The following is a 57,671-nucleotide window of genomic DNA, read 5'->3' as shown; positions in this document are numbered from 1 at the left end:
GCCTGTCGTCGATGGCGCTGATCGACACCTTCTGCCTGCTGGTGGCGATCCCCTTCCTGTTTTTCGTACCCCTGCCCGCGCCCGAGGTCTGGCCCTTCCTGCTCGCCACGGTGGCACTGGAAGTCGTCTACAAGCTGTCGCTGGTCGCCGCCTACAATCGCGGCGACTTCAGCCAGGCCTACCCGCTGATGCGCGGCTCGGCGCCGATGATGGTGGCGATACTGCTGTTGCTCGCCGGCAGCGAGCGGCTCGGCCCGGGCGGCTATGCCGGCATCGCCCTGATCTGCTGCGGCCTGGCCAGCCTGGTGCGCTGGCGGCAGCAGTCCCCCGACCTGCTCGCCTTTGCCTTGCTGGCAGGCGCCTGCCTGGCCGGCGGCACCGTGATCGACGGCACCGCGGTCAAGCGCTACGGCGAGGTCTTCACCTACATCGTCTGGCTGCAGGCGATGTCGCACGTATTCATGCCCGGCTATGCCTTCAGTCGCCGCGGCACGGCGCTGCTGACGCTGCTGCGCACCGAATGGAAGCGCGCGTGGATCGGCGGCATCAACCGCGTCGGGTCATATGCGCTGATGCTGTGGGCGATGACGCTGGCGCCGGTGGCCAAGCTGGCGGCGCTGCGCGAGTCCAGCGTGATCTTTGCCGCGCTGCTCGGCCACTTCCTGCTGCGCGAGCCGTTCGACCGGCGCCGCCTGGCCGCCACCGCGCTGGTCCTGGCAGGCATCCTGACGCTGCAGCTCGCGCGCTAGCCCCCCGCTCCCCTGGGGCAACGCCGCCGCACCCGGGACCGGCGCGCCCCATCCAGCGCGAACGCGCAAGCCCCTGATTTCCCTCGTCTTCCATTGACGGCACCGGGGCCATTGCGCCCCACCCCCTTGCCTGCTCACAGCGCGCCGCCGCCTGCCACAAGGCTTGGCCGCCCTGGCCCGGTTGTTGCGCAACCAGCGGGGGAACCCAGCCCTACCCGCGACGGCTCCCGATATGGTCGACACCTCGGTTTCAGGCCTTGACCCCCACGCCGCCGCCGTCGCGACGCAGGTCACCGGGTATGTGCGCCGCAACTCAAGGGCGGCCGACACCTGCATCGGCATCACCCGCTGGTGGCTGCCGGCAGGGTCACAGGCCGACCCCGCGGTGGTGCTGCGGGCCCTGGAGGCACTGGTGCGGGACGGCGTGCTGCAGGCCAGGCGCCTGCCGTCGGGTGAATGCCTGTACAGCGCCGCCGGACCGGACCATGACAGCGGGCAGCGGAACGAGAACTGAGCGATGAAGACAGCGATACGCGATGCCTGCCAGAGCCTGCGCCGCCATATCGAGCAGGCTGTGCGCGACGACCCGGACCTGTCGCCGTACTTCGATCCGGCCGACCCGATGCCGGATGCGATCGGCACCATGATCGTCTCGCTGGACACGCCGCAAGAGCTGGAAGACCGCGACCGCGAAGGCCTGTCGCTGTGGCTCTACCTGGTCCAGCGCGAGGAATTCACGCTCAACCGCCCGCCGCGCCGCAGCGCCGCCGACCGCATCGAACGCCGCCCGCTGCCGCTGCGCCTGCATTTCCTGGTCACGCCCCAGGTCGCCGACGAGCGCGAGGACGCGACCGACCTGGAGCACCTGATCCTCGGCAAGATCCTGCAGCTGTTCCACGACGACCCCAGCCTCGGCGGCGCGCGCCTGGCCGGCACGCTGGCGGGCTCCGGGCTGGAGTTCTTCCTGCGGCTGGAGCCGCTCTCGCTGGAAGAGATCACGCGGGTCTGGGACGCGCTCGACAAGCCCTACCAGCTGTGCGTGTCGTTCGAGATGAGCATCGTGCCGATCGCGTCGGGCCACGATCCGGAGCAGGTCACGCCAGTGGACTCGGTGCTGTCCGAGTATGGCATCGCCAGCCTGCGGGAGCCGGCGTGATGGACTGCCGCCCGGAACACGCCGGCGCCGCCACCTGGCACCTGTGCCCGGACCCGCTGCAGGCCCCGGGCGTGCGCCTGCGCGCGCTGGTGCAGGCGCGGCTGGTGGACGAGATCACGTTGCGGCCCATCGTCGCTGACGTCGTCGAGACCCCCGACCTGCGCCTGGCCCTGCACGTAGCTCCGCGCATCGGGCGCGACGGCGTGGCCGGGCTGGCCGGCCGGCCCGCGAGCCTGTTCCCCGGGCTCGCGCTGACCGCCGCGGCAGTGCCGATGCATGTGGCCGCGCGCGGCTACCTGCCGCTCGACCTCGACGGCATGCTCGGCCCGTTTGCCGGCTTTCCCGAGGATTTCACCGCGCTGGACCACGGCGACGTGTTCCTGCACCGCGCCGGCGTGGCGTTCAAGGGCCGCGTCGTGCAGCGCGGCACGCCGGAGAACCTGCCGCTGGCCGGTGCCACGGTCGAGATCGATGGCCTCTGGCCGACCTTTCCGCCGCCCAACGTGATGCCCGCCGCGGTGATGGCGCCGGCCGACGTGGTGGCGCTGGCGCCCGGCTTCTATCGCAGCCATGCCGCGGCCACGCTGTCGCGCTGCGATGTGGTCGACGACCTGCCGCAGGCCAAGCGCCTGCTGCTGCCGGCGGCGCCCGGCACGCGCCGGCTACGGCTCGACAACCGCGACACGCTGGCCGCCGGCATGCCGCTGCGGATCGACGCTGCCGACGCCTCGCGCAGCGAGGTGATCGGCATCCAGTCCGTCGATACCAGCCTGTCCGCCGACCAGCCGGCATGGATCGAGCTCGACCACCCGCTCCGGCACCTGCACCGGCGGCAGGCGCTGGTGGTGCCGGCCAGCATCCCCGCCACGCACGACCCGCGCAACCTGTCGCGCGCAGCACACGCCGGCGACGCCTGCGCCTTCCTCGCCGCTGCCGCGCCGTGGGCCGCGCTGTCGCTGGTGCAGGTGGACGACGGCGTCAACCCGCCCGAATACCAGCGCATCGACCACTACGCCACAACCGCCGATGCCGACGGCTATTTCCGCCTGCCGCGGATCGCGCGGGTGGCCCTGTTCCGGCTGCGCGCCACCCACCCCGCGCCGCCGCAACCGCTGCTGCTGACCATCGAGCCCGACTACGGGCTGGCCGAGCAGGTCCTGCCGGTGGCTTTCGAATGACGCGAATGAACTGCGCGCCCCTGTTCCGTCCCGCAACCGCACGTCCCGCAACCGCATAGGGGAACCAAAATGCCCGAATATCTCGCACCCGGCGTCTATGTCGAGGAAACCCAGGCGAGCAACAAGCCGATCGAGGGGGTCAGCACCAGCACCACCGGGCTGGTCGGCGTGACCGAGCGCGGCCCGCTGGACTTGCCGCAACTGGTCACCAGCTTCGGCGAGTTCCAGCGGCTGTTCGGCGGCATGCTGCCCCCGGACGAGTTCACCGGGCCGGGCGGGCGGGTCCACAGCTACCTGCCGCATGCGGTCGAAGGCTTCTTCCTCAACGGCGGCAAGCGCACCTACGTCACGCGCGTGCTGCCGGAGCAGGCCGAGCGCTCGCGGCGCGACATGTTCCACCTCGACCTGGCCAATGCGGCCATGGGCGGCAGCGTGCTGCTGCGCCCGGCGCTGCAGGACACCGGCACGGCCATCAACCTACCGCGGCTGTATGTGCTTGATCCCGGCAACTTCGGGGTCGGCGACTGGGTGCGCGTGGGCGACGGCAGCCGCGCCGACTACCGCCAGGTGCAGGCACTGGGCGCCGCGCCAGGCCACACCTCGCTGACGCTGCCGCTGTATTTCTCGCATGCGGCCGGCGCACCGGCACGCGATATCGCCGTCACCGTCGCGGCCACGCTCAGCCCCTTCACGCTGCGCGACGATGCCCGCGCCGGCACCACCGAACTGGTGCTCAGCGGCACCGCGGCGCTGATCACCAACCTGCTGCCGCTGACGCACCAGCTGCTGCAGGTCGACGGCGCCGAGTACGTGTTTGCCGCCGCGGTGGTCGGGCTGGGCGCCACCGAGGCGCGCGTGCTGCTGGAGACCCCGCTGCGGCTGCCGCATGCGCGCGGCGCGCAGGTCGACGGCCTCGACATCCCGGCCGGCGCCAACGTCAACCTGGAGGTGGCGGCCAGCGCCGGCGACCTGCTCCTGTTCGGGCCCGGCTTCAGCACCGCGGGCAACCTGGTGGTGGTCGGCGTCGGCAGCGCGCAGGAAGAAGTGCAGCGCGTCGGCACGCTGGCGCAGCTGCCGCTGGACGTGCCCGCCTACGCGCCTTACCCGGCCGGCACCGTCGGCCAGCTGGTCACGCTGGCCGACGACGCGCGCACGGTCGTGGACCTGCCGACCAATGTGGTGGTGCCGCTCGATACCGTGGCCGGCATGAGCGCCGGCATGACCTTCACCTTCGGCGCCAACAACCAGGTGGTGGCGGCGGTCAACCCGGCCCTTGGCCTGGTGCGCCTGGCCGCGCCGCTGCCGGGCCCGGCGCTGGCCGCCGCCGACGCGGTGCAGGTGGGCGCCGTGGCGGCTAACGTGGTGGCCTATCCGACCGAACGCGTGGTGCCGCTCGACAGCGTCAATGGCGTCGAGACCGGCATGACTTTCGACAATGCCGGCGATACCGCGCTGGTCGCCACCGTGCTGCCTGACCTGCGCGCGGTGGTGCTGGCCACCGCGCTGGCGGCCGCCCCGGCCCCCGGCACCGCGGTCACAGTCGGCGGCAATGCCAATACGGCGCAGGCGCTGCTGCGCCCCGATGTGATCCCGCTGGACGATGTCGACGGCCTGGCGCCCGGCATGTCCATCACCATCGGCGCCGATACCGGCACCATCAGCGCCGTCAACACCACGGTGGGCGCGGTCGCGCTGCAGGCGCCGCTGCCCGCGGCCCCGGCGGCGGGCAGCACTGCCAGCTTCGCGCTGCGCCACACCACCCAGGCAACCGGCGCCGGCGCGGCGACGCTGGCACTGGACAACCGCCTCGGCCTCGATGCCGGCGACGTGCTGCGCATCGGCGCGTCGCCGGACGAGGAATACGTGACCATCGCGCGCGTGCTGGGCGAGCGCGGCGTCTCGCCCGACGCCGGCGTGGTCCAGCTCGCGCATCCGCTCAGCGCAGGCCATGCCAGCGGCGCGGAGGTCGCGCGCCAGGACGTGGCGGTCGACACCACGCGCCAGCCGGCCACGCTGGTGCTGTCGCCCGCCGCCGGCAGCGAGCAATTGCTGGTCGGCGACGGCACCACCTATGGCGCGGTGCTGCCGGAGGTGGTCCGCTTCACCACCGCGGACGGCATCGCTTACTTCCACCGCCTCGGCGGCGCCGCGGCCAATGCCAGCCCGCTGGAGATCGAGCTGGACGACCGCCTCGGCTTCAGCCACGCCGCGGGCGCGGTGATCGCCGAGCGCAACCAGCTGTTCACCGTGCAGGCGCTCGACGCCGGCGGCTGGGGCGACCGCCTGATGATCGCCGCCGCCGACGAAGCCAGCAGCCTGGCGACCAATGCCAGTGTGCTGGCCGCCAACCCGCCGCCGGGGCCGGGCATGTTCTCGTCGCTGCAGCTGGCCACGCTGACCGGCATCGAGCCCGGCACCATCCTGGAGCTGCTCGAACCCGACGGCACGGCGGTGGCCGGCGCCCCGCTGCTGAAGGCGCGCGCGGTCGACCGCGCCAGCCGGCTGGTGCTGCTGGACCCGCCGGGGCTGCAGGCGGTGCACATGAACGCGGTCAACAATGCGCTGATGGCCGGCCTCAGTGCGCGCGTGCGCTCGCGCGAGTGGAGCCTGACGGTGCTGCTGCGCCAGCGCCCCGACCCGGCCGTGCCCACGCGCAACGACAACCTGCTGGACCAGGAGAGCTTCCGCCAGCTGTCGATGGACCCGCGCCACAGCCGCTATTTCGAGCGCGTGATCGGCGCCACCTTCACGCCTGGAGCGCCCGCCGACGACGCCGGCAACCCGCTGCGGCGCTGGGACCGGCGCTCGGAGGGCGCGTCGCACTACATCCGCGTGCTCGACCTGGAGCCGGTGATGGCCAACCGCACCGCGATCCGGCTCGGGCCTGAGGCCTTGCTCGACGTGCTGCCTTCCGGCCTGGCCCGCCCCGCGCGCCTGCCGCTGTCCGGCGGCAGCGATGCCGTGTCGCTGATGGGCGACCCGATGTACGCCGGCACCGACAGCAACGAACCCGACCAGCGCACCGGCCTGCAGGCGCTGAAGAACCCGCAGAACATCTCGCTGGTGGCGATTCCCGGCCAGACCACCGCGGCGCTGCAGCAGGCACTGATCGACCAGTGCGAGGCAATGCGCTACCGCTTCGCCGTGCTCGACGGCCCGCCGCCCGACAACGACACGCTGGCCGACGTGCAGGACCTGCGCAGCCGCTACGACTCGCGCTATGCCGCGGTCTACCACCCGTGGCTGACCATTCCCGACCCGTTCCCCCAGAGCCTGGCCAACCTGCGGCAGGTGCCGATCCCCCCGTCCGGCCACATGCTCGGCATCTTTGCCCGCGTGGACAACGAGCGCGGCGTGCACAAGGCGCCGGCCAATGAAGTGGTGCGCGGCATCGCCGGGCTGACGCGCTACTTCAGCAAGGGCGAGCAGGACATCCTCAACCCGTACCCGGTCAATATCAACGTGGTGCGCGACTTCCGGCCCAACAACCGCGGCCTGCGCGTGTGGGGCGCGCGCTGCATCACCTCCGAGAACGAGTTCAAGTACCTGAACGTGCGCCGCCTGCTGATCTTCCTGGAAGACTCGATCGACCGCGGCATGCAGTGGGTGGTGTTCGAGCCCAACGCCGAGGAGCTGTGGGCGCGCGTGCGGCGCAGCATCACCAATTTCCTGACCACGGTGTGGCGCAACGGCGCGCTGGAGGGGACGACACCCGAGCAAGGCTTCTTCGTCAAGTGCGACCGCACCACCATGACCCGCGACGACATCGACAACGGGCGCCTGATCGTGGTGATCGGGGTGGCGCCGGTCAAGCCGGCCGAATACGTGATCATCCGCATCGGCCTGTGGACGGCCGACGCGGAACAATGAGCGAACGCTGAGGAGCGAGGCCATGGCTGCCACCGACATCCGCATCGACCCCTTCCCGGTCTTCAACTTCCGCGTCGAGCTCGACGGGCTGGTCGTGGCCTCGTTCAGCGAGGTCAGCGGCCTGACCGCCGACGGCGACGCGATCGACTACCGCGAAGGCAAGGATCCCACCAACAACGTGCGCAAGCTGCAGGGCCTGCGCAAGTACACGCCGCTGATGTTCAAGCGCGGCTACGTGCAGGACGACACGCTGTGGCAGTGGTACCGCCGGATCGCCGACGGCGCCAACGAGCGCCGCAACGGCAGCGTGATCCTGATGAACGAGGCGCACCGCGACGTGCTGGGCTGGAACTTCGTCAACGCCTGGATCAACAAGATCGAAGGCCCGAGCCTGACCGCCACCGGCAACCAGGTGGCCGTGGAAAGCATGGAGCTGCACCACGAGGGCCTGACCATCGAGATCATCAGCACCGCGCCCTGAGCGCAGGCGCGCCAGCCAGGAGACCGCCATGCGCCATGGCATGCCCGCAGTCAGCATCGAACGGACCGACGCCGCCGGCGCCGGGCCGGTGGTGCTGCGCACCGACATCGCCGCGTTCATCGGGCTGGCCGAGCGCGGCCCGCTCGACACGCCGGTGGCGGTGGAGTCGTGGCGGCAGTTCCAGGCGCATTTCGGGCGGCCCTTTGGCAGCGGCTACCTGGCGTGGGCGGTGCGCGGCTTCTTCGACAACGGCGGCATGCGCTGCTGGGTGGTGCGCGTGGCGGCGCGGCAGTTTGGCGAGGGTAACAACGAGGCCGCGCCCGGTGGCGGCGCACGCAGCGCCGGCGTGCTGCTGGAGGACACTACGGGCGTGCCGCGCTGGCGCTTGTCCGCCACCTCGCCGGGCAGCTGGGGCAATGAGCTGGCCGTCGCCTGGCGGCGCGAGCGGCCGCTGACGCAGCAAGCCTTGTCGGCCGACGCCACCGGCGCCCGGCTGGCGGCCGTGGCCGGCTTTGCGCCGGGCGAGCTGGTGCGGCTGGCGCAGCCGGCAGCGAGCGCGCATCGCGTGCTGGTGCATATCGACGCAGCTGCGGGCAAGCTCTATTGGGTCCATCCCGATCCGCGCCAGCGCGGGGCCGACCAGCTCGCCTGGAGCGCGCTGGACCCCGCCCAGCCGCTCACGGTCGAGCGTGTCGCCTACACGCTCGACGTCTGGCGGCGCGACGCCTTTGCCGCGCAATACCGCGACCTGCACCCGTCGCCGCAGCACCCGCGCCACTTCGGCACCGTGCTGGCGCCAGCCTACCGCAGCGGAGCCGAGCGGCTGCGCCTGCCGCCGGTGAACCCCGGCGCCCTGCCCGCGCCCCCCGGACTGGTCGAGATCGCTGACCTTGCCTCCGCGCTGCCGCCACTGCCCCTGGCTGCAGCATCCGGCCAGCGGCTGCCGCTCGCGCCTGGCGCCGACGGCCTGGCCGCGCTCGCCGCCAGCGACTTCCTCGGCGAACCCCGCTCGCCGCGCGACAGCGACTTCGCCCGCCTGCGCAAGGCGCGCGGCCTGCAGGCGCTGGCGGAGATCGACGAGATCTCGCTGGTCGCCGCGCCCGACATCCTGATCCGGCCGCAGCCGGACCCCGACTACGAGCCGCTGCCGCCTGACACCGCCGATCCTTGCCGACCCTGCCCGCCGCCCGCGCCGCCGCGCCGCGTGCACCAGCCGCGCGCCATCGCCGAGCTGCCGCCGATCTTTGCCGAAGCCGACATCCTGCGCGTGCAGACCGCGCTGATCGCCGACTGCGAAGCGCGCGGCGACCGCTTTGCCGTGCTGTCCGCGCCGTTCGAACGTGCCACCAGCCGCGGCCGCGGCATCCGTGCGCTGGTCGAATGGCGCCGCATGCTGGTCGAACAGCAGCCGGCCCGCGCCGCTGCGCTGTACGCGCCCTGGCTGGCGGTGGCTGAAAACGACGGCGCCGCGCCGCCGGTTGCCGGCAGTGTCGCCGGCGTCAGGGTCGTGCCCGCCTGCGGCCACGTGGCCGGCGCCATCGCCAATACCGACCTGACGCTGGGCGTGATGCGCGCGCCGGCCAATGTGCCGGTGCACTGCGTGGTCGACGTGCGCAGTGCGGTCAGCGATGCCCAGCACGGCGAGCTCAACGATGCCGGCATGAACGTGCTGCGCGCCGAATTCGGCCGCGTGCCGATGCTGCTGGGCGCGCGCACCGTCAGCGACGACCCCGAATGGCGCTACGTCAGCACCGTGCGCATGCTGATCGCGCTCAGGCGCGCCTGCGACATCGCGCTGCGCTGGGCCGTGTTCGAGCCCAACGACGCGCCCACGCGCGCCGCCGTGGCCACCACGCTGATCGCCATCCTGACGCTGTTCTGGCAGCGCGGCGCCTTTGCCGGCGCCACCGCGGCGGAATCGTTCTTCGTGCGTTGCGATGAAGACACCACCGGCGCCGATGCGCGCGAGCACGGCCAGTTGATCGCGCTGGTCGGCATCGCGCCGGTGGCGCCGGCCGAGTTCATCGTGCTGCGCGTGGGCAGGCAGGACAACCTGCCGGTGTTCTCGCTGTTCGAACGCAAGGAGTTCGCATGAGCCTCGCCACCCGCCGCGACCCGCTGCTCGGCTTCAACTTCCTGGTCACGCTGTACGACTCGACCGCCTCCACCGGCTCGGCCGTGACGCGGATCGCGCTGTCGCCGCTGATGCCGGCGCCGGTGGCCGGCTTCAGCGAATGCAGCGGGCTGGAGATGACGATGGATACCGACGACTACATGGAAGGCGGCCTCAACGGTACCGTGCTCAAGTTCCCCAAGCGCATCCGCAATACCGAGATCGTGCTGCGCCACGGCGTGACCAGGAGCACCGAGCTGTTCGACTGGTTCTACGCCTTCACGGCGGGTGCCGGCAAGCGCAAGGACGGGCTGATCACGCTCTGCGACGCGCGCCACAAGCCGCACACCGTCTGGGGCTTCCGCCGTGGCCTGCCGACCAAGTACAGCGGGCCGCAGCTCAATGCCCAGCAAAGCGCGGTGGCGGTCGAAGCCGTCACCATCACCCACGAAGGCCTCTACCAGCTGGGCGGCGCGGCCGCGCTGGCCGGCGCCATCGGCGAGGCCGCCGAAGCCATCGGGAGCCTGTTTTGAGCGACGTCATCATCGAAAGCGTGGTCAGCCGCGTGCGCATCGTCGACGGTGCCGGCGGCTTGTCCGAGCAGACCGTGCGCAGTATCGTCGCGGCGCTGCTGCCGGCGGTGCAGCAGATGCTGGCCCACCAGCGCCAGGTGGCCAGCGAGACCTCCACCCGCAACGGCTACCTGGACTGGATGGAAGGCGAAACTGGGTCTGGCGGGTCCGGCGGATCCGGCGGATCCAGCGGTGACTGACGGAGCCATGCCATGACGATTCCGGCCAAGGGCAAGTTCAAGGTGCAGGTCGGGCCCAGGCCCGCCAACACCATCACCTACCCGGTACAGTTCAACCCGACCGAGCTGCAGTTCGACAAGCAGGTGCAGCTGGCCGAGATCGGCATCCCGGGGCTGGACGCGCCGCTGCAGCAGTTCGTGCGCGGCAACGCCGAGAAGCTGACGCTGGAGCTGTTCTGCGACAGCACCGACAAGGGCATGGGCATCGGCGCACAGTCGGTGACCAGGGAAACCGACAAGTACTACCAGCTGGTCAAGCTGATCCCCGCGCTGCACGCGCCCCCCATCGTCACCTTTATCTGGAACGACCAGTTCCCGGGCAACGAGCTCGGCAAGGCCTGGGGCGGCAGCCAGCGGCGCACCAGCTTCACCGGCGTGGCCGAGAGCGTGCGCAGCCGCTTCACGCTGTTCAGCCCGGAAGGCATCCCGCTGCGTGCCACCGTCAACCTGGTGCTGCGCGAGTGGCGGCCGATCGAGCAGCAGCTCGGCAAGCAGAACCCGAGCTCGCCCGACCGCAGCCACGCCCACGTGCTGCAGCGAGGCGAAACGCTCAGCGCAGTCGCCGGCGACTACTACGAGCGCGCCGGCGAGTGGCGCGCCATTGCCGACGAGAACGGCATCGAGGACCCGCGCCGGCTGGCGGCGGGATTGCGGCTGACGGTGCCGTCGATCCGCTAGGACTGCCCCATGGACGCCGAAGAATCATGGACGCCAGCGAATACCTGACCCTCGCGCGCGAATCGGCCCGCACCGGCATCGCGGGATTCCGCGTGCCGCGCTTCGAGCTGAGCATCGACGGCGTGCGGCCGGAGAACAGCGTGCTGCGCGACATCGTCGACATCACCTACCGCGACAACATCGACCAGATCGACGGCTTCGAGCTGACCGTCGGCAACTGGGACCCGGCGCGGCGCCGCTACAAGTACATCGGCTCGGACGACAGCAAGAGCGCGGCCGACGCCACCATGCATGAGCTGGAGACACTGTTCGAGCCCTGCTCCAAGGTGGTCCGCATCCGGATGGGCTATGCCAGCGAAATGGTGGAGATGCTGACCGGCAACTTCACCACCATGGAGCCGACCTTTTCCACCGGCGGGCCGCACACGCTGGCGGTGCGCGGCCTGAACCGGCTGCACCGGCTGCGCCGCAAGCGCTACGACGGCAACTGGCACGACACCACCGACAGCGCCATCGCCAGGAGCTTCGAGGGCCTGACCGATCCGGACTGGCGCAACAGCGGCCAGGACGCGCGGCGTATCCCGATGCCGATCCGCACCGATCCCGAGCAGGAGCCGCAGCTGGTCTTTGTCGGGCAGAAGAACGAGTACGACATCGACTTCCTGTGGCGGCGCGCGCGCATCCGCGGCTACGTGGTGACGGTCGAGCAGGATCCCGCCGACGGCAGCGACCGACTCTACTTCGGCCCGTCCACCAAAGGCGGCCCGACCCCATACCGCCTCGACTGGGGCGCGGGGCTGATGGACCTGAAGGCCACGCTGACCACCGCCAACCAGGTCAAGAAGGTGACCGTGCGCGGCTGGGACCGCGCCGGCCAGCGCGCCATCGAGGAAACCGCGGACCTGGAAGACCCGCGCTTCCTGCGGCGCAACCCGCGCCTGCTGGAGATCGTCAGGCAGTGCGACCCGCGCGAGGAGCGCGTGGTGACGCGCCCGGTCTCGACCCGCAATGAAGCCCGGCAACTGGCGCTGGACATCCTGACGGGCCACGCCCAGGAGCTGGTCAAGATCCAGGCCAGCGTGGTCGGCCTGCCGCGGCTGCGGGCCGGCTCGCACGTCAGCATCCAGGGCATCGGCGCGCGGCTGTCGGGCGAGTACTTCGTCACCGAGACCACGCACACGATCAATGCCAGCGGCTACGTCACCAAATTCACGGCGCGCCGGGAAGACCCGGACACCGGCCAGCAACTCGCCCCCGGAGGCACCCCATGAACCGCAGCGAACGCAGTGCAGGCATCGTCATCGGCAAGGTGATCGCCGTGCGCGACCCGGAGCGCCTGGGCCGCATCCAGGTCAACTACCCGTGGCTGTCCGGCCCCGAGCAGCGCTGGGTGCCGGTGGCCGCGCCGATGGCCGGCGGCGACCGGGGCGCGTTCTTCATGCCAGAGGTGGATGACGAAGTGATCCTCGCCTTCGACCAGGGCATGTGGGACCACCCGTACGTGATCGGCTTCCTGTGGAACCCGCGGCAGCGCCCGCCGTCGCCCGACGAGCGCCAGCGCATGATCCGCTCGCGCAACGGGCACGCGCTGCGCATGGTCGATTCGACCCCCGCCGCCGGCAACAAGGGCGCGCTGATCATCGAGGACGCGCATGGCAATACTGTTGTGATGACCAACACGCACATCAGCATCAACACGCGCGGCGCGCTGGCGCTCAACGCGGTCGGCAGCGTGACCATCAACGACCGGCTGGTGCGGCCCACCGGCGGGCCGATCTGAAGCGCGGCACATTCACATCCGGCACATCCGGCACACACGACACCGCGAGGCAAGCATGGACGTCCCGATCGAGGTACCGCTGCCTGACTCCCTGCAGAAGGCACTGCAGAAGCCGATCTGCATCCCGCTGCCCAAGCCTGGCAGCGCGCAGATCCAGTTGCCCACCGGCGGCACGCTCAAGGGCATTGTCGACATCACCAAGGGCATTCCGGACGACTGCTCGCTGAACTTCTCGCTGGTGCTGCAGCTGGCGCCGGTGATGGCGAGCATCGAGTGCCTGGTGAAGGTGCTCAAGCTGATCAAGCCGCTGATCGACGTGGTCAAGGCGCTGGGCCCGCCCGACCCGCCGACGCTGATCAAGGTGGTGCCGGAATTCCTGCAGGCGGCCGAGGCCGTGCTGCCCTGCCTGGCGGTGCCGACGCCCGCGGTGATGATCCCCTTCGTGCGCGACATCCTGTTGCTGATCATCAAGCTGCTCAAGTGCATCGTCGGCCAGCTCAAGAGCATCCTGGCGGTGATGGGCGGGCTGGCGCTGCAGATCTCGTCGGCGCAGGCCGAGGGCAACAGCGAGCTGATGGCGGCGCTGGAATGCGCGCAGGCCAATGCCAATGCATCGGCCCAGCACATGATGTCGGCGATCGACCCGGTGCTGGTGCTGCTGGCGCTGGCCGAGCCCTTCATGGGCATAGCCGGCGTGGCCCCGATCAAGACGCCCGCCATCGGTTCGGCCGAGGACATCGAGAGCCTGCAGAACGTGGTCACCACCCTCGACGATCTGACCAAGGCGCTGCAACTGGTCGCCGACGCGCTGGGAGGCTGACATGAAACCCGACTTCCTCGGCACCGGCCTTGCCTTCCCGCTGTCGGTCACGCCGCGCGGCAGGCTGGCGCTGGCGCGCGCCGGGCAGCGCATCGAAGAATCGATCTACCTGATCCTCGGCACCCGGCTGGGCGAGCGCGTGATGCTGCCCGCGTTCGGCTGCGCCATCCACGAGCTGCTGTTCGCGCCCAACGATCCCACCACTCGCACCGAGGCGGTGGACGCGGTGCGCGAGGCGCTGGCGCTGTGGGAAGCGCGCATCGACGTCCTGGCCGTGACGGCCGACTTCGACCCCGCGCAGCCCAGCCTGCTGCTGATCCGCATCGACTACCGCATCCGCGCCAACAACGCGCTGGCCAACCTGGTGTACCCGTTCTACATCAACGAATCCTACGTCTAGGGCCAGCATCATGCCGCTCAGGAATGAATACCCGGTGATCGACGACAGGCGCTTTGCCGACCTGGTGGCCGAGGCGCGCGCGCGCATTCCGCGCTACACGCCGGAGTGGAACGACGTCAACGACAACGAGCCCGGCATGGCAGTGGTGCAGCTGATGGCCTGGATGAGCGACCTGCTGATCGCGCGGCTTGGGCGCGTGCCCAAGCTGAACTACCTGAAGTTCCTGGAACTGCTCGGCATCGAGCTGCTGCCGGCGCGGCCGGCGCGCGCGGAGCTGAGCTTCCCGGTGCAGGCAACCTTCGCCGAGCCGACGCTGATCGTGCCGCTGCACACGCAGGTCGCGGCCGAGGTGCCGGGCGAAGAGCGGCCCGTCGTGTTCGAGACCGAGAAGGCGCTGATCGCGCTCAGCGCCCGGCTTGACACGGTGCAGGTCGACCAGGGCCTGCAGACCACCGACGTCAGTGCCGCCAACACGGAGGTGCAGGCCGGCTTCCTCGCCTTCGGGCCGGCGGTGCGGGTGGGCAACGCGCTGATGCTGGGCTTCGACTCCCCGCTGGACTTCCCCGGCGTGCCGATCGACCTGGCGGTGTGGATCGCGCGGCGCGATGCGCGGGCGCCGTTCTATGTCGACAGCCCGCTGGCCACCGCGCCGCCAGCGACGCTGGCGTGGGAGTACTGGAACGGCAAGGATTGGTACCCGCTCGACACGCTGCGCGACGACACCGCCGCCCTGACCCGCAGCGGCCATGTGCTGCTCGGCGCCGCGCCCCGCAACGGCCCGCAGCGCGCGATACTGGGCAAGGTGGCCGCGCCGCGCTACTGGCTGCGCGCGCGGCTGGCCGGCGGCGCCTACCAGCGTCCGCCGCGGCTGCTGGCGGTGCGCACCAACACGGTCCCGGCGATCGCCGCGCAGTCGGTCGATGCGGAGATCGTGGGGCGCAGCACCGGCATGCCCGACCAGGTGTTCCAGCTCGCCCAGCACCCGGTGCTGGCCGGCAGCCTGGCACTGGAGGTCGATGAAGGCGACGGGCTGCAGCCGTGGCAGGAGGTGGCGGATTTCCTGGCCTCCGGCCCGGACGATGCGCACTACGTGCTCAACCGCACCACCGGCGAGATCCGTTTCCACGGCATCGGCGGCCGCATTCCGGTGGCCAACCCGAATCGCCCTGCCAATATCGTCGCGCGGCGCTACCGCGTGGGCGGCGGCGCGCACGGCAATGTCGGCGCCGGATTGATCGCCACGCTGCGCGGCAGCCTGCCGGGCATCGACACCGAGGGCGTGGGCAACCTGTTCCCAGCCTTCGGCGGCGCGGATGAAGAAACCCTGGAAGCCGCGCGCGAACGCGCCGCCGCCACGCTGAAGAGCCACGAACGCGCCGTCACGCGCGACGACTTCGAGTTGCATGCGCGGCAGGTCGGCGGCGTGGCGCGCGCGCGGGCGCTGCCGCTGTTCCATCCTGCGTTTCCGGGCGTTGAAGTGCCGGGCGTGGTCAGCGTGGTGGTCGTGCCCGAGGCCAGCGACCCGCAACGGCCGCTGGACGATCCCGCGCCGCAGCCCACCGAAGGCCTGCTGCGCGAGGTCTGCGCGCGGCTCGACCAGCGCCGCCTGGCCACCACCGAGCTCTACGTGCTGGCGCCGACCTACCGGCTGCTCAGGCTCTCCGCCACGCTCACCGTGGCCGGCGATGCCGACCTGGCCGCGGTCAAGCAGGCAGCGCTGCTGGCGCTGCGGCGCTACTTCCATGCGTTGGTTGGCGGCGAGGACAGCAAGCCGGATGCCGACGGCAGCGGCTGGCCGTTCGGCGGCGACATCAGCTACTCGCGCGTGGTGCAGCGGCTGCTGCTGCCCGGGGTGGCCAGCGTCGACGACCTGCTGTTCCGGCTCGACGACACCGACTACCCGGCCTGCACCAACGTCCCGGTCGGCGGCGGCGCGCTGCTGCGGCTGGCCGACGACGCCCTGGCGCTGAGCGTCCGCTATGAAACCAGCGAGGTGGATGCATGAACCTGCCCTGCACCCTGCCCGCCAGTGCGCCCGCGGCCGGACCGGCGTCGCATGCGGCCTACCTGCCGCCGGTGCCGCGCCCGCCGCATGACCCCCTGACGCTGGTGCTCAACGGGGAGCTCGGCTGGCAGGCATTGCCCGGCAAGCCGCCAGCCGCTCCGGCCGCCACCATCGGCCCGCTGGGCGAATGCGGCGCGCTGACGCTGCTGCCGCTGCCCGGCTCCGGCCGCACGCTGACGGAAGCCACTGGCAGCTTCGGCGGGCTGGTGCTGCCGCGGCACCTGGCGCTGGCCGCGCTCGGGCCCTGCCAGCAGGCGCTGCTGCTGTTCGATGCCAAGGGCCGCCGCCTGCTGCGCTTCGACCCCTGCGCCTGCGCGTTCACCGACGCCTTCTGCCTGCGCCCGCAGGATCCGCGGCTGCCCGCGGGCCACGCCACGCTGGCAGAAAGCTGCGGGCGCCTCTACCTGGCCGATCCGTCGGCGCGCCGCGTGATCGTGCTCAACGCCGCCACCGGCGCCGCGCGCGGCGTGTGGCGCGCGCCGCTGGCCACGCCGCCGTGCGAGGCCGGCAGCCGGCTCGACGACTGGCAGCCGGCGGCACTGGCGGCGGCACCCAACGGCGATATCTGGGTCGGCGACCGCATGCACGGACTGCTGCTGCGCTTCGCCGCGTCCGGCTGCGTGCTGGAGCGCCATGACGGCTTTGGCGCCGTCGCCGCGCTGGCCGCCACCTGCGACGGCAGGCTGCTGGTGGCCGCGGATGGCGCCGAAGCGGTGGTGTTCTATGACCCGGCGACGCGCAGGCGGCTCGATCCGCCGCTGCGCCCGGCCGACCTCGCCGGCACCTTCGCGCCGCTGCCGCTGACGGTGCATGCCGATGGCTCGGTCGACCTGTCCGCACTATGCAGCCCGCCGTGCACCGCGCCGTGCGTGTTCGACCCGTCCGGCACGCTGCTGGACGCGCCCCCCGACGATCCTCCCGACGCGTGGCCCGCGACCGGCACGTGGCACTCGCAGGCGCTCGACAGCGGCATCTCGGAGTGCGTATGGGACCGGATCATCCTTGGCGCCAGCCTGCCCGCGCATACCCGGCTCGCCATCGACGTGCTCACCGCTGAAACCGAACTGCAGCCGGCCGACCTGCTGGAAGGCGGCGACTGGCAGCCCGCGCTGGCGCTGCATCCCGAGGCGGACGGCACCACCGCCTTCGACGGCATCGACTACATGCTGCGCGCCCGCCCCGGCCGCTTCCTGTGGCTGCGCCTGCGGCTGGACGGCAACGGCACGGCGACGCCGTCGCTGGGCTGCCTGGCGATCGACTTCCCGCGCATCAGCTGGCGCCGCTACCTGCCGGCAATCTTCGGCGCCGAGCCGGTCAGCGCGGAGTTCACGGACCGCTGGCTGGCGCTGTTCGACCGCCAGTTCCGCGACATCGAAAGCCAGATCGACGGGCAGGCGCGCCTGTTCGACGCGCTGTCTGCCCCTGCCGGCGGACGCCAGGACTTCCTTGGCTTCCTGGCCGGCTGGCTCGGGCTGGGCAGCGGCCTGTCGGCGCTGCCGCTGGCGCGGCAACGCGCGTTCATCCGGCACGCGGCGCGCGCGTTTGCCTGGCGCGGCACGCCACGCGGGCTGACGCACACGCTCTACCTCTTTCTCGGCCTGCAGCGCTGGTGCGGCTACAGCGCCGGCACGGCGCCCTGCGTGCCATGCGCTACCGACATTCCCGAACGCTTCCGCTGGCGCCCGCCGCGCCTGCTGCTGGAGCACTACATCCTGAGGCGCTGGCTGTTCCTGGGGTTCGGCCGGCTGTCAGACAACGCCCGGCTCTGGGGCGAGCGCATCGTCAACCGCAGCCGGCTGGGCGCAGGCGCGCCGCCCATCGCCACGCCGGGCTGCCCGCTGCCGGCCCTTGCTGGCAGCGAAGGCGGCGATGACTGCGCGCCCTGCGTCGGCCCCGTCCATGCCGGCCGCCACGGCGCCGCCAGCCCGGACGAAAGCGCGCGCATCGGCGTGACGCAGCTCAAGACCGCGCAGGACCCGTGGCGCGATCCCTTCCATGTCTACGCGCACAAGCTGTCGGTGTTCGTGCCCGTGGCCTGCGTGCGCGAACCGGCGCTGGCACGCGCGCTGGCGCAGCTGCTCAAGGCCGACGTGCCCGCGCACGTGCAGGCCACGCTGGTGCCGGTGGCGCCGCGCTTCCGTATCGGCGTGCAGGCGATGCTGGGGCTGGATGCCGTGATCGGCTACCGCGCCGCGCCGGTCACGCTGGATGCGATGAAACTCGGGCGCGCCACCGTGCTGGGCGGCGCCGACCGCGACGGCGGCGCGCGCGCCTTGCGCGTGGGCACGCGGCGCGTGGGCATGGACACAACGATGCAGTAGCGGCTGCTGGAGCGGCCACCAGAGCGGACCAACGACGAGAGGTCTCAACCATGGGCAACGCAATGCATACCCCGACTGGCTGCTGCGACGCACCCTGCCCGGGCTGCGAGGTGCAGACCCCGCTGCGCAACCATTACTTCTTCGGCAAGCTGATGGACGTGCCGGACTTCGATGTCGAGCAGGCCTATGTGGTGGAGAAGTTCCGGCGCCACCACGCGCGGCTGCACGGCACCGGCGTGATCTGCGGGCTGGAGGTGGTGGCACACCCGAACCCCGCCTGCCGGGACCGCTACGTGGTGGTCAGGCCGGGCGCGGCGCTCGACTGCTGCGGCAACGAGATCCTGGTGATCGACGAGGAAACGCTGGACATCACCTGCTTCCCGGCCGTGCGCGCGCTGATCGAGCAGCACGATGGCGCGGACCACCTGTTGCTGCTGTGCCTGCGCTACCGCGAGTGCCCCACCGAGGAAGTCCCGGTGCTGTACGACGAATGCGGTTGCGATGACACCCGCTGCGCGCCCAACCGCATCCTGGAAAGCTATGAATTCGACGTGCTGGTCGATCCGGAGCTGCCGGCGGTGCCCCCCGCGCAGCCCCAGCCGCCCACGCTGACGTGGCAGGCCAGCGTCACGCTGGACGGCGCGCGCGCGGTGGCGCTGCACGAGGCCAGCCAGCGCGCCTATCTCGCCGCGGACTTGTCGGGCGGCGGCGGCACGGTGCAGCAGCTGTGGCTGTCGAACCAGGCGTATATCGCCACGCACAACTTTGCCACCGCGGTCTTCGGCATCGCCGTGAACGGCGACGGCACGCGGCTGGTGGCACTGGTCGCCGGCGCCACCGCGGCCGACCCGGCGCGGCTGGCGCTGCTGGATACCACATCCGCCGGCGCCTTCGCCGGTGCCGAGGACGCGACGCTCGACCTGGCGGGCACGGCCGGCGCCACGCAGGCCTGGGTGATGGCGATCGGCGCGAACCGCGTTGCGGCGCTGGTGGTCAGCGGCGGCGACAGCCTGCTGTTTACCGTCGATGTCGCGCCGGGCACGCTGACGGCCGTGCTCGACGCCACGATGAGCGGCTTTGCCGCAACCGCATGGGCGCTCGGCAGCGACGGCAAGACGCTGTATCTGGCGCAGGCCAACGGCGCCATGCAGTCGGTCGACCTGACCGCGGCAGCGCTGGCGCCGTCGGCGCTCGGCCTGTCCGGCATCAACGTCAGTGCGCTGGCCACTGTCAAGACCGATGCCCTCGACCTGCTCGCCTGGACCGACCAGGCCGGCCAGCGCATCGCGCTGTCCAGGCCGGACGGCACGCTGCTGCACCAGGATCCGCTGCCCGCGCCGCCCGTGGCGCTGGCCGCCGAACCGGCCGGCCGCTTCGGCTACGTGCTGATGCAGCCCGCCACCGGCAACAGCCGCATCGTCGCGGTCGACCTGCGCCGCATGCAGCAGGGCCAGCCGGCGCTGCTGTCCAACGCGCTGGAGATCGGCCCGGGCGGCGACGCGCTGGCGCTCGCCGGCGAGCGGCTGTGGGCGGTCTATGACGACGGCGCCGCGATCGCCGCCATCGAGGCCACCCATTGCGAAGATTTCCTCGATCCGCATCCCTGCCCGGCCTGCCCCGCGCCGGACTGCGTGACGCTGGCCACGATCGCCCGATACCGCCCGTCGCGCAAGCTCGAAGACCCGGCCGTGCCGCCCAGCGACCCGCTCGCCGACGCGGCGGCCAACATCGCTCGCCTCGACATGCTGACCTGGCGCGCGACCGTGCCCAGCGTGGCCGACCTGGCACTGGCGGTGCGCTGCATGCTGGAGCACTGCTGCGGCGGCACCAGCGCCAAGGGCGAGCAGGGCGATCCTGGGCTGCCCGGGCAGCAGGGTGAGAAAGGCGAGAAGGGAGAGAAGGGAGAGAAGGGAGAGAAGGGAGAGAAGGGCGACAAAGGAGACAAGGGCGACCCCGGCGATCAGGGTGAACCAGGCAAGCCCGGCGACGGCCTGGACTGGGCCCTGCCCCACATCTGCGACATCAACTGGAAGCATGCCGAGCACATCCCCTTCGACGCCATCGCCAAGGGACTGGTGGTGGCATTCGACACGCCGGTGATGGCCGCCGACCTGCACGCCGACGCCATCCACCTGCAGGTGCAGCACGATGAGCGCCTGATCGAGCTGCCGCTGCGCTGCTGGTGCGACCTGCCGCTGTCGCGCGAAGACCTGGAGCCCGGCCAGCTGGAACGCGACTGCGATGCGCAGACCCAGTTCGACCCGGGCATCGACGCCAACGGCATGGCCACCGCGGTGCGCATCGGCCAGCAGATCCTGCCGAAGCTGGTCGAGACCATGCAGGGCAAGCCGGCCAGACTGCGGCTGCTGGTCAACGGCGACTTCATCCGCGGGTTGCACCACGACACCAAGCAGCTGCGCGCGCTCGATGCCGACCACATCCCCAAGCTGGTCCCGCCGTCGCCGCCCAATCCGCCGCAGCCCGGCAAGGTGCCGGAGTGGCTGCAGCCGCAGGACGAGCGCGTCAGCGGCGATGGCATCGAGGGCGGCACCTTCGAAAGCTGGTTCACCGTAGAACGAGGATAGGGAGCACCAGGCGATGAACACCGTGAACGACCTCTATCGCAAGCGCCAGGGCCAGAGCCCCACCGCCTGCCCGCCCGAGCCCTGCGTGTGCGGCACCTGCGGCATGCTGGAATGCCTGTGCCGGCCGCGCTTCTTCGCCGGCCAGGTGCTGACCGCCGACGACCTCAACCGGCTCGACGGCTATATCCGCGGCAAGCACCGGCTGCACAACCGGCAGTTGCACGGCTGGGGCGTGGTCAACGGGCTGGAGGTGACCTGCAACCCGTGCGGCGACGGTGTCGCGGTCGGCTGCGGCTATGCGCTCAGCCCCTGCGGCGACGACATCGTGGTGTGCGAGGCGGTCAGCGTCGATGTATGCGAGCTGATCCGGCGCTGCAAGGATGCGGAGCACCGCTGGCAGCAGTGCGAGCCGATGAAGCATCCGTCGCCGCAGCAGTGCGACGCCGGCGAAGAAGAGTGGATCCTGGCGATCCGCTACGCCGAAGCGCCCGCGCGTGGCGTCAAGCCGCTGCGCCCGGCGCCGGACTGCACCGCCAACAGCTGTGCCTGCGGCGGCAACGGTGGCAAGTGCGGCTGCGGGGGCGCCTGCGGCGGCATGAAATGCGGATGCAACGGCGGCGGCGGCAACGGCGCCACGCTGGCCAGGCCGCGCGGCGCGCCGGTGCAGTGCGAGCCCACCGTGATCTGCGAGGGCTTTGCCTTCGAGGTCTACCGCAAGCCGCCCGACAAGGCCCCGGATCCTGTCGGAACCACAGACAGCACCGTCGGGGGCGCGGCAGGCAACAACCAGGCGTTCAACCCCGACTCCGAACTGATGCAGCGCTTCCGCTGCTGCATCGAACTGCTGGCCACGCAGATGCCCAAGCTGCCCGGCACGCTCAAGGTCCCCGCCACCGCCGCCGAGGCGCAGGCGTGGTACCAGTGGATCGGCGCGGCGCGCATGCAGCTGCGCCGCTATTTCGCCAGCCACGGCAGCTACAACTGCGACCTGATGGCGCAGTTCAATGCCATCTCCTATCCCGCCGCGGGCACGCTCGCCAATGCGGGCGCCATCTACCTGGCGATGGTGCTGCTGATGATCGTGTGGCTCGACGCAGTGCTCGCCTGCTTCTGCTCGGCGCTGCTGCCGCCGTGTCCGGCGCCGACGCGCGAGGTGCGCGTGCCGCTGGCGTCGCTGCATGTCACCGGCGGCTGCGGCGCCCAGTCCTGCCGCGTGCTGCGCGTGTGCAACTGGACCGTGCACCGCAAGTTCGCCACCACCTTCCCGTCGCTGCAGTACTGGCTCGGCATCCTGCCGTTCGGCAAGCAGCTGCGGCAGCTGCTGGAAAACCTGTGCTGCTTCGATATCGGCGGCATCCTGCCCGACACCACGCCGCAGGACACCGCGTCGGGCGCGCAGCCCGGGCTCTTTGCGATGCGCAGGGAGATCGCACCCGATGTGGCACCGGACGTTGCGCCTGACGCCGCGGCCGGGAACGGGAACGGGAACGGGAACGGCAGCGGCAGCGGCAGCGGCAGCGGCAACGCCGACATCAAGCTGGCCGATGCGGCGTACCAGCGCGCCAACGACCTGCTGAACCCCGCCGTGGCCGAGCCCGAACGCATCGCCGGCGCCACCGGGCTGCTGCGCGCCGCACTGGCGCGCACCGGCAAGACGCTGGAATTCAGCACGCTGGCGGAAAGCATGATGGGGCCGGGCAGCCCCGGCAACGGCCGGGACCGGCTGTCCCCCGCGGAGACGGCCAACCTGCCCCAGTTCGTGATCGCCAACCAGCTGATGCGTCCGGCCGTCACGGCCGCGATCGCACCGCTGCTCGACGCCGCGCTGGGCCTGTCGCTGCGCGCCACCGCCTTTGCCGGGGCAACGCCGCAGACGGCTGCGCCCGACGCCATGGCCGCCCTGCGCACAGAGATGGACGCGCTGCGCGACAGCGTCAAGGCGCAGGCAGCGGAAATCGAACGGCTCAAGGCGGCGGCCAAACCCGCGGCCAAACCCGCCGCCAAGCGCAGCGGCCGCAAACCCGGCTAGGAGGAAGGCGCCATGACCACCGAATTCGCCGAGCGGCCGCGCTTCTTCGAGGGCCAGTACCTTGGGGCAGAGGACCTGCAGGCGCTGCTGCGCTACTTCAGCACGCTGCTGGCGCGCCACCACCTGGGCAGCCACAGCTGGGGCATCGCCTCCGGCATCGAGCTGGTCTACCAGGACTCGCCGCAGGGCACGGTCGAGGCCTACCTGACGCCAGGGTTGGCCACCGACGGCTATGGCCGTGCCATCGTGGTGGCCGAGCCGTTCCCGCTCGACGCCGGCCTGTTCGCCGGGCAGCCGGCCGGCCTGGTGAACGTCTGGATCCGCTATGACGAGGCCGCCGGCCAGGGCGTGCGCCCCGGCTTCGAGGTGTGCGGAGCCACCGATGCCTATGCCCGCGTGGTCGAGTCGTTCCTGGTCGAGGTCGGCGAGCGCAAGACCATCGAGACCCGCCAGAGCGGCGTGGCGCTGGGCGACGACAGCTATGGCGACGCGCGCGAGGCGCCGGGCGCGCTGCTGCCGCTGCAGCCGGTCGCGCCGGATGGGTCGGTGCCGGCGCAGCGCTTTCCCGGCGCTGACGATCCCAGCCTGTGGCTGATCCCGGTCGGGCGCGTGCTGTGGCAGGGCGGCGCGCTGCAGAAGCCGACACCCGCCAGCGCCACCCAGTCGCGCCTGTTCCGCCGGCATTCGGGCTGGATCGGCGAGGCGCTGCACGGCACCGGCGGCCTGCTGCGGCTGCGCGGGCGCTGGATACCGCGTGCGGGCGCCACGCCAATCGAGCAATTGTGCGAAGCCGACCAGCCCGCCGCCACCGACCTGGTGTTCTGCGCCAGCGACCCCGACACGCCGCACTTCCGCGAGCCGGTCTGGCTCGACGCCGATACGCGCGCGCGCGGCCACCTGCGCTACTACGGCACGCGCGCCGAGTGGGTCGATGCCGGCGGTACCGACTACCTGGCACAGGGCACCGTCACGGCGCTCCAGCGCGCCGCGCCCAGTACCGTCGACGGGGTCGACCTGCGGGTGCTGCTGGGCCAGCCGCAAGGCACCGCCGGCCCGACCCGGCTCACCCTCGGCGCCGCCACCCCGACCGGCACCGACCCCTGCGCGATCGGCTTCAGCTATACCGCCGGCGTGGCGATCCAGCACGACGGCCGCGTCGGCATCGGCAGCACCGACAAGGCGCTGGCCCTGCCGCTGACGGTACGCGCGATCGCCGCCAACGGCGGCCTGGTCGGGCTGGAAGGCACCGGCGGCGCGCTGGCGTGGCAGATCAACCTTGGACCGGCCAAGAACGGCCTCAACGTGACCCAGGGCGATCCCACGCTGAGCAACCTGTTCATCGAGACGGCCAGCGGCAATGTCGGCATCGGCACGCTGACGCCGGGCGCGCGGCTCGACATCCAGCAGGTGCCGTCGCCGCAGGGCAATGCGGTGGGCAACGGCAAGTGGCTGCAAATGGGCAACAGCGGCGCGCCCGATGCCGGCCAGGCGTGGTTCCAGTACGGCCCGCAGCTGGCGCCGCTGCTGGTGCTGAGCGACCTCGACGATCCGCCCCGGGTCCAGTTCCAGCAGGTCGGCAACGGCAACGAGGCGGCCGCGCAGTTCTCGAGCTGGATCGGCCAGGCGCGCAGCAACTCGCCCGACCTGGCGCTGTTCGGCGGCAGCGTCGGCATCGGCACGCTGACGCCGTCGCGCACGCTGCACGTGCTCGGCAATGAGATCCACAGCGGCGGCGGCGGTGCCGGGTTTTCGTTCGAGAACCGCGAGACCGGCGCCTTTATCGGCAGCCCGGGCAACGGCGAGCGCTGGGTCTGGTACGCCAGCGGCGGCAATGCGCGGCTGTGGAGCAACGGCGACAAGCTGACCGTGACCCCGGCCGGGCGCATGGGCCTGGGCACCGCCGCGCCGGCCAGCACGCTGGAAGTGCGCGGCGCGATCCGGCTTGGCGACAACGGCGACTATTTCGCCGTGGGCGGCCTGGCCGAGATGCGCATCGTGGCCGGGCAGGCCAGCGCGGGCGGCGGCTCCGCAGGCACCGGGTGGAGCGTGATGCGCACCGGCACGGGCCAGTACACCGTGAGCTTCGCGCCGGCCTTTAGCGCGACGCCGGTCATCGTCGCCAGCCTGGTCGACTCGGCCAACAACGACCAGGTTTGCACCGTGCGCAACGTAGGCCCCGGCGGTTTCACGCTGATCGCCCGCGACGTCACGCCACCGTCGGAAGGCAGCTTCGTCGACAACGCCTTCCACTTCGTCGCCTACGGGCCCCGCACCTGAAAGGAGCCGCCATGGACCACGCCACCGCCAACGCGCCCGCGGCATCCGCCGCGCCCATCGAACGCAGCCTGCTGCAGGCGCGCCTGGCCACGCTGCGCAGCGAATACAGCGCGGGCCAGCGGCTGCTGGCCGAGGCCGAGGCGCGTGCCGCCACGCTGCGCGAGCAACTGCTGCGCATCGGCGGTGCCGCGCAGGTGCTGGAAGAGCTGCTGGCCGTCGACGCCCAGCCGCCTGCCACCGCTGCCGCCACGCAGGTATAGCAATGGCCCACCTGCGCATACGGCACTGGCACAACGCGTACACGGTGCCGGCCACGCACCCCGCGCCGGCCGCGCTCGGCCACCAGCTCGACGCGCTGGCGCCGCAACTGGCGCAGGCGCTGGCGGACCAGCTCGACGCACTGGGCCTGGATGCCGATACCGTGGTGCTGTTGCCGCGGCTGGAGATCGCATGCGAGATCGATACTGCGTGCCCTGGCGAGCAGATCGTGCGCCACTGGTCGCGCCAGCTGGCGCTGGCCTTTGCGCACGCGCTGGCGGACCCGGCCGGCGACGCCGTGCGGATGCCCTCGCGCGCGGCCTACCATGCGCGCTTCATCGAACGGCTGCTGCGCGGCGACGGCTGGGATAGCTGGCTCTTCCACCGTTTTGCCGGCCTGCGCATGTTGCCGGCGGGCGCGGCCATCCGCACGCTGCTGACCGAAGACGCCGCCACCGGGCGCGCCACGCTGGCGCTGCTGGACAGGGCTAGCAGGCCCATGCTGCTGGCGGCGCTGGGCGAGCGCGAGGCGGTGCGCATCCTGTGCCGCTGGCACGAACAGGAGAGCGATGCCACCGAAGCAGGCGCGGTGGAGCTTGCCGCCAGCGCATGGCGGCAAGCGTCGCCCGGCCGCGTTGCGCCGCCGCTGCTGGCACTGTGGCTGCTCGCGCATGGCGGCGCGACGCAGCAGGCTGGCATCGGCGCGCTGTGCTGGCTGGCGGCATTGCTGTCGATGCCTGAGGAAGCGCCCGCCACGGTGCTGGCGCGTCTTGCCACGCACGGCATCATCGACAGCAAGCCTGTCTCCGCCACGGATCCCGACTGGCTGGTGCTGCTCGCCACCACGCCGTCGCCTGTGCGTGCGGCGATGGCGTCGCTGGCAGCGCAGGCCAGGCAGGTACGGCACGAGCGCGCGCCATCCACGCCCGACGCCGCGGCGGAACAGCTTGACGCGCCATTCGGTGGCCTCGCGTGGCTGCTGCCTGCCCTGCATGACCTGTGTGACGGCGGCTGGGCCAGCGCACTGCCCGCGCCGCCAGCCGGGGCCGGCAGCGCGCGCGACCTTGCCGCGCTGCTGGCGCTGGCGATCGCCGCCGGCCATCGTGGCGAACAGGTGTGGCGCGATCCGTTCTGGCGCGCCTTCCTGCAGGTGGCACCGGGCTTCGCGCTGCCGGCGCTGCACGACTGGCTGGTCGCCGCGGACGCCGGCGCGCCCGCTAAGGCGCTGGCCACCGCGTTGCGCCGCTGCGCCTTCACCGGCGTCGCGCGACTCCGGGTGCCGGCCCGCGCGACGCGCACCGAGGTATGGATCGAGCCCGGCAGCGCCTGCCGCCTGCATGCCACTTCGCCACCAGCTGACCAGGCCGAGTCCGCCCCGCTGCCGTTCGCCAAGCGGCTGCGCCTGACGCGGCTGCTGCGCCAGGATCTTGCGCTGCTGCACGCCAGCCCGGTGCTGGCGGCGCTGCCGCCAGCCTGGCGAGACATCTTCGCCACGCTGGCGCAGGCCGCGCTGCGGCGCACTGCCTTCCGCATCCCGGGCGCGGCCTGCTGCACCTTGCCGTACCTGTTCGCCAACGTGCTCGACACGCGCGGCGAAGCCCACCGCGACGGTGCCAGCGCGGCGGCCTGGACCCTCTCACTGCGGCGCCCGCCGCTGCACGTGCTGCTGAGCCTGAACGGCATGGCACGGCTGCGCCTGGACTGGCCGGGCCAGCGCCAGCTGAGCCTGCACTGCACGGAGTGACCGTATGCGCCGCGATCTCGACCCGCTCATCGCCGGCGGCCCACAGGCGCCGATGCCGGCACCATGGCCGCAGGCACACCCCTTCGGCAACGAACGCCTGTGGCTGGACTGCCTGGTCGAACGCGAGATCCTGCGCCTGCGCGCACGCTATGAACTGTCGCTCGACGAGTTGCGCGGCCTCTATATCTCGGATCGCCAGGTCGACGCGCTGCTGCGCCAGCAGGCCGGGCAGCACGGCCAGCCCGATGCCGATCCCGCCGGCGCGCTGACGCGCCAGGCCGCGCAGTGGCGCGAGCATTTCAACGCGGGTTCGCCACTGGCGCTGCTGGGCGAGCGGCTGGAGCTGGCGGCGGCGGACCTGGAGCTGCTCTTCGTCGTGCTCGCGCCCGAACTCGACCTGCGCTACGAGACGCTCTACGCCTATCTGAACAACGACATCACGCGCAAGTTCGCCACTGTCGACATGGTGTGCCGGCTGCTCGGCGTCGACGGGATCCCGCATGACGCCGCCGCGATGCGCATGCGCATCGGCACGCTGGCCGCGTCCGGCATCCTGGTGCTCGCCGACAGTGGCGAACAACGCAGCACGCTCGGGCAAAGCCTGGCGCTGGCGCCGCCAGTCGCGCGATTCCTGCTCGGCATCCCGCCCGCCGCGCAGGAGATGGCGGGCGCGGACGAACCCTGGCTGGAAGCCGTGGCCGACGCCATCGGCGCACCAATCGCCGGCGGCGAGTTGATCGCCTGCCGCAGCGACGACCCCGAGCGCCAGGCCGGCTGGGCGCGCCGCCTGCTGGCCCGCCGCGGCCGCCACGCGCTGCACCTGGCGCCGCACGCCCTGCTGGCGGGCACATCGCCGCTGCTGACCGCCCGGCTCGCGCACGCCGTGCTGGTGCTGCACGATGCCGGCGGCACCAGCCGCGACGCCGCAGCGGACGAACGCCTGGCCGCCGCGCTGCGGCACGCGCTCGATGCCGGCCTGGACGTGCTGTGGCTGGTGCCGCCGAACTGGCGCCCCCTGCCCACGCTGTCGCGCCTGCCACTGACCGTCTTCACGCTCCCTGCCGCCACCGGCGCCGAACGCGCACAGGACTGGGCCGATGCCATCCACGACGCCCGCCTGGCCGATGCGGGACAGCCGGCCGCGGACATGGCCAAAGCGCTTGCCGCCCGGTTTTCCCTGTCCGGCACCCGCATCCGGCAGGCGGTGCGCGCCGCGCAGGCATTGTGGGCGGCCGATCCGGCCATCGCCAGCGGCCGCGAGGCGCTCGACCGCGCCGCGCGCCAGCTTGCCGCGCAGGGGCTGGCGCAGGTGGCGGAACTGGCCACGCGCCCGCACCGCTGGCCGCAGCTGGTACTGCCCGCCACCACGCTGCAGCTGCTGCACGAAATCGCCGCCGCCATCGCCTGCCGCGAGCGGGTGTTCCGCGACTGGAACATGCAGGGCCGCACCGGCCGCAGCGCCGGGCTGATGCTGCTGTTCGCCGGCGCCTCCGGCACCGGCAAGACCATGGCGGCGTCGGTGCTGGCCAACGACGCCGGCCTGGACCTGTTCCGCGTCGACCTGGCAAGCGTGGTGTCGAAGTACATCGGCGAGACCGAGAAGAACCTGGAGCGCATCTTCAGCGCTGCGCAGGACGCCGACGCCGTCCTGCTGTTCGACGAGGCCGATGCCCTGCTCGGCAAGCGCGCCGAAGTCAAGGACGCGCACGACCGCTACGCCAATATCGAGGTGGCCTACCTGCTGCAGCGCATGGAAACGCACGACGGCGTGGTGATCCTGGCCAGCAACCTGCCCAAGAACCTCGACCCCGCCTTCGCGCGGCGCATGCACTACACGGTCGAGTTCGGCCGGCCCAATGCGGCGCTGCGCGAGCAGTTGTGGCGCGGCATGTTCCCGCCGGGCGTGCCGCTGACGGGCGACATCGACTATATGTTCGTCGCCGGGGAATTCGAGCTGACCGGCGGCGACATCCAGACCATTGCGCTGGAAGCGGCCCTGCTCGCCGCGGGCGAAGGCAGCGCGGTCGGCATGGCGCAACTGATGCGGGCACTGTCGCGGCGCCAGACCAAGCATGGCGACCCCGGCGCGGCGGCGCGCTTCCGCGCCTACCAGGACACCGTCGAGCGGGGGCGCGCCTGAGGCGCGGCGACGGCCATGGCGCACTATGCCCGCCATGCCTGGCGGCAACGGCCCGCGGCCGAACCGCAAGGACCCGGCCGGCAGCACCACCGGCCCGGCGGCGGCACGCCGGCGCGGCCCGACAACCAGGCCGCCCAACGCTACCGACCCGGGACCGGGACAGGCCGCCACGATGTCGCCGCCATGCTCGCCAGGCTCGCCGCCCTGCCCGCGCGCAGGCTGGATGCCCGCGAGCGCGAACGCCTGCCCGCCGCGGTGCGCGAGCCGGCCAGGCAGGCCCTGCTGCACACCGGCCCCGAGGCTGCCGCCATGGCGCTGGCCTTGCGCGCCCGCGCTTTCACGGCCGGTCGCCACGTTGCCTTCGGCGAGCACCAGTTCGCGCCGGGCTCGACAGCTGGCAACCGGCTGCTCACGCACGAGCTGAGCCACGTCGGCCAGCACCGCGGCGGCGACCTCCCCAGCCATGGCGAAGTGGCCCCGGCCAGCAGCGCGCCGGAGCAGGAAGCCGTGCGGGTGGCGGAGGGCACCGCGCCTGCCCTCGCCGCCCCCGCGCACGGCGGCATCCTGCGCGACGAAGACCGGACCTCGAGCCGCGACGACCTGATCGCGCGCTTCCGCGCCGCCGTGCGCTATGGCCGCTGGGAAGAAGCGGCCGTGCTGCTCAACGGCTTCAGTGACAAAGACATCGGCATGCTGCTGGGCGAGCTCTCGCGCAAGGACCGCGAGCTGCTGCGCAACGGCGCCGCCAGGGGCATGCCCGGGTGGTCGAAGCGGGTCACCGATCCGATCGAGGGCATGGCCTTTGCCGACATGGAGCAGGACCGCATCCGCCAGTTGCGGCAGGACTACGACAACGCCGTCGCCAAGGGCAACTGGGACGACGCGGCCCTGCTGCTCAACGGCTTCAACGACGCGGACATCGCGGCACGCACCGCGCAGCTGGGCCCCGAACAGCTCGACGCGCTGACCCAGGCCGCGGACCGCAAGATGCCGGGCTGGGGAGACCGCGTGATCTTTCCCGCCCAGGCCAGCCTGCTCAACCAGGTGCCGCTGCTGTTCCCCGGCGGCGGCGCGCCGCGCAACCCGCTGGTCGACTGGAACGCGGGCAACCTGCGCGGCCTGCCGGCGGAAGACATGGTGCTGGTCAACAACTATCCGGGCGCGGTCAAGCTGCCGCGCAACTTTCCCGGCGTGGATTTCATCGAGGGCGGCACCGCCATGCCGATCACCGGCCTCGGGCGGCAGCGCCTGCCCTTCTCCGGCCAGAGCGCCAGCATCGAGGGCGGCGCGCTGATCCAGCTCAAGACGATGAAGAACTCGCTGCCCTTCTACCAGAAGCCCGACACCATGTACAAGGAACTGAGCAAGGGGCTGGAAAAGCTCGCCAACTTCGAGCCTGGCTCCGGGCGCAGCGAGAAGATCGGCAACGAATGGTTCCGCATCGAACACCAGGGCGCGCCGCAACGCCGCATCCTCCATATCGAGCTGGAGGTCGCGCCGACGCCGCAGCAGCAGGCGCAGCTGGCCCGGCTGGCGGCCGACGCGCAGAGCCACGGCGCCTTCGGCGCGGGCAACAAGGTCGAGGTGGTGGTCAAGACGCCGCCGCCGCAGAGCAAGGCCGGCCCCTATGCCAGCTGGGGCGCGGGCACATTCAACATCGCGCTGTTCGCCGCGCAGACCATTGGCCGGCAGAAGAAGATGGCGCGCGACCTGGAAACCAAGGGCTACGCGCCGGTGGGCCCGCTGGCCTACGCCGACCAGCCGTGGTACGTCAGGCTCGGCAGCTTCCTGCGCGGCGACTTCATGGAGCGCTTCGGCGATGTCGGGCCGGTCAATATGCCCGTGTGGCGCGCCAACGTCCGCGGCAAGGCGAACGCCAAGCGTCCCGGTGAAACGCTGGTGGTGAGCTGGCAGTACAAGGACCCGCTGGATCCGCTGGGCTTTATCCAGGACGTCGACGTCACCTACCAGAAGAAGCAGGATGGCAGCTGGGAAGTGAAATCGGTCGAGGACAAGCCAGAGGGCTTTACGCCGCCCAGCCTCGATACGATCGTGGATCCCAAGGTGACGGACCAGGGCGTGGAACTCCACCTGACCTGCTCCGCCACCCGGTGCGCCTGAGCCGCCGGCGAACGCCATGCAGACCCGAGCCCACGCTGACCGCACCGCCAACGCCGCCGGCACCGACCGGGGCGACCGGGCCGGAAAGCCCGCCAGTGCCGGGCGCCAGCAGCGCGGCGGCGCCGACCCCGCCGGCACCCGCCTTGCCGGCGCCGCGCAGCCTGGCAATCTGGCCCTGCAGGACCTCTACGCGCGTGGCGAGATCCGCGCCAGGCACACGGTGGGCGCACCCGGCGACCCCGAAGAAGCCGAAGCCGATCGCATGGCCGATGCCGCGCTGGCCGGCAAGCCCGCCGGCTGCACCTGCGCGGCCGGCCAGCCGCCGTGCCCCCATTGCCGGGCCGCGGCGCACGGCACCGTGCGCCGCAAGCCGCGCGGCCATGGCCTGCCTGCCGGTTCCTCCAACCTGTCGCTGGGCCATGCGCGGCATCTCGGCGACAGCGAGCGCAGCTTCTTCGAGGCGCGCTACCAGGCCGACCTGTCCGACGTCCGCATCCACGACAATGCCGACGCTGCCGCCAGCGCGGCGCACCTGGACGCCCGTGCCTTCGCCCTCGGTTCGCACATCGCCTTCGGCGCCGGCCAGTACCGGCCGCACACCAGCGATGGCAAGCGGCTGCTCGGGCACGAACTCGCGCACGTGCTGCAGGACGGCCGTCGCGCGCAAGCCGCGCCGACGCTGCGCCGGGATCCGCTGCAGTCCTCCTCGGCGTCAGCCTCGTCCACCTCATCCACCTCATCCACCACCCAGGCCTCTTCCCCGCTGAGCCTGGCGCCATCCGCCGGCGAGCCCCAGGTCTGCCGCGCCGAAGCCCCGGCCGCGCCGCAGATGTGCGTGGCGCCGCCCGACCCGGCCAACCCGACCGTACTGAACCTGACCGGCTCGCTGGACGAGCGCGTGTCCTCGTTCAAGGAACTGGTGAAGACCACGGCCATCCACCGTTTGCTGGCAAACAAGCGCAATCTCGGCATGTGGTCGGGGCTGGTGGACGAAGTCATCCCCAGCGAAGACCTGGCGGCCATGGGCATGACGCAATCCGGCGCGTCACGCCCCTACTTCGAGCTGCAGGAAATGCGCGACCCCCTGATGCGCGAACTGCGCGCGAGGCAGGCCTTCGGCGAGTTCCGCGCCTGCACCGGCTGCCACCTGGAAACGCAGATCTCCGCCTCGCGGACCGAGCGCGAGGCGCTCAGCTTCGGCAGTTGGGCCACCCCGACCGAATTGCGCGCGGGGGTCCGTCCGCGGTCGCGCTTCGACACGCTGGAGAGCCAGTCCCGCCTGCCTGACCTGGGCGCGCTCTACGGCCTCGCGCCGGCGCCCGCCACCGGCACGACGACCACGGCCACGACCACCGCTGGCGGCGCCAGCGCGCGGCCCAGCCTGTACCGCCCGCCGGCCGGATCGGCCGAAGCCGAACTGCACCAGATGTATCCCGATCCCGCGGCGACCCGGCAAGCGCTGGCCCGGGTCGGGCCGATCATGCAGGCACTGGGGCCGGAGGGCTACAAGGTGCTGCCGGAGGGCATGCTCGACACGCTGCGCACCGGCACCGCGCGGGAGATACGCGATCAGATCCTGTCGGCCATCACCACGCGCCGCGGCAACTACGACGAACTGATCAGCAAGATCCGCGCGAACGAGGTCGGCTACGAGCATTTCGGCCCCGTCATCCGGAGCCTGCTGCCGCTCGCCGACCCAGCGGTCCGCACCGCCATCCAGGATGAGATGGACCGCAACGCGTTCTGGGCAAAGGTCGAGTCGGTCGTCGTGGCCGCGCTGTCGGCACTGGCGCTGCTGCTCGCCATCTTCCCGCCGACCTCGGCAGCCGGCATCGCCTTTTTCGCCGCGCTGGAAATCTCGCTTGGCGTCTATGGCGTGCAGAAGGGCCAGGAATCGATGCGCATCGGCTCCGCCTACGCGCTGGCCACCGGCGCGCACGACGTCTTCACGCCCGCGCAGCAGCGGGCCGGCAACGCGATGGTGCTCGGCGGCTTCATCAGCGTGGCCACCGGCTACCTGGGCATTTTCAGCGGGGCCTTCCGCATGAGCACCGCCCTGCCGCGCGCGGCTCCGCTGGCGGAAGGCACTACCGCGCTGGCCACCCGCGGCACCACCGCGGCCCGCACAATCGAGCGTGGCGAGTACGTCATCACGATCGGCGAGGACGGCTCCATGTTCGTGACCGTCGCCTCTCGCCCCGACCTGGTGATCATGGTGCGCGGCGAAACCGCGACGCTGTACCAGTTGCTCGAAGGCGGCGGCATGCGGGTCGCCGCCACCGCGACCGTGCCGTCGCGGGCAGCGGGCCCGGCGCCGCTGCTGCTGGGCGCGGGCAGCGAAACCGGCGCGGCCAGCACCGCGCTGGTACCAGCGGGCACGCAGTCGCTGGTCGCCCCGGCGTCGGGTGCCACGGGCCGCGCCCCGCTGATGCTGGGCGCCGGCAGCGAAGCGGGTGCGGCCAGCACCGCCCTGGTGCCGGTCGGTCCGCAAGCGCTGGTGCCGTTTGCGCCGGCGTCGCCCCTGTCGATCACGGGCCCGCTGTCGCTCGGCACCGGCCAGGCCGGCCGCGTGCTGATCACTCCGCCGCCGCGCGAGCCGCTGATGCTCGGGCCGGGCAATGCCACCACCTACACCTGGGACGAGATCAGCCGCATGCGCCAGCCCATGCTGTGGCAAGAGCGTGAGACGCACCTGCAGCAGCTGTACGGCGCGCCCGGGCAACAGCATTTCCCGGTGCCGAATACCGGCGGGCGCTATGTGGATGTACCCGTGCCGCAGGCCGGCGGCGGCGTGCTGGCGGGCGAGGCCAAGTCGTACACGCGCTGGATCGGCGTGCCCGGACAGCGCGGCGGGATTCCGAACCAGGTCGAACTCACCGACCGCATCCGCGAACAGATCCAGCGCGATGTCTGGCTGCGCAACAACGTCCCGGGCTATGATCCACGCTGGATGTTCACCGATGCCCCGCCCTCGGCAGCGCTGCGGCAGGCGCTGCGGGACGAGGGCATCGTCTTTATCGAGTACAGCTTTTGACCGAGCCCGCCCAACCCCTCCCTTCGCTGGCCGCCCGCCGCGCCTGGCTGGATGCGCTCAAGGCACGCCAGCACGACATGCTGTGCGAACTCGCGCAGGTCGCCGGCATCGTGCCCCACAGCGCCCTGTCGGACGATCCGCAGGGCCAGTTCGCGCGGCTCGCCGCCTTTGTCGATCGCACCGACCTGCAGGCGGCCACGGACGATGCGCGCACCTGGCTGCTGAACCGGCTCGGCCTTTACCTGGCGCATTGCGTGATGGCCCGCCACGGCGGCCAGCTCACGCTGCAGGACAATCCGCAGCAGCGCTTCTATCTCGCCTTCGTGGTCACCGGCATGCGCGCGCCGGTGCCGGCCGAGGCCAGGCTGGACCCGTTCGCGCTCGCCTACGATGCGATCCACGCCCTGCCACGCATACCGCTCGCCACGCTGCTCGCCACCGCCGAGCGTGCGCTCGCCTGAGCCGCGTCGGCCGCGTCGGCCGCGCCGGCTGCGTCGCTAGAAGAATTCGGCGCGATCGATCCCGTGCTTTTTCAGCAGGCGTCCGAACACCCGCCGCTCTTTCCCCGCCTCGCGCGCCGCCGCCGATACGTTGCCACCGCTGCGCGCCAGCGCGGCGCGCAAGTATGCGCATTCGAACGCCGCCAGCGCCTGGTCGCGCGCCTGCTTGAACGGCGGCACTTCCTGCAGCCGGCAAGAGGCGCGATCGCCGCCATCGCCGGCCGCACCTTCCGCCGGACAGTCTTCGGCATGCACGACGCGCCCGTCGCACGACAGCAGGCAACGCTGCACGAAGTTCTCCAGCTCACGCACGTTGCCCCGCCAGGGCTGTGCCAGCATCCATGCCAGCGAGGCCTGGTCGAAACGGCAGCCGGGCCAGCCATAGCGCGCACAGAAGCGTGACGCGAACAGCTCGACCAGCGGCGGGATGTCTTCGGGGCGCTCTCTCAGGCTGGGCATGCGCACGTTGGCGACGTTGAGCCGGTAGAGCAGATCCTCGCGGAACCAGCCGTCCTGCGCGCCCTGTTTCAGTTCGCGGTTGGTGGCGGCGACGATGCGCACGTCGGCGCTGCGGCTTTGCGCCGCGCCCAGCGGGCGGTAGCGGAAGTCCTGCAGGAAGCGCAGCAGCGCCGCCTGGCTGCGCAGGGACAGCGCATGGATTTCGTCGAAGAACAGCGTGCCGCCTTCTGCCTGCGCGACCAGGCCGGCGGCGTCGCGGCGCGCATCGGTATAGGCGCCACGCACGTGGCCGAAGAGTTCGCCTTCGAACAGCGTTTCGGGCAGCGCACCGCAATCCACGGGAACGAAAGGCCGGTCGCGGCGCCGGCCGCGGTAGTGCAGGCTGCGCGCCACCAGCTCTTTGCCGGTACCGGTCTCGCCCAGGATCAGCACGGGCACGTCAACGCGGGCCAGCAGGGCCACCACCGCCATCACCTTCCGGAACGCCTGGCTGGATCCCAGCAATCCGCCGGGATCCTCTTGGTCCGGCATGACGCCGTCCTCCCCTGCCTGCGCGATGCCGGCAGGCTCGATTTCTCGTTTCGGAGACATCTTTTTCTCCCCCGGCGCCAGCAGCGCAGCGACATGCATCGCGCGTCACGAGCCCAAATGCCTCACCCGGCGCCTTTGTGCAGGGCAGCAGCAAGCGGCGGGATGGCTACACACTAGCCCATGGCGGCCGAAACGCAATTAAGTTCGCCGCAGATCAGCTTTCATGCAGCATTTGCTTTTTGCATTCAATGATTTAGGCATTTTGCATGGTGGGGCTCAAGCGCATGTATGTTGCATTTTGTGTTGTTAATTGGCATTTTGTTGAATAATATCTAGTCTCGATCCGCGCCCCCTTGAGACCCGCCATGCCCTTCACCCTTCCCACCCACACCCGTGTCGTCATCATCGGCGGCGGCATCATCGGCTGCAGCGTTGCCTACCACCTGACGAAGCTGGGCTGGAAGGATGTGGTGCTGCTTGAGCAGGGCCAGCTGTCGTGCGGCACGACCTGGCACGCAGCCGGCCTGGTCGGCCAGCTGCGCTCGCAGGAAAGCATGACGAAGCTGATCCGCTACTCCACGCAGCTCTACAGCGAACTGGAAGCGGAAACCGGCCTCGGCACCGGCTGGAAGCAATGCGGCTCCCTGTCGGTGGCGCGCACCACCGAGCGCATGACGCAACTGCGCCGCACCGCCGCGGTGGCGCGCGCCTACGGCGTGGCGTGCGAAGTCATCTCCGCTTCCCAGGCCGGCGAGCTGTGGCCGGCGATGCGCACCGACGACCTGCATGGCGCAGTCTGGCTGCCCGGCGACGGCAAGGCCAATCCCACCGACCTGACGCAGGCGCTGGCGCGCGGCGCGCGCAGCCGCGGCGCCATGATCGCGCAGGACACCAGGATCACCGCCATCCATACGGCCGACGGCCGCGCCACCGGCGTCAGCTGGCGCAACAAGAACGGAGACGAGGGCCGGCTGGAAGCGGAGATCGTGGTCAACTGCGCCGGCCAGTGGGCACGGCAGGTGGGGCTGATGTGCGGCGTGACCGTGCCGCTGCATTCGGCCGAGCACTACTACATCGTCACCGAGCGCATCGCCGGCGTGCACCCCGACCTGCCGGTGATGCGCGACCCGGATGGCTTCATCTACTTCAAGGAGGAAGTGGGCGGGCTGGTGATGGGCGGTTTCGAGCCTGACGCCAAGCCTTGGGGCATGCAAGGCATTCCGGAGCCGTTCGAGTTCCAGCTGCTGCCCGACGACTGGGACCAGTTCCAGGTCCTGATGGAAAACGCGCTGGTGCGCGTGCCCGCGCTGGAGACGGCGCAGGTCAAGCAGTTCTACAACGGGCCCGAGTCGTTCACGCCGGACAACAACTTCATCCTGGGCGAAGCGCCGGAGCTGCGCAATTTCTACGTCGGCGCGGGCTTCAACTCGATGGGCATCGCCTCCGCCGGCGGCGCCGGCATGGCGCTGGCGGAATGGATCGTGGCGGGCGAGCCCACCATGGACCTCTGGCCCGTCGATATCCGCCGCTTCGCCGGCTTCAACGGCAACCAGAACTGGCTGCACGACCGCGTCAAGGAAACGCTGGGGCTGCATTACGCGATGCCGTGGCCGAATCGCGAACTGGAGACGGCACGCCCGTTCCGCCGCTCGCCGCTGTATGCGCATCTGCACGATGCCGGCGCCAATTTCGGCAGCAAGATGGGTTGGGAGCGGCCCAACTTCTTCGCGCCGCCGGGCGCATCGCCGCGGATCGAATATGCCTTCGGCCAGCAGAACTGGCTGCCCTGGAGCGGTGCCGAGCACCGCGCCTGCCGCGAAGGCGTGGCGCTGTTCGACATGAGCTCCTTCTCCAAGTACCTGGTCAAGGGCGCCGATGCCGAGGCGGTGCTGCAGTACGTGATGAGCAACGACGTGGCGGTACCGCCTGGGCAGTCCGTCTATACCGCGATGCTCAACGAACGCGGCACCTATGAGTCCGACCTGACCGTGACGCGGCTGGTGCACGACCAGTACCTGGTGGTGACCGGCTCGGCGCAGACGACGCGCGACTTCAGCTATATCGAGCGGCTGATCCCGGCCGACAAGCGCTGCGTGATCGTCGACGTCACCGGCCAGTACGCAGTGCTGGCGGTGATGGGACCGCGCTCGCGCGAACTGCTGCAGAAGGTATCGCGCGCGGATTTCTCCAACGAAGGCTTTCCCTTCGGCAGTTCGCGCGAGATCGACCTCGGCTATGCCACCGTGCGCGCGACGCGGCTGACCTACGTCGGCGAGCTCGGGTGGGAACTGTACGTGCCGGTGGAATTCGCGGTGGGTGTCTACGAGACGCTGCACGAAGCCGGCAGCACGCTGGGTCTGGTCAATGCCGGCTACTACGCCATCGAATCGCTGCGGCTGGAAAAAGGCTACCGCGCCTGGGGCCGCGAGCTGTCGCCGTCGGTCAACCCGTTCGAGGCGGGACTGTCGTTCGCCTGCAAGCTGGCCAGCGGCATCGGCTTCCGCGGCCGGGAAGCGCTGTTGCAACTGCGGCAGGCGGGCGCTCCCACACGGCGCATGGTGGTCGTGACGGTGGATGGCGCAAGCGATGCCATGCTGTGGGGCGCAGAGGCCGTGCTGCGCACCGGTCCCGACGGCAGCGTGCGCGCGGTGGGCTCCCTTAGTTCCGCCGCGTTCGGCCATACGCTTGGCTGCCCGGTCGGCATGGCATTGCTGGCGCGCGAGGATGGGCCCGCCGATGCGGCGTGGATCGAGGCCGGCACTTACCACGTTGACCTGGCCGGCGAACTGCTGCCCGCACGCGTACACCTGCGCGCGCCCTACGATCCGGCATCGGCCCGCACGAAGGCTTGAGCACAGGGCCGGGGGGAATACTTGTGGAATATTTGCGCTGGGTGATAACCAATATTTACCGCCCCGCCTTGAGGTAAACCCTAGGCGGGGGCGACAATCGCGGGCTCAGCGCAGCCGTTCAGCGCCAGGATCATGACAACAATGCCCCGCCCCTAATCACCCGCGCCGCTGCCGTAGTGACAGGCGGCACGCCATGCCCTGTTCCAGCCGCCCATCGCGGCCGCGCTCCCTGAACACCTGAATCGTTTCCGCGCCAGCCACGGCTGGCCTGCGGATGGCTGCGCTCGCCGCGCTGTCTTGCGCAACACCGCGAACAGGCGCGCAACGTCACGCAGTCCCCCAAGGCATCCCACAAGGAATCCCATGCCCAGCTTCAACCCTTCACGGCGCACCTTCCTCAAGGCCAGCGTCGTGGCCGGGGTGTCGGTCTACATCGCACCCATCGGCGGCAAGGCCTTCGCGGCCTTGTTTGAAGACAAGATCCTGACCCCCGTGCAGTGGGACGCCAAGGCCGGCGCCCCCAAATTCCGCATCGACGGCATCGCCAAGGTCACTGGCGCCAAGGTGTTCGCGCGCGATATCCGCTCGCGCGACATGCCGCATTGGCCCCAGCAGCAATCGCACGCCTTCATCCTGCGCGCGACCCAGGCCGACCGCCTTTATGAGGGCTTCGACCTGGGCGTGCTGGGCGACGAGCTCAAGCCCGATCGCGTCGTCACCGCAGCGGACCTGGCACGCGACGGCGTCGCCTTCCCCGCCTTCTATGGCGAAGACATGCTGCTGCCCGCCGGCAAGACGCCCGCCTACCTGGGCCACGCCGTGGCCATCCTGATCTACCACGACTTCGCGCGCTTCCGCTTTGCCAAGGACAAGCTCAAGTTCCGCGATGACGCGATCCGCTATGGCGCGAAGACCGGGCCGCTGGAACGCGACCCATGGGGCACCTTCCGCTTCGTGCGCGTGGGCGGCGCAACGCCCTATGAAGACGATGTGTTCTCCAGCCTGAAGCACGCGCCGGTGTTCCCCAGCATGATGCGCAAGCACCAGCCGGTATGGCCGGACGGCAAGGACCACGGCCAGCTTGGCGAACAGGGCATGTACCACGCCGGGCAGATCCGCGCGCAACTGGCGAAGCCGTCCGGCGACTGGCTGGTGCTGGAGCGCGAATACAACTCGCAGTCCGTCGATACCGCCGCGCTGGAGCCCGACAACGCCAACTGCTGGTACGACGCCGCCGCGCAGGCACTGCACCTGGTGGTGCCGACCCAAGGGCCGAACGAGGTCGCCGAAAGCGTGGCCGAGATGCTGGCGCGCGCCAGGGGCGCATTCCCGGTGAAGCAGGTATTCCTGCACCCGTGCTATACGGTCGGCTACGGCTCCAAGGACCACTACAATTTCCCGTTCTACGGCCTGGTCACGGCGCTGTACGCCGAGGGCAAGCCGGTACGGCTGGCCAACGACCGCTACGAGCAGTTCCAGACCTCGATCAAGCGCCACGCCTTCAAGATGCGCTACCGCATCGCGGCCGACAGGAAAACCGGCCTGTTCCAGGCCTTCCAGGGCGACCTGGAAGCCAACGGCGGCGGCCGCGCCAACTTCTCGCCGTCAGTGGCCATGGTGGGCGCCACCGCCGCGCAATCGATCTACTACTTCCCCAAGAACGACCTGACTGCGGTGGCAATCGCCTCGCGCGCCATCGATGCCGGCTCGGCACGCGGCTACGGCACGCTGCAGAGCATGGCCGCGACCGAGATGATGGTCGACGAGTTCGCCGAGCAACTCAAGCTCGACCCGATCGAGTTCCGGCTGAAGAACGCGCTGCGCTCCGGCATGAAGAACACGCAGGGCGCGATCCCCGCCGGCGCGATCCGCGTCGACGAGGTGCTGGAAGCGGCCAGGGCATATCCGCTGTGGACCAACCGCGCCAGCAAGAAGGCAGCATATGAAGCCGCCAATCCCGGCCGCCGCTACGGCGTGGGCTTTGCGTGCGTGCAGAAGGATTTCGGCACGGGCGCGGAAGCGTCGTTCGCCAAGGTCGAGCTGAAGGCCGACGGCAGCATCGTGCTGCATCACTCCGGCGCCGAGATCGGCACCGGCATGTCGACCTCGCAGGCCGCGGCGGTGGCGCGCTGGCTGGGCAAGCCCGCGGGCGAGGTGCGCACTTCGGTCACCGACTGGACCGATTTGCCGGTGGCCACCTCGGGCGATCCCTACCTGATGAGCCAGGCCGAGCAGGACAAGCTGTCGGCCAACCCGCGCTGGTCGCCGGCATATGCGTCGCCCGCCAGCGCCACCAACTCGGCCTACTACTTCACGCACAGCACGCGCGAAGCCGCGCGCGTCATCTTCATGCACGGCCTCTGGCCGGCGGCGATGGCGATCTGGAGCCAGGGCATCGGCGGCGGCCAGGCGGCGTCGCTGGTGGTGCGCGTGGAAGACGCGCGCTGGGTCGACGGCAAGCTCAGCGCCGGCGGCCTGCAGGCGCTGTCGTTCGAGCAGATCGCCGCCAAGGCGCATGAACTGGGGCTGGTCACCGGCGCCACCGTTCACGTGTTCAACCGCTGGCAATGGAGCGAAGCCGATTTCGACATCGACGGGCAAGCCGCGCGCCTGCCGGTGGACGGATTGTCGGTGCGCTACGGCGACGGCGCCGATGCCTCGCGCAAGGCGCGCATGCGCACCGCCGGCGGCTGGCACGTGCTGGATCGCAAGAAGGTCTACATCGCGTCCACGCAGCGCAACAACGCCGCGGTGACCTACTACAGCGCGGTGGGCACCTTCGTCGAGCTTTCGGTGCACGAGGCCAGCGGCAAGGTGGAAATCCTGTCGCATCACTCGATCATGGAATGCGGCACGCAGCTGTCGCCGCAGCTCGTTTCCGGCCAACTGCAGGGCGGCATCGCCATGGGCATCGGTCACGCGCTGCATGAATACCTGCCGCTCTACGAGGACGGCCCCGGCAACGGCACCTGGAACTTCAACCGCTACCACCTGCCGCGCGCCAGCGACGTGGCGGTGTGGGCCCAGACCGGCACCGTGCTGCCGCCGGTCTCGGAAACCGACCCGCCCAAGGGCATCGCCGAGGTGGTGATGATCCCGGTGGTGGGCGCCATCGTCAACGGCATCGCGCATGCCATCGGCCATCGTTTCACCGACCTGCCGGTGACGGCGGCCAAGATCCAGGAGGTACTGGCATGAGCATCGCCACCCAACCCATTACGCTCAACATCAATGGCAAGGACGTCGGCCCCGTGGACGTCCCCGAAGGCCTGATGATGATCGATTTCCTGCATGAATACCTGGACCTGACCGGCTCGCGCCTGGGCTGCGGACAGGGCATCTGCCACGCGTGCGTGGTGATCCACGACAAGCCGGACGGCACCAGCGAGGAAGTGCGCAGCTGCATCACCGGCGCGCACTGGTTCCAGGGCCGCAAGGTGCGCACCGTGGAAGGCCACGGCAAGCGCGACGAGAAAGGCGAAGTGGTCGAGCTGACGCCGGTGCAGCAGAAGTTCCTGGAGCATTTCAGCTTCCAGTGCGGTTACTGCACGCCGGGCTTCGTCAACGGCGCCACTATCCTGGTCGAAAAGCTCAAGCGCAACCCGGTGCCGAAGGAAAAGGTCGAGGCCACCATCACGGAGGCGCTGGACGGCCATATCTGCCGCTGCACCGGCTACGTGCGCTACTACGAGGCGGTAAAGGACGTGATCACCAGCACGCCGGGCCTGGTCAGGGACAGCGGGAGCGACAAGTGATCCAGCGCACCGCATTGATGATCGCCACGCGCGCCGCGCTGGCAGCCATTGCCGCGACCGCAATGGTGGCCGGCTGCGGCAGCCGCACCGAAGCCATCGCCCCCGCCGCCGACCAGGCACCCAGGGCGCAGCTGGCGCCTGCCGAGCAGATCGCGCGCGGCCGCTACCTGGCGCGCGCAGCGGACTGCGCCGCGTGCCATACCGCGCCCGAAGGTGCACCCTTTGCCGGCGGCGTGGAACTGGCCTCGCCGTTCGGCAAGTTCTACGGCACCAACATCACGCCGGACAAGACCCACGGCATCGGCAACTGGAGCGCGGACGACTTCTACAAGGCGCTGCATGATGGCAAGGCACCGGACAAGCATCTCTACCCGGCGATGCCGTACACCTCATACCGCGGCCTGTCGCGCGCGGATGCCGATGCCATGTACGCCTACCTGATGCAGGTGAAGCCGGCTGCCGTGCCCAACCGCCCGCACGACCTGCAATTCCCATACAACCTGCGCTTTGCGCTGGCGGGCTGGAACCTGCTGTTCCTCCAGGACACGCTGCCGGATGCGTCCAGGGGCGATTCCGAGTCGTGGCAGCGCGGCCGCTACCTGTCCAACGCACTGGGCCATTGCGCCGAGTGCCACACCCCGCGTGCCGCATTCGGCCGGCTGGATGTGTCGAAGCCACTGGCCGGTTCCGCGCTGGCGCGCGTCGGCGCGCCGGACATCACGCCCGCCGGGCTGGCCGCGCGCGGCTGGACGGCCGCCGATCTGCAGCAGTTCTTCGCGACCGGCATCGCGCCGCAAGGTTCGGCCTTTGGCGAGATGTACCCGGTGGTGCATCTGAGCAGCCAGTACCTGAACAAGGGCGACCTGGCGGCGATGAGCACCTATCTGCTCGGCGACCGGCCGCCCGTGCCGCAGCCGGTGAAGCCGGTCAATGCCGATGCCGCGCAACTGGCTCCCGGCCGCCGACACTACGTCGCCGTCTGCGCTGGCTGCCATGGCCGCGAGGGCGAAGGCAAGCCGCACGTGGCGGTGTCGATGGTTGGCAATTCGACGGTGCGCAACGCTGATGCGCGGAACCTGATCGTGTCAATGCTCGACGGCATCGCGGCGCAGCGCTTCCCTGGCGTGGAGGCAATGCAGGAGATGCCGGGCTTCGCCGGGCGCATGAGCGACGAGGAACTGGCGCAGCTGACCAATTACCTGCGTGCTACCTGGGGCGGCCAGCCGGCCGACGTGACGCCTGGCGACGTGAAGGCGCTGCGCGCGGCAGGGCCGGGGCATTAAGGCCCATTGCCTGCGGAGGAAATCATCCCGCCGGTTTGCTCCCTCTCCCGCAAGCGGGAGAGGGGCCGGGGGAGAGGGCAGGCGCTCGCATACCAACGCCCTTCACTCCGTCGAAGCTCCGCCCCTCTCCCCCACCCCTCTCCCACTTCGCGGGAGAGGGGAGCGATTGCGAGGATTGGTGGCAAGCGCCAGCCGGGTCGCAAAGCGGTGTCAGTTCACTGCTCCAATCTGGAACACCTGCTGTCACGCGCTGGCACACCGCCGCCAGCGCGTGACACACCTCCCGCCTGATTCCGCAGCCTTCCGCGGTCAACTTCTTTCGATTCCTTCCCGCTTTTCCCTCCTCTCGCACCCCGGCACACCTCTTGCGATCCGCTCCGGTGCGCACGGCCCAAGCCGTGACGACACGACATAAATCCTTCGAACGGAGCGAGACATGAACATGGCGGAAATCGCCCAGCTGGGCGTCAGCAACCCCTACAAGCAGCAGTACGAGAACTACATCGGCGGCCAGTGGGTGCCGCCTGCCGGCGGCGAGTATTTCGAGTCGATCACGCCGATCACCGGCAAGCCGTTCACGCGCGTGCCGCGCTCCCATCAGCAGGACGTCGATGCCGCACTCGACGCCGCGCACGCCGCCAAGGCCGCATGGGGACGCACCTCCACCACCGAGCGCGCCAACATCCTGAATCGCATCGCCGACCGCATCGAGGCCAACCTGACGCTGCTGGCGGTGGCCGAGACCATCGACAACGGCAAACCCGTGCGCGAGACCACCGCCGCCGACCTGCCGCTGGCGGTCGACCACTTCCGCTACTTTGCCGGCTGCATCCGCTCGCAGGAAGGCGGCATCTCCGAGATCGACGGCGACACCGTTGCCTACCACTTCCATGAGCCGCTGGGCGTGGTCGGCCAGATCATCCCGTGGAACTTCCCGCTGCTGATGGCCACCTGGAAGCTGGCGCCGGCGCTGGCTGCCGGCAACTGCGTGGTGCTCAAGCCGGCCGAGCAGACGCCCGCGTCGATCCTGGTGCTGATGGAGGTGATCGGCGACCTGCTGCCGCCGGGCGTGGTCAACGTGATCAACGGCTTCGGGCTGGAAGCGGGCAAGCCGCTGGCTTCGAGCCCGCGCATCAGCAAGGTGGCCTTCACCGGCGAGACCACGACCGGCCGGCTGATCATGCAATACGCGTCGCAGAACCTGATCCCGGTGACGCTGGAGCTGGGCGGCAAGTCGCCCAATATCTTCTTCGAAGACGTGCTGGCCGCCGACGACGCCTACTTCGACAAGGCGCTCGAAGGCTTTGCCATGTTCGCGCTGAACCAGGGCGAAGTGTGCACCTGCCCGTCGCGCGCGCTGATCCAGGAATCGATCTACGACCGCTTCATGGAGCGCGCGCTCAAGCGCGTGGCGGCGATCCGCCAGGGCCACCCGCTCGACAAGGGCACCATGATCGGCGCGCAGGCTTCGGCGGAACAGCTCGAGAAGATCCTGTCGTACATCGACCTCGGCCGCAAGGAAGGCGCGCAGTGCCTGGCGGGCGGTGAGCGCAATGCGCTGGACGGCGACCTGGCGGGCGGCTACTACGTCAAGCCGACCGTATTTGCCGGCCACAACAAGATGCGCATCTTCCAGGAAGAGATCTTCGGGCCGGTGGTGTCGGTCACCACCTTCAAGGATGAGGAAGAGGCGCTCGCCATCGCCAACGACACGCTCTACGGCCTCGGCGCCGGCGTGTGGACGCGTGACGGCGCGCGCGCATTCCGCATGGGCCGCGGCATCCAGGCGGGCCGCGTGTGGACCAACTGCTACCACGCCTACCCCGCGCATGCCGCATTCGGGGGATACAAGCAGTCCGGCATCGGCCGCGAGAACCATCGCATGATGCTCGACCACTACCAGCAGACCAAGAACCTGCTGGTCAGCTACAGCCCCAACGCACTTGGGTTTTTCTGACGGTGCTCAAAGCATGGCGCAATGGCCGCCTATAGTGGCCCCACGCGTGCCATGATCCGGGTTGAGCCCCGCGGGCGCGGGGCCAACCCGGACAAGGAGTCATTCAAGGAGTCGAGATGCCTGCAACGATGAAAGCCGCGGTGGTGCGTGAATTCGGCGCGCCGCTCACGATCGACGAAGTTCCTGTTCCCCAACCCGGCCCCGGCCAGATCCAGGTAAAGATCGAGGCCTCCGGCGTCTGCCATACCGACCTGCACGCCGCCGACGGCGACTGGCCGGTCAAACCCACCCTGCCCTTTATTCCCGGCCACGAAGGCGTGGGCTACGTTTCCGCCGTGGGCAGCGGCGTGACCCGCGTAAAAGAAGGCGACCGCGTCGGCGTGCCCTGGCTCTACAGCGCCTGCGGCTATTGCGAGCACTGTCTGCAAGGCTGGGAAACGCTGTGCGAGAAGCAGCAGAACACTGGCTATTCCGTCAACGGCGGCTATGGAGAATATGTCGTCGCCGATCCCAACTACGTGGGCCTGCTGCCCGACAAGGTCGGCTTTGTCGAGATCGCGCCGATCCTGTGCGCCGGCGTGACGGTCTACAAGGGACTGAAGGTGACCGATACGCGGCCAGGCCAGTGGGTCGTGATCTCCGGCATCGGCGGCCTCGGCCACGTGGCCGTGCAGTATGCGCGTGCCATGGGTCTGCGCGTGGCCGCGGTCGATATCGATGACGACAAGCTCGCCCTGGCGAGCAAGCTCGGCGCCGAAGCCACCGTCAACGCGCGTACCACCGATCCCGCCGCGTGGCTGCAGAAGGAAATCGGCGGCGCGCATGGCGTGCTGGTCACCGCGGTATCGCCGATCGCCTTCTCGCAGGCGATCGGCATGGTGCGCCGCGGCGGCACCATCGCGCTCAACGGGCTGCCACCGGGCGAGTTCGGCACGCCGATCTTCGACGTGGTGCTCAAGGGCATCACCATCCGCGGCTCGATCGTCGGCACGCGCAGCGACCTGCAGGAATCGCTGGCCTTTGCCGCGCATGGCGACGTGAAGGCCACGGTATCGACTGCCAGGCTCGATGACATCAACAACGTGTTAGGTCGCCTGCGCGACGGCAAGGTCGAAGGCCGGGTCGTGCTGGACTTCAACGCCTGACGAGGAGAAGGGCCATGCCGGCTTCCGCATCTGCTGCCCCGTCCGTCGCCCGCGTGGTGGCAACGCCTGCCGCGCTGGCGCTGATCGCGCAGTTGAGCGCGCGGCATGGCCCGCTGATGTTCCACCAGTCCGGCGGCTGCTGCGACGGCAGCGCGCCGATGTGCTATCCCGACGGCGAGCTGCTGGTCGGCCCGGCCGATGTCCGGCTGGGCGAGATCGGCGGCGCGCCGTTCTACATGACGCGCGCGCAGTTCGAGTACTGGCAGCACACGCGGCTGGTGATCGACGTGGTGCCGGGCGCGGGTGGGATGTTTTCGCTGGAAGGGACGACGGGTCAGCGGTTTTTGACGCGCTCGGAGTTGTTCAGCGATGAAGAGGCGGCGTGGCTGGCAGCACAGCCTGGGTTGTGATGGCGCGGATGAAGCGTCAGCCCTCCTCCCCCGGGCCGCTGTCCAACCCTTCCTTCAACCTGCGATAGATCGTATTGCGCGACACCCCCAGCTCGCGCGCGGCATGACTGACATTGCCGCCATGCCGTGCCAGCGCCTGCCGGATGACGCCGGCCTCCCAGTCGCGCATGCGGGCGACACCCGAGACGGGCGCCGTCGTAGCGCAAGGCGCCTGTTCCACCGCCTGTTCCACCGCCTGTTCCACCTGTCCGCCGCACTCCTGCTCAAACCCCTCCGGCATGTGCTCGCAGCCGATCTCCGCTTCGCCTTCGGCCAGTATCGACGCCGTGCGCAGTACATTGGCAAGCTGGCGGATATTGCCCGGCCACGGATGGCTGCGCAGCGACGCCAGCACTGGCGCGCTCACCTGGACCGGAGATTCAGGCCCCACCTCTTCCCTCTGCCGCTGCAGGATCCGCTCCACCAGCACCGGCAGGTCGCTGCGCTCGCACAGCGGCGGCAGCGTCACCGCCAGCGCATTGATGCGGTAGTACAGGTCTTCACGGAAGGTGCCGTCCGCAATCATCGCGCGCAGGTCGCGGTGGGTGGCGCACACTACCCGCACATCGACCGGCACTGCCTGCGCCGCGCCCAGCGGCGTCACCGCGCGCTCCTGCAGCACGCGCATCAGCCGCACCTGCTGTGCCAGCGGCATGTCGCCGATTTCATCGAGGAACAGCGTGCCGCCATGCGCCTGCGCCAGCTTGCCGGCGCTGCCGCGGCGGCGCGCGCCGGTGAAGGCGCCTTCTTCATAGCCGAACAGTTCGGCCTCGATCAGCGCTTCGGGGATCGCCGCGCAATTGACGGCGACAAAGGGGCCATTGGCACGCGGCGAGGCGGCGTGGATGGCGCGCGCCAGCCACTCCTTGCCGGCGCCGGTACGGCCCTGGACCAGGATCGGGATATCGCGGCCGCTGACCTTGCGCACGCGGCGCAATACGGCCGCCACTGCGGCGTCGCCGGTGTCGAGCGCGGCCAGCGCGGGCGGCAGCGGCTCGTCCGCCAGCGGCTGGCGCACGCTGACCGGCGCGGCCCGATATTCAATGCGCGCGAACACCTGCACGCGGCTCGGCAGCGTCAGCATGTGCAGCGTTCCGGACGCGCGCGCCTGCATTGCCATGCGCACCGGCTGGCCGAACAGCTCGGCAAAGCCGGTCAGCGCCAGCGCCTGCGGCGCCAGCCCCAGCTGGAACAGCCCGCTGCGGTTGGCAGCCAGGAAGGCGCCGTCGGGCGCGAACGCCGCCATGCCCTCGAACAGGGTGCCGACGAATTCCGGCCGTGCATGGAAGCGCACCAGCACCGCCTCCGGGAAATGGTTGGCGAACAGGTGGTTCTCGATCATCTGCGCCGACATCCGCACCAGCGCCATGGTGTGCCGATGGAAGCCGCGGTGGTCGCCGCTGACGTCGAGCGCGCCCAGGATCTCGCCGGTGGGGCCGGCAATCGGCGCGCACGAGCAGGTGAGCTGGTGGTTGGCCTGCAGGAAGTGCTCGCCGGCGTGGACGATGGTGGGGCGCGCCTCGGCCAACGCGGTGCCGATGGCGTTGGTACCCTTGCTGGGCTCGGACCACGACACGCCCGGCGCCAGCGCCACGCGGCGGGCGCGCGCGACGAAATCGCCGTCGCCCAGGCTGTGCAGGATCACGCCGCTGCTGTCGGTCAGCAGCACCATGCTGTCGGTGTTGGCGATCTGCGCGTGCAGGGTTTCCATCACCGGCAGCGCGTGGCGGTACAGGTCGCGGCTGGCATCGACCAGTTCGCCCAGTGCGCGTGCGGCAAGGGCCTCGTAGCCTGGTGCATGGCCGGCATCAAGCCCGAAGCCGGCCGAACGCGCATGCGCGCGTGCGATCAGTGCGGCGCGATCGGTGTCATCAGCGTCAGCGCCGTCGCGCTGGGCGCCGGAACGCGTTGGGTCTGCTGCGGGATGGGCGGCACGGTGCATGACGGCGGGTCTCCGCTGGGTCTCCATTATCGGCTGGCGGCTGGCGTGGCGGCCGCTGCCTTGCCGTCCCTTGCCGCACGCCGCGCAGGCGGACGCTGCGGCAGGCCGGGCGGCTGTTGTCCGGCAACCTTATCACAGCGGATCGCCGTGTATGGATCCGCGCCGCCCCCGGGGCGCCGGGGTCAGCGTTTTTCGTCGAGCAAGTCGTTCAGGATCTCGTCGAACGCCGCCTGGGCGTCCTCCAGCGACTGCAGCGCCGCATCGAAGGTCTGCAGCGCGAGCTTGGATGGCTTGCCGCTGCCTTGCGGCGGATAGTGGGCCTGCAGCGCGGTGAATGCCACCTGTACCTGGCGCGTGGCCGCGACCACGCGCTCCATGGCCTGCGCTTCTTCGGCGCGGAACTGCTCGTCTTTCTGCTCGCTCATGCTTGTTTGCTCCGTGGGCGCGCCGTCGGCCAGGATGCCGGTGGGGGTGGCGCGCGTGTATGAGGCATATCGTACAAGAACTCCGCGGCCCGGCTTGCGTTGCGCGGTCGCGCCAGACAAAAATGAGGTAGGCTGCGCAGCTTGGGCGGCATGGCCGGCGCCCCCCGGCGCCACGCCCGCCGCGCACCTGAAGACTTGCCATGCGATTCAAGACCCGCCACGCGCTGGCCGCCGCGCTGATGACTGCCAGCGGCTTCGCCTGCTACTGGACCTACCTGACGCTGAACCAGGACCGCCTGCTGTTCGACGCGCGCCGGCGTCCGCCGCGCGACCTCCCAGAAGGCCTCATCGGCTATTCGCACGTCATTCCCGGCGGCGTCGTGCGTGGCTACATCTACCATGCACCCGGCGACAGCGTGCGCGACCTGTTTTTCTACCTGCCCGGGCGCGGCGAGGATGTGCTGGAAACGCTGCAATACGCGCGCTGGCTGCCGAAAGGCATGGCCTTCGCCACCTATGACTACCGCGGGCTGGGCCATTCCGACGGCCGGCCGTCTGAAGCGGGGGCCGTCGCCGATGCCAGCCAGTTCCTGCTCCATGTCCGCCGTGTCTTTCCCGACACGCGCGTGCACGTGGTCGGGCGCAGCCTCGGCACCGGCGTGGCGATCCAGCTCGCCGACCTGCAGGAGTTCGAGAGCCTGCAGCTGATCACGCCTTATGACTCGCTGCTGGAACTGGTGCGCAAGCGCTTCCCGCTGGTGCCGCTGCGCCAGCTGATGCGCCACCATTTCGATTCGATCTCGCACTGCAAGAAGGTCGTGCAGAGCACCAAGGTGCTGCTGGCGGAGTCGGACGAGGTCGTGCCGCATGCCTGCTCGGAGCGGCTGATGGCGGCGTGGCCCGGGCCGGTCGCGCTGCAGACCATGCCCGGCACGGACCACTTCACCATCATCGAGCAGCAGCAGACCTGGCTGTCGCTGTGCGAGTTCGCGTGCCAGCACAGCGAGTCCAGGCTGCGCATGGCCTCGGCCACGCCGGCGCCGCCGGATCCGGACAGCGCCGCCGCTCCCGCGCCGGCACTCCATGCCGTGCCGGACGCCGTCGCCCCGCCCGCCGAGCGGGACGACGGCGGCAGCCCGCTGCCGCTGGCAGCCACCCGATGACCGCAGCGCCGGTTCGGCCAGCCGGAATAGGTAGAATGCGCGCATGAAAAAAATCGCAGTCAAGGCAGGCGGCGCCGTACTGGCGCTGGCTGCGGCCGCCAGCCTGCTCGCCGGCTTTGCCGCGGTGCTGAGCCTGCGGCAGCTTCCACCGGTCGACGCCCTGCGCGACTATCGCCCCGACGTCCCGCTGCGGATCTACACCAGCGATCACGTGCAGATCGGCGAATTCGGCAGTGAGCACCGCGAATTCATCCCCTTCGAGCAGATTCCCCCGCGCATGGTCCAGGCCCTGCTGGCGGCCGAGGACGACCAGTTCTACGAGCACGAGGGCGTCGACATCCCCGGGCTGTTCCGCGCCGCGCTGGCCAACCTCGGCCAGGGCTACGCCCAGGGCGCGTCGACCATCACCATGCAGGTGGCGCGCAATTTCTACCTGTCGCGCGAGAAAACGCTGGCGCGCAAGTGGTATGAAATGCTGCTGGCCTGGCGCATCGACCAGTCGCTGCCCAAGGACCGCATCCTCGAGCTGTACATGAACCAGGTCTACCTGGGCGAGCATGCCTATGGCTTCGGCAGCGCGGCGCATGCGTACTTTGGCAAGCCGCTGGCGGCGCTGTCGCTGGCCGAGAGCGCGATGCTGGGCGGGCTGTCCAAGGCGCCGTCGACCATGAATCCGGTGGTCAACCTGCCGCGTGCCAAGCGCCGCCAGGAATACGTGCTGGGCCGCATGCTGGCGCTCGGCATGATCAGCCAGGACGACTACCGCGCGGCCCGCGCCGAGCGCCTGGCCATCTCCGGTGAGACGCCCGGCAGCTTCGCCGGCCATGCCGAGCACGTGGCCGAACTGGCGCGCCAGCTGGCGCGCGAGCGCTTTGGCGATGAAGCCTACACACGCGGCCTGAATATCTACACCACGGTGTCGTCGGTGCGGCAGACGCTGGCTTACGATGCCGTGACCGGTGGACTGCAGCGCTATGCGCGCCGCCACCGCAAGGCGGTGCCGGCGCTGGAGAAGGGGCCGCAAGGGCCGCAGGCGGCGCTGGTCTCGCTCGACGCCAATACCGGCGCGATCGAGGCGATGGTGGGCGGCGCGGACTTTGCGGCCAGCCGCTTCAACCACGCCACGCAGGCGCTGCGCCAGCCGGGCTCGACCTTCAAGCCCTTCGTCTATGCCGCGGCGCTGGAGCGCGGCGTGTCGCCCGGCACTGTCATCAACGACGCGCCGCTGGCCAATTCGTCGCGCTGGCAGCCGTCCAACGACGACGGCCGTTTTATCGGCCCGGTCACCGTGCGCCAGGCGCTGGCCGAATCGCGCAACCTGCCGGCGATCCGCACGCTGCAGGCAATCGGTATTCCCTATGCGGTGGAGTTCGCCAGCCGCTTCGGCTTCTCGCCCAAGCGGCTGCCGCGCTACCTGCCGCTGGCGCTGGGCACCGGCACCACGTCGCCGCTGCGGCTGGCCGCGGCCTACGGCGTGTTCGCCAACGGCGGCCAGCGCGTGGAGCCCTACCTGATCGAGCGCATCACCGACAGCGAGGGCAACGTGCTGTTTGAAGCCGGCCATGGCGCCGCAGCGCCGACGCGAGTGATCAGCGCGCGCAATGCCTTCGTGATGGACAGCCTGCTGCGCAGCGTGGTCGGCGAAGGCACCGGCGCGGGCGTGCGCCGCTATCTGCGCCGCGACGACGTGGCCGGCAAGACCGGCACTACCAACGACGCCATGGACGGCTGGTTCGCCGGCTACGCCGGCGGCGTGGTCACGGTGGCGTGGATGGGCTACGACGATAACCGCAGCCTGGGCGAGCATGAGTTCGGCGCCACCACGGCGTTGCCGGTGTGGGCGGCGTACATGGAAGGACGGCTGGCCGGCGTTCCCGAGGCTGACCCCGACGCCCCGGCCGGCCTGGTGCGCGCGGGCAACGACTGGATATATGCGGAGTACGCGGACGGCAGCCATGGCATCGCCTCGCTCGGCTTCCCGCCGCCGGCGGATCCGCTGGCGGCACCGACCGCGGCTCCTGTCGTGGGCCCGGTGGCAAGCAACGCTGCAACCAATCCCGCCACGTCCTCAGCGCCGCCAGGCGCGGGCACGCAGCTTCCCGGCACCACCAACGGCATGCCGACGCCTGCCGCCGTGGCAGCGCCAGCCGTTTCCGCCAGCCGGGAAGGCCTGTAAGAGCTCCACGCATTCCTGCCGCCTCACCCCACCTTCGAATCCATCTTCGATGTCCAGCCACAGCCCGCTGCTGATCTGGTCGGTCGCCGCGCTGACCACCGCCGGCGTCCTGTTCCGCCCCTTCCGCCTGCCCGAGGCATTCTGGGCCGCCTCCGGCGCGCTGCTGCTATGCGCCAGCGGACTGCTGGCGCTGCCCGACGCATTCGCGGCAGTCATGCGCGGCTACGACGTCTACCTGTTCCTGGCCGGCATGATGCTGATCTCCGAACTGGCCCGCAAGACTGGCCTGTTCGACCACGTCGCCGCGCTGGCGGTGCGCCAGGCGCGCGGCTCGGCGCTGCGGCTGTTCCTGCTGGTGTATGGCTTCGGCACGCTGGTCACGGCGTTCATGTCGAACGACGCTACCGCGGTGGTGCTGACGCCCGCGGTGCTGGCCGCCACGCGCGCGGCGCGCGTGCGCCATCCGCTGCCCTACCTGTATGCGTGCGCGTTCATCGCCAACGCGGCCAGCTTCGTGCTGCCGATCTCCAATCCGGCCAACCTGGTGATCTTCGGCGAGCGCATGCCGCCGCTGGCGGGATGGCTGGCCAGCTTCGCGCTGCCGTCGCTGGCCGCGGTACTGGCGACGCTGGCCGCGCTGTGGTGGACCCAGCGGCATGCGCTGACCGAGCCGATCGGCAGCGATGTCCCGGTGCCGCCGCTGTCGCTGCAGGCCTGGCTGACCGCGCTGGGCATCGTGCTGACCGGCATCACGCTGCTGGTGGCCTCGCTGCGCGGCAGCGAGCTAGGCTGGCCCACCTGCGCCGCGGGCGTGGCCACGCTGCTGCTGGTCTGCGCCACCCGGCGCGACCTGCTGCTGCCGGCGCTGGGGGAAGTCTCGTGGGGCGTGCTGCCGATGGTGGCCGGCCTGTTCGTGCTGGTGGCCGCGCTGGAGCAGACCGCGGTGATCGGTTACCTCGCCGACGCGGTTGCGGCCGCCTCGCGCGATGGTGGTGCGCTTGCGCTGCTGGCGGTGGGCGGACTGGTGACGCTGGCGGGCAATATCGCCAACAACCTGCCGGCCGGGCTGATCGCGGCATCGGCGCTGTCCGCGGGCGATGCGTCGCACGCGGTCACCGGTGCGGTGCTGGTCGGCATCGACCTGGGCCCGAACCTGTCGGTGACCGGCTCGCTGGCCACGCTGCTGTGGCTCACTGCGCTGCGCCGCGAGGGGCATGTGGTCAGCCCCGGACAGTTCCTGCGCCTGGGCGCGATCGTCATGCCGGCCGCGATGGTGCCGGCGCTGGCGCTGCTGCTCTGGTAGGTGGTGCGGGGCGCCTGAGCGGAGAGCAGCACGCCGCCGCGCGCCTCAGCCAGTACCAGTGCTGGCACGCCCGCTTGCCGGCACGCGCGCGCCAACGGCAAGCGGCCGCCGCAGGCTGGGCTTGCCCGCGCGCGCGGCGCTGGCGTGATGCTCCGCCACGCCCGTTTCCACCGGCGTAGCCGGCAGCGGTACCGTCACGACATGGAGCAGCATCAGGCTGCTGCACGGAAAGGCGATCGGCAAGGTCACGTTGTTCCCGACAAAAAAGTAAGGCCGCAACTTCCGGTACGCCCGCCATTCAGGTGGCGGGCGGCTGATGTTTGCGGACATTATGTGCGCTTGTCGGCGTCGCGCGGGGCGAGGTTGAGCGTTGTCACGAACTATTCACGGAAGCAAACCGGGGTGTGCGGTATGCGGCGCGTCCGGCAGTGGACAAGGGGCCGCAGGGCGTCTGGCGCGCAGGTTGTCGGGCCACCGCATCTGCCATATAGTGAATCCGGCACACTCGCCGGCGCCCATGCCGGAACAGACCACTCCGCAACCCACCACGCTACCCATGAACAGCAAGGACGCGGCACGCCGCGCGCATGACCTCCACCCGGCCGACGCGGCGGCCGGCGACCCGGCGTCTTCCGTCTCGGAGCGGATCCGCGCGCGCCTGCAGGCGGCGCAGGAACGCTTCCACGCCAACGACAATATCGCCCACTATATCGAGCCGGGCGAGCTGGAGCAGTTGCAGGCGGAAGTCCAGTCCCGCATCGAAGGCGTGCTGCGCGCGCTGGTGATCGACGTCGACAACGACCACAACACGCAGGAAACCGCGCGGCGCGTGGCCAAGATGTACCTGAAGGAAATCTTCGCCGGCCGCTACGCGAAACCCCCGGCGGTGACCGAGTTCCCCAACGTCGGCCAGCTCAATGAGCTGATGATCGTGGGCCCGCTGCGCGTGCGCAGTGCCTGCTCCCACCACCTGTGCCCGATCCTCGGCAAGCTGTGGGTCGGGGTGATGCCCAACCAGCATTCCAACCTGATCGGCCTGTCCAAGTACGCGCGGCTGGCCGAATGGATCATGTGCCGGCCCCAGATCCAGGAAGAAGCCGTGGCGCAGGTGGCCGACCTGCTGCAGGAAAAGATGAACCCCGACGGCCTCGCCATCGTCATGGAGGCCGAGCATTTCTGCATGCACTGGCGCGGCGTGCGCGACACCGACGCCAAGATGACCAACAGCGTGATGCGCGGGTCCTTCCTGAAGGACGACAGCCTGCGGCGCGAATTCCTCACGCTGCTGAACAACAACCGCGGCTAGGTGCCCTGCCCCCGAACCGGCATCCGCCCCTTTCCCATCACGGAACCGCCACGACCATGCTAGTCCGCCTGATCTATGCCAGCCGTGCCCGCCAGGCCATCGACTCGGCCCTGCTCGACGCGATCCTGGCCACCAGCCTGGAGCGCAACCCGCACCACGGCATCACCGGCGTGCTGTGCCACGGCAACGGCATCTTCCTGCAGGCGCTCGAAGGCGACCGGCAAGAGGTCTCGCTGCTGTTCCAGTCGATTGCGCGCGATCCGCGCCACCAGGACGTGACGCTGCTGCATTTCGAGGAAACCTGCACGCGCGACTTCGCCGGCTGGGCCATGGGTCAGGTCAACGCGGCGCGCATCAACACCGCGACGCTGCTGAAGTTCTCGGCACGCGCCGAACTCGATCCGTTCCGAACCAGTGGCGCGGCCTCGCTGGCACTGCTCAAGGAACTGATCGCCGGCGCCTCCGTGGTGTCGCGCCTGGGGGAGCGCGGCCGGCACTGAGCCGCGCTGTCCCCACTGTGCCGCGCTACGCCGCCACGCGGCCGAACAGGCCGCATTCGAGATCGCTCTCGAACTCTTCGACCCAGACCGAGCCCGGCCCGGCCTCATAGACGCTGACCGCATCCGTGCCCAGGCGCTTCACGCTGACGCGGCGGGCCTCGTTGCCACCCTCATCCGTGATCTGGAACGCCTCCGGTGCGATCCCGACATGCATGCAAGCCTGCGTTACCTGTTGCTGCTCGTCGGCGGGAAATTGGGAAAACGGTCTCGTGGCCATGGCATCCTCCGTCAAGGTTGAGATCGCCGCTTGCGCGCAGCGCGAACGCGCGTGGCGATGGATGCGCCACGCATAAAACCACTCCGGCATCCCACTGGAAGTCGCCCGGCGGGATGCACGCCAACGCCCCGCTGCGGCTTCGCGGCGGAGCGCAAATCTCCTGGGACGTTGTTGTTACGGCTCAGCTCTTGCGCTGGGTCACTGCCACGAACGGGGCCGGTGCGTGCTGGACGGACTGGCTGCCGCAGTTCGGGCAATTCGGATGGGCAGAGGCATGTTCCGCGAGATGCTCGGTTTTCTCGAACACATGGCCGCACTTCTCGCAGCGGTATTGATAGACGGGCATGGCATATTCCCCCACGCGGCACGCGCCGCAAGCGCCACCCGGCGCGAGCCGGGCCTTGCGCGGCATGATGGCCGCGGGCGCGTGTCAGGTTCATTCTAGGACAGCGTTCGCGGGCCCCAACGTGAAAGTTCGATGGCAGCCACCGGCACCCCGGCATATGTCGTCGGCAATCCACTTCCTCGGGCATAGCAGCGCTGCGCCGAGCATTGATGTCACGCAAATGCCATTGCGCGCGATCCGCGGAAAAATCGCGATGGCGTCGAGCAGTTCGCCGTCATGCAATGCGGGGGTCAGGCCGTACCCTTGTACCCACCTGCCCGTCCGGCACGACAGCAGTGACCGGGAACTAGCCGAATTACGATTCAGGGGCGCCGGGAACATAGCCAGAATGCGGATTTGCGGTGACGCCGTGGCGTTGGCAGCAGCAGTGCTGCAGACGCCGCCGGCCAAGCAAGCGCCGAGAACCCAAGGACCCGAAAACGATGTACGACCGAATCATCCGTGTCGCCCTGGCGGACGACCATCCGCTGGTCTTGGTCGCGCTGCGCGACTGCCTGCAGCGCACGCCCAACTTGCACGTCACCAGCGCCTGCGGCGACGGCACGGAATTGCTGGCCGCACTCGACCGCGAGCCCGCTGACATTGCCATCACCGACTTCTGCATGGGCCGCGGCGATGCCTCGTCGGACGGC

The 57,671-nt window shown here is 70.4% G+C and carries 44 protein-coding genes (2 of these 44 cut by a window edge); 38 read left to right on the top strand and 6 right to left on the bottom strand.

Going from position 1 to position 57,671, the window contains the following annotated elements; translation table 11 throughout:
• The 25 genes from ACIP1U_RS16960 to ACIP1U_RS16840 form a co-directional block, all read left to right on the top strand.
• A protein-coding gene (locus ACIP1U_RS16960) for an EamA family transporter (RefSeq protein ID WP_400316873.1) crosses the window boundary here: on the top strand, positions 1 to 749 show its 3' portion. It extends 103 nt beyond the left edge of the window; 749 of the gene's 852 nt are visible here — the last part of the coding sequence; its start codon lies off the left edge, out of view; it ends in the stop codon at positions 747 to 749.
• Positions 750 to 981: 232 nt separating this feature from the next.
• Positions 982 to 1,263, top strand: coding sequence for a hypothetical protein (locus tag ACIP1U_RS16955; RefSeq protein WP_400316871.1), 282 nt, complete (start codon positions 982 to 984; stop codon positions 1,261 to 1,263).
• Between the two features lie 3 nt (positions 1,264 to 1,266).
• Positions 1,267 to 1,905, top strand: a complete 639-nt coding sequence (locus ACIP1U_RS16950) for a DUF4255 domain-containing protein (RefSeq protein ID WP_400316869.1) — start codon at positions 1,267 to 1,269, stop codon at positions 1,903 to 1,905.
• Positions 1,905 to 3,083, top strand: a complete 1,179-nt coding sequence (locus tag ACIP1U_RS16945; protein ID WP_400316867.1) for a hypothetical protein — start codon at positions 1,905 to 1,907, stop codon at positions 3,081 to 3,083. Before ACIP1U_RS16950 ends, ACIP1U_RS16945 begins: the two co-directional genes overlap by 1 nt.
• Positions 3,084 to 3,152: 69 nt before the next feature.
• Positions 3,153 to 6,953 (top strand): phage tail sheath C-terminal domain-containing protein, encoded by a 3,801-nt coding sequence (locus ACIP1U_RS16940; protein ID WP_400316865.1) that lies wholly within the window; start codon positions 3,153 to 3,155, stop codon positions 6,951 to 6,953.
• A 22-nt stretch (positions 6,954 to 6,975) separates the two neighbouring features.
• Entirely contained in the window at positions 6,976 to 7,434 is a 459-nt protein-coding gene (locus ACIP1U_RS16935; RefSeq protein ID WP_029044858.1) for a phage tail protein, read from the top strand.
• A gap of 28 nt (positions 7,435 to 7,462) precedes the next feature.
• Positions 7,463 to 9,529 carry a phage tail sheath family protein gene (locus tag ACIP1U_RS16930; protein ID WP_400316863.1) on the top strand — a complete coding sequence of 689 codons (2,067 nt, stop codon included), beginning with the start codon at positions 7,463 to 7,465 and terminating at the stop codon, positions 9,527 to 9,529.
• Positions 9,526 to 10,080 (top strand): phage tail protein, encoded by a 555-nt coding sequence (locus tag ACIP1U_RS16925; protein ID WP_400316861.1) that lies wholly within the window; start codon positions 9,526 to 9,528, stop codon positions 10,078 to 10,080. The genes ACIP1U_RS16930 and ACIP1U_RS16925 overlap by 4 nt, the downstream gene beginning before the upstream one ends.
• Positions 10,077 to 10,319, top strand: a complete 243-nt coding sequence (locus ACIP1U_RS16920) for a hypothetical protein (RefSeq protein WP_400316859.1) — start codon at positions 10,077 to 10,079, stop codon at positions 10,317 to 10,319. Before ACIP1U_RS16925 ends, ACIP1U_RS16920 begins: the two co-directional genes overlap by 4 nt.
• Before the next feature lie 12 nt (positions 10,320 to 10,331).
• Entirely contained in the window at positions 10,332 to 11,036 is a 705-nt protein-coding gene (locus ACIP1U_RS16915) for a peptidoglycan-binding protein (protein WP_400316857.1), read from the top strand.
• A 26-nt stretch (positions 11,037 to 11,062) separates the two neighbouring features.
• Positions 11,063 to 12,307, top strand: a complete 1,245-nt coding sequence (locus tag ACIP1U_RS16910) for a phage late control D family protein (protein ID WP_400316855.1) — start codon at positions 11,063 to 11,065, stop codon at positions 12,305 to 12,307.
• Positions 12,304 to 12,816, top strand: a complete 513-nt coding sequence (locus tag ACIP1U_RS16905; RefSeq protein WP_209774813.1) for a phage baseplate assembly protein V — start codon at positions 12,304 to 12,306, stop codon at positions 12,814 to 12,816. Before ACIP1U_RS16910 ends, ACIP1U_RS16905 begins: the two co-directional genes overlap by 4 nt.
• A 55-nt stretch (positions 12,817 to 12,871) precedes the next feature.
• Positions 12,872 to 13,636 carry a hypothetical protein gene (locus tag ACIP1U_RS16900; protein ID WP_400316853.1) on the top strand — a complete coding sequence of 255 codons (765 nt, stop codon included), beginning with the start codon at positions 12,872 to 12,874 and terminating at the stop codon, positions 13,634 to 13,636.
• Between the two features lies 1 nt (position 13,637).
• Entirely contained in the window at positions 13,638 to 14,036 is a 399-nt protein-coding gene (locus ACIP1U_RS16895) for a GPW/gp25 family protein (RefSeq protein WP_400316852.1), read from the top strand.
• A gap of 10 nt (positions 14,037 to 14,046) precedes the next feature.
• Positions 14,047 to 16,041 carry a putative baseplate assembly protein gene (locus ACIP1U_RS16890; RefSeq protein WP_400316850.1) on the top strand — a complete coding sequence of 665 codons (1,995 nt, stop codon included), beginning with the start codon at positions 14,047 to 14,049 and terminating at the stop codon, positions 16,039 to 16,041.
• Entirely contained in the window at positions 16,038 to 18,422 is a 2,385-nt protein-coding gene (locus tag ACIP1U_RS16885) for a hypothetical protein (protein ID WP_400316849.1), read from the top strand. The genes ACIP1U_RS16890 and ACIP1U_RS16885 overlap by 4 nt, the downstream gene beginning before the upstream one ends.
• Before the next feature lie 50 nt (positions 18,423 to 18,472).
• Complete coding sequence (locus ACIP1U_RS16880) at positions 18,473 to 21,007, top strand: hypothetical protein (RefSeq protein WP_400316848.1); 2,535 nt, start codon at positions 18,473 to 18,475, stop codon at positions 21,005 to 21,007.
• A gap of 13 nt (positions 21,008 to 21,020) precedes the next feature.
• Positions 21,021 to 23,036, top strand: coding sequence for a hypothetical protein (locus tag ACIP1U_RS16875; RefSeq protein WP_400316846.1), 2,016 nt, complete (start codon positions 21,021 to 21,023; stop codon positions 23,034 to 23,036).
• Positions 23,037 to 23,048: 12 nt separating this feature from the next.
• Positions 23,049 to 25,313, top strand: coding sequence for a hypothetical protein (locus tag ACIP1U_RS16870; RefSeq protein WP_400316845.1), 2,265 nt, complete (start codon positions 23,049 to 23,051; stop codon positions 25,311 to 25,313).
• An 11-nt stretch (positions 25,314 to 25,324) separates the two neighbouring features.
• Positions 25,325 to 25,573 carry a hypothetical protein gene (locus tag ACIP1U_RS16865; protein WP_400316844.1) on the top strand — a complete coding sequence of 83 codons (249 nt, stop codon included), beginning with the start codon at positions 25,325 to 25,327 and terminating at the stop codon, positions 25,571 to 25,573.
• 2 nt (positions 25,574 to 25,575) lie between these two features.
• Positions 25,576 to 27,315, top strand: a complete 1,740-nt coding sequence (locus ACIP1U_RS16860) for a hypothetical protein (RefSeq protein WP_400316842.1) — start codon at positions 25,576 to 25,578, stop codon at positions 27,313 to 27,315.
• 4 nt (positions 27,316 to 27,319) lie between these two features.
• A complete protein-coding gene (locus ACIP1U_RS16855) occupies positions 27,320 to 29,455 on the top strand; it encodes an ATP-binding protein (protein ID WP_400316841.1) in 2,136 nt (711 codons plus the stop codon).
• A 15-nt stretch (positions 29,456 to 29,470) separates the two neighbouring features.
• Complete coding sequence (locus ACIP1U_RS16850) at positions 29,471 to 31,576, top strand: DUF4157 domain-containing protein (RefSeq protein WP_400316840.1); 2,106 nt, start codon at positions 29,471 to 29,473, stop codon at positions 31,574 to 31,576.
• 16 nt (positions 31,577 to 31,592) lie between these two features.
• Entirely contained in the window at positions 31,593 to 34,610 is a 3,018-nt protein-coding gene (locus ACIP1U_RS16845; protein WP_400316839.1) for a DUF4157 domain-containing protein, read from the top strand.
• Positions 34,607 to 35,071, top strand: coding sequence for a hypothetical protein (locus tag ACIP1U_RS16840; protein WP_400316838.1), 465 nt, complete (start codon positions 34,607 to 34,609; stop codon positions 35,069 to 35,071). The genes ACIP1U_RS16845 and ACIP1U_RS16840 overlap by 4 nt, the downstream gene beginning before the upstream one ends.
• Before the next feature lie 36 nt (positions 35,072 to 35,107).
• Here the strand turns inward: ACIP1U_RS16840 and ACIP1U_RS16835 are convergent, their stop codons facing one another.
• Positions 35,108 to 36,160, bottom strand: coding sequence for a sigma-54 interaction domain-containing protein (locus ACIP1U_RS16835; RefSeq protein ID WP_400316837.1), 1,053 nt, complete (start codon positions 36,158 to 36,160; stop codon positions 35,108 to 35,110).
• A 305-nt stretch (positions 36,161 to 36,465) separates the two neighbouring features.
• Here ACIP1U_RS16835 and ACIP1U_RS16830 point away from each other — a divergent pair, with 305 nt between their 5' ends.
• The 7 genes from ACIP1U_RS16830 to ACIP1U_RS16800 all read left to right on the top strand — a co-directional run bounded on the left by ACIP1U_RS16830 (position 36,466) and on the right by ACIP1U_RS16800 (position 47,502).
• Positions 36,466 to 38,952 carry an FAD-dependent oxidoreductase gene (locus tag ACIP1U_RS16830; RefSeq protein ID WP_400316835.1) on the top strand — a complete coding sequence of 829 codons (2,487 nt, stop codon included), beginning with the start codon at positions 36,466 to 36,468 and terminating at the stop codon, positions 38,950 to 38,952.
• A 363-nt stretch (positions 38,953 to 39,315) separates the two neighbouring features.
• The gene (locus ACIP1U_RS16825; protein WP_400316833.1) at positions 39,316 to 42,150 is read left to right on the top strand and encodes a xanthine dehydrogenase family protein molybdopterin-binding subunit; all 2,835 of its coding nucleotides are present in this window, start codon (positions 39,316 to 39,318) and stop codon (positions 42,148 to 42,150) included.
• Positions 42,147 to 42,707 (top strand): (2Fe-2S)-binding protein, encoded by a 561-nt coding sequence (locus ACIP1U_RS16820; protein ID WP_400316831.1) that lies wholly within the window; start codon positions 42,147 to 42,149, stop codon positions 42,705 to 42,707. Before ACIP1U_RS16825 ends, ACIP1U_RS16820 begins: the two co-directional genes overlap by 4 nt.
• Positions 42,707 to 43,990 (top strand): c-type cytochrome, encoded by a 1,284-nt coding sequence (locus tag ACIP1U_RS16815; RefSeq protein WP_400317022.1) that lies wholly within the window; start codon positions 42,707 to 42,709, stop codon positions 43,988 to 43,990. The genes ACIP1U_RS16820 and ACIP1U_RS16815 overlap by 1 nt, the downstream gene beginning before the upstream one ends.
• 436 nt (positions 43,991 to 44,426) lie before the next feature.
• A complete protein-coding gene (adh, locus tag ACIP1U_RS16810; protein ID WP_400316829.1) occupies positions 44,427 to 45,947 on the top strand; it encodes an aldehyde dehydrogenase in 1,521 nt (506 codons plus the stop codon).
• Between the two features lie 116 nt (positions 45,948 to 46,063).
• Entirely contained in the window at positions 46,064 to 47,092 is a 1,029-nt protein-coding gene (adhP, locus tag ACIP1U_RS16805; RefSeq protein ID WP_400316827.1) for an alcohol dehydrogenase AdhP, read from the top strand.
• 14 nt (positions 47,093 to 47,106) lie between these two features.
• Positions 47,107 to 47,502, top strand: coding sequence for a DUF779 domain-containing protein (locus tag ACIP1U_RS16800; protein WP_400316825.1), 396 nt, complete (start codon positions 47,107 to 47,109; stop codon positions 47,500 to 47,502).
• A 16-nt stretch (positions 47,503 to 47,518) separates the two neighbouring features.
• Here the strand turns inward: ACIP1U_RS16800 and ACIP1U_RS16795 are convergent, their stop codons facing one another.
• Positions 47,519 to 49,483, bottom strand: coding sequence for a sigma-54-dependent Fis family transcriptional regulator (locus ACIP1U_RS16795; protein WP_400316823.1), 1,965 nt, complete (start codon positions 49,481 to 49,483; stop codon positions 47,519 to 47,521).
• Between the two features lie 182 nt (positions 49,484 to 49,665).
• Entirely contained in the window at positions 49,666 to 49,908 is a 243-nt protein-coding gene (locus ACIP1U_RS16790) for a hypothetical protein (RefSeq protein ID WP_400316821.1), read from the bottom strand.
• Between the two features lie 200 nt (positions 49,909 to 50,108).
• On the opposite strand from ACIP1U_RS16790, the gene ACIP1U_RS16785 reads away from it, so the two are divergent.
• The 3 genes from ACIP1U_RS16785 to ACIP1U_RS16775 are packed head-to-tail and all read left to right on the top strand — an operon-like array spanning position 50,109 to position 54,550.
• Positions 50,109 to 51,071, top strand: coding sequence for an alpha/beta hydrolase (locus ACIP1U_RS16785; RefSeq protein WP_400316819.1), 963 nt, complete (start codon positions 50,109 to 50,111; stop codon positions 51,069 to 51,071).
• 43 nt (positions 51,072 to 51,114) lie between these two features.
• Entirely contained in the window at positions 51,115 to 53,247 is a 2,133-nt protein-coding gene (locus ACIP1U_RS16780) for a penicillin-binding protein 1A (protein WP_400316817.1), read from the top strand.
• Between the two features lie 49 nt (positions 53,248 to 53,296).
• Positions 53,297 to 54,550: an arsenic transporter gene (locus tag ACIP1U_RS16775; RefSeq protein ID WP_400316815.1), complete on the top strand. Its 1,254-nt coding sequence runs from the start codon at positions 53,297 to 53,299 to the stop codon at positions 54,548 to 54,550.
• A 45-nt stretch (positions 54,551 to 54,595) separates the two neighbouring features.
• On the opposite strand, the gene ACIP1U_RS16770 is transcribed toward ACIP1U_RS16775, so the two are convergent.
• Positions 54,596 to 54,763, bottom strand: a complete 168-nt coding sequence (locus tag ACIP1U_RS16770; RefSeq protein WP_400316814.1) for an arsenite efflux pump ArsB — start codon at positions 54,761 to 54,763, stop codon at positions 54,596 to 54,598.
• A gap of 343 nt (positions 54,764 to 55,106) precedes the next feature.
• On the opposite strand from ACIP1U_RS16770, the gene folE reads away from it, so the two are divergent.
• Complete coding sequence (gene folE, locus ACIP1U_RS16765; RefSeq protein ID WP_400316812.1) at positions 55,107 to 55,856, top strand: GTP cyclohydrolase I; 750 nt, start codon at positions 55,107 to 55,109, stop codon at positions 55,854 to 55,856.
• A 56-nt stretch (positions 55,857 to 55,912) separates the two neighbouring features.
• On the top strand, positions 55,913 to 56,356 hold the full coding sequence (locus ACIP1U_RS16760) for a BLUF domain-containing protein (RefSeq protein WP_400316810.1): 444 nt from the start codon (positions 55,913 to 55,915) through the stop codon (positions 56,354 to 56,356).
• A 25-nt stretch (positions 56,357 to 56,381) separates the two neighbouring features.
• On the opposite strand, the gene ACIP1U_RS16755 is transcribed toward ACIP1U_RS16760, so the two are convergent.
• Entirely contained in the window at positions 56,382 to 56,633 is a 252-nt protein-coding gene (locus tag ACIP1U_RS16755) for a hypothetical protein (RefSeq protein WP_400316808.1), read from the bottom strand.
• A 181-nt stretch (positions 56,634 to 56,814) separates the two neighbouring features.
• Complete coding sequence (locus ACIP1U_RS16750; RefSeq protein ID WP_029044829.1) at positions 56,815 to 56,979, bottom strand: zinc ribbon domain-containing protein; 165 nt, start codon at positions 56,977 to 56,979, stop codon at positions 56,815 to 56,817.
• 482 nt (positions 56,980 to 57,461) lie between these two features.
• On the opposite strand from ACIP1U_RS16750, the gene ACIP1U_RS16745 reads away from it, so the two are divergent.
• Positions 57,462 to 57,671, top strand: partial view of a response regulator gene (locus tag ACIP1U_RS16745; RefSeq protein WP_400316806.1) — the start only. The gene runs 438 nt beyond the window's last position; 210 of the gene's 648 nt are visible here — the first part of the coding sequence; its start codon is at positions 57,462 to 57,464; the stop codon falls past the right edge of the window.

The organism is Cupriavidus sp. NPDC089707 (assembly GCF_044748965.1).
In the GTDB taxonomy this organism is placed as follows: domain Bacteria; phylum Pseudomonadota; class Gammaproteobacteria; order Burkholderiales; family Burkholderiaceae; genus Cupriavidus.
This window is presented reverse-complemented; position numbering and strand designations above follow the sequence as displayed.

Excerpts from the sequence above, each read along its gene's own strand:
- ACIP1U_RS16830 (WP_400316835.1), top strand. The coding sequence starts at position 36,466 with ATGCCCTTCACCCTTCCCACCCACACCCGTGTCGTCATCATCGGCGGC.
- ACIP1U_RS16860 (WP_400316842.1), top strand. The coding sequence starts at position 25,576 with ATGGCCCACCTGCGCATACGGCACTGGCACAACGCGTACACGGTGCCG.
- ACIP1U_RS16890 (WP_400316850.1), top strand. The coding sequence starts at position 14,047 with ATGCCGCTCAGGAATGAATACCCGGTGATCGACGACAGGCGCTTTGCC.
- ACIP1U_RS16945 (WP_400316867.1), top strand. The coding sequence starts at position 1,905 with ATGGACTGCCGCCCGGAACACGCCGGCGCCGCCACCTGGCACCTGTGC.
- ACIP1U_RS16870 (WP_400316845.1), top strand. The coding sequence starts at position 23,049 with ATGACCACCGAATTCGCCGAGCGGCCGCGCTTCTTCGAGGGCCAGTAC.
- ACIP1U_RS16875 (WP_400316846.1), top strand. The coding sequence starts at position 21,021 with ATGAACACCGTGAACGACCTCTATCGCAAGCGCCAGGGCCAGAGCCCC.
- ACIP1U_RS16855 (WP_400316841.1), top strand. The coding sequence starts at position 27,320 with ATGCGCCGCGATCTCGACCCGCTCATCGCCGGCGGCCCACAGGCGCCG.
- ACIP1U_RS16935 (WP_029044858.1), top strand. The coding sequence starts at position 6,976 with ATGGCTGCCACCGACATCCGCATCGACCCCTTCCCGGTCTTCAACTTC.
- ACIP1U_RS16865 (WP_400316844.1), top strand. The coding sequence starts at position 25,325 with ATGGACCACGCCACCGCCAACGCGCCCGCGGCATCCGCCGCGCCCATC.
- ACIP1U_RS16925 (WP_400316861.1), top strand. The coding sequence starts at position 9,526 with ATGAGCCTCGCCACCCGCCGCGACCCGCTGCTCGGCTTCAACTTCCTG.
- ACIP1U_RS16940 (WP_400316865.1), top strand. The coding sequence starts at position 3,153 with ATGCCCGAATATCTCGCACCCGGCGTCTATGTCGAGGAAACCCAGGCG.
- ACIP1U_RS16915 (WP_400316857.1), top strand. The coding sequence starts at position 10,332 with ATGACGATTCCGGCCAAGGGCAAGTTCAAGGTGCAGGTCGGGCCCAGG.
- ACIP1U_RS16845 (WP_400316839.1), top strand. The coding sequence starts at position 31,593 with ATGCAGACCCGAGCCCACGCTGACCGCACCGCCAACGCCGCCGGCACC.
- folE (WP_400316812.1), top strand. The coding sequence starts at position 55,107 with ATGAACAGCAAGGACGCGGCACGCCGCGCGCATGACCTCCACCCGGCC.
- ACIP1U_RS16770 (WP_400316814.1), bottom strand. The coding sequence starts at position 54,763 with ATGCTGCTCCATGTCGTGACGGTACCGCTGCCGGCTACGCCGGTGGAA.
- ACIP1U_RS16835 (WP_400316837.1), bottom strand. The coding sequence starts at position 36,160 with ATGTCTCCGAAACGAGAAATCGAGCCTGCCGGCATCGCGCAGGCAGGG.
- ACIP1U_RS16895 (WP_400316852.1), top strand. The coding sequence starts at position 13,638 with ATGAAACCCGACTTCCTCGGCACCGGCCTTGCCTTCCCGCTGTCGGTC.
- ACIP1U_RS16955 (WP_400316871.1), top strand. The coding sequence starts at position 982 with ATGGTCGACACCTCGGTTTCAGGCCTTGACCCCCACGCCGCCGCCGTC.
- ACIP1U_RS16800 (WP_400316825.1), top strand. The coding sequence starts at position 47,107 with ATGCCGGCTTCCGCATCTGCTGCCCCGTCCGTCGCCCGCGTGGTGGCA.
- ACIP1U_RS16825 (WP_400316833.1), top strand. The coding sequence starts at position 39,316 with ATGCCCAGCTTCAACCCTTCACGGCGCACCTTCCTCAAGGCCAGCGTC.
- ACIP1U_RS16785 (WP_400316819.1), top strand. The coding sequence starts at position 50,109 with ATGCGATTCAAGACCCGCCACGCGCTGGCCGCCGCGCTGATGACTGCC.
- ACIP1U_RS16880 (WP_400316848.1), top strand. The coding sequence starts at position 18,473 with ATGGGCAACGCAATGCATACCCCGACTGGCTGCTGCGACGCACCCTGC.
- ACIP1U_RS16930 (WP_400316863.1), top strand. The coding sequence starts at position 7,463 with ATGCGCCATGGCATGCCCGCAGTCAGCATCGAACGGACCGACGCCGCC.
- ACIP1U_RS16780 (WP_400316817.1), top strand. The coding sequence starts at position 51,115 with ATGAAAAAAATCGCAGTCAAGGCAGGCGGCGCCGTACTGGCGCTGGCT.
- ACIP1U_RS16790 (WP_400316821.1), bottom strand. The coding sequence starts at position 49,908 with ATGAGCGAGCAGAAAGACGAGCAGTTCCGCGCCGAAGAAGCGCAGGCC.
- ACIP1U_RS16950 (WP_400316869.1), top strand. The coding sequence starts at position 1,267 with ATGAAGACAGCGATACGCGATGCCTGCCAGAGCCTGCGCCGCCATATC.
- ACIP1U_RS16885 (WP_400316849.1), top strand. The coding sequence starts at position 16,038 with ATGAACCTGCCCTGCACCCTGCCCGCCAGTGCGCCCGCGGCCGGACCG.
- ACIP1U_RS16760 (WP_400316810.1), top strand. The coding sequence starts at position 55,913 with ATGCTAGTCCGCCTGATCTATGCCAGCCGTGCCCGCCAGGCCATCGAC.
- ACIP1U_RS16750 (WP_029044829.1), bottom strand. The coding sequence starts at position 56,979 with ATGCCCGTCTATCAATACCGCTGCGAGAAGTGCGGCCATGTGTTCGAG.
- ACIP1U_RS16850 (WP_400316840.1), top strand. The coding sequence starts at position 29,471 with ATGGCGCACTATGCCCGCCATGCCTGGCGGCAACGGCCCGCGGCCGAA.
- ACIP1U_RS16905 (WP_209774813.1), top strand. The coding sequence starts at position 12,304 with ATGAACCGCAGCGAACGCAGTGCAGGCATCGTCATCGGCAAGGTGATC.
- adh (WP_400316829.1), top strand. The coding sequence starts at position 44,427 with ATGAACATGGCGGAAATCGCCCAGCTGGGCGTCAGCAACCCCTACAAG.
- ACIP1U_RS16775 (WP_400316815.1), top strand. The coding sequence starts at position 53,297 with ATGTCCAGCCACAGCCCGCTGCTGATCTGGTCGGTCGCCGCGCTGACC.
- ACIP1U_RS16755 (WP_400316808.1), bottom strand. The coding sequence starts at position 56,633 with ATGGCCACGAGACCGTTTTCCCAATTTCCCGCCGACGAGCAGCAACAG.
- ACIP1U_RS16795 (WP_400316823.1), bottom strand. The coding sequence starts at position 49,483 with ATGCACCGTGCCGCCCATCCCGCAGCAGACCCAACGCGTTCCGGCGCC.
- ACIP1U_RS16910 (WP_400316855.1), top strand. The coding sequence starts at position 11,063 with ATGGACGCCAGCGAATACCTGACCCTCGCGCGCGAATCGGCCCGCACC.
- adhP (WP_400316827.1), top strand. The coding sequence starts at position 46,064 with ATGCCTGCAACGATGAAAGCCGCGGTGGTGCGTGAATTCGGCGCGCCG.
- ACIP1U_RS16820 (WP_400316831.1), top strand. The coding sequence starts at position 42,147 with ATGAGCATCGCCACCCAACCCATTACGCTCAACATCAATGGCAAGGAC.
- ACIP1U_RS16900 (WP_400316853.1), top strand. The coding sequence starts at position 12,872 with ATGGACGTCCCGATCGAGGTACCGCTGCCTGACTCCCTGCAGAAGGCA.